The organism is Lelliottia jeotgali, assembly GCF_977070485.1.
On the sequence record NZ_CDRVFO010000001.1, the window covers coordinates 452,293 to 509,372 of the forward strand.

Consider the following 57,080-nt stretch of genomic DNA (forward strand, 5'->3'; position numbering starts at 1 on the left):
GCGCCGATGGGGTTCCTTGGGCGGGATCATGCGCGGCCGTTTGCCGGGTTGCTGCCGGAAAGCCGGGCGATGTGGCAGAGCGGGCAATTGCTGAATGAAGCGGTAGGGTTGGCGGGGTATCGATTGTTCTATTGATTCAAGAGAGCACTCGAGCCCTTGTAGGAGCGGCCTTGTATCGCGAAAGGACTGCGCAGCAGTCCCAGGATATCTGTGGCGCCGCTGATATCCTGGGGCCGCTTCGCAGCCCATCGCGACACAAGGCCGCTCCTACGGCCTGATCAGACGGTCTTGGCTATGCGCCCCGCCAGCAATGCCCAACCCAGCAGCAAGGCACAGACAATCGCCAGCGGCCAGGAGCGCCACTGCAGATACGGCGTCAGTTGCTGCATCGGCACCACTTCGCCATACAGCACGGCCCGCTGGAACTGCGGCACCTCGGCAGTAATCCGGCCAAACGGGTCGATCAAAGCGGTGACGCCGTTGTTGGTGGCGCGGATCATCCAGCGGCCGGCTTCCAGCGCGCGCATCTGCGCCATCTGCAGGTGCTGCAGCGGGCCGATCGAGGTGCCGAACCAGGTGTCGTTACTGATGGTCAGCAACAGGTCGCTGCGCGCCGCCAAGCCCGCAGCGAACTCGGGGTAGACCACCTCGTAGCAGATGTACGGGGCAATCTGGTAACCCTTGGCCTGGAGCAGTGGCTGATCCTCAGGGCCGCGGGCGAAGTCCGACATCGGCAGGTTGAAGAACTCGATCAGGCCGCGAAGCATGTCCTGCAGTGGCACGTACTCGCCGAAGGGCACCAGCTTCTGCTTGAGGTAGGTGCCATCGCCTTCGCCCGTCACGGTCACGCCGTTGTAGTAGCGGCGTTGCTGATGCACCACTTCGCGCACCGGCACGCCGGTGATAAGCGCCGAATGCCGGTCGGCGGCAAAACGCCCCATCACGTCGATGTAGCCTTGGGCCTGGTCCTTGAGGATCGGCACGGCTGTCTCTGGCCAAACCAGCAGATCCACCGGCTTTGAGCTGAAGCTCATGTCGCGGTACAGCGCCAGTTGTGCATCGATGTGCGCCGGGTCCCATTTCAGCTCTTGTTCGACGTTGCCCTGCAGGGCCGCGACCGTCAGTGGGTCGCCAGCAGGCTTGGTCCAGGCGTGGTCTTTGAGGGCCATGCCGACAACCCAGGGCGCCAGCAGCAACAAGGCTCCCACGGCAAGGAACGATGGGCGTGCACGCAGGCGGTGCAGGTTGCACAGCAGCGCCGCGCTCAATGCCAGGGCGAAAGAGATCAGCCACACGCCGCCCAGCGGCGCCAGGCCAGCTAAAGGCCCGTCCAGTTGGCTGTAACCGGCATAAAGCCAGGGGAAACCGGTCAGGAACCAGCCACGGAAAGCCTCTTGCAGCAGCCACAGCGCGGCAAAGCACAGCGCATCGGCCAAGGGGGCTTCATTGCGGCGCAGCCAGCGCGCCCACAGCCAGGTGGGCAGGGCAAAGAACCAGGCAAGGGCGGCGAAGAACGCCAGCAGCAGCACGATCGCCAGCAGCGGCGAGGCGCCGCCGTAGGTGTTCATGCTGACGTAAATCCACCAGGTGCCGGCCCCGTACAGGCCAAACCCGAACCACCAGCCGCGCCACATGGCCTGGCGCGGGGTAAGCTCGCGCAGGCCGAGGTAGAGCACCGCGATGGACAACAGGGCCAGCGGCCAGATGTCGAATGGCGCCAGAGCCAGAAGGGTAGAGGCACCGGCCGCCAGGGCCAGCAGGTTACCGGGCCAGCCGGGGCGGGTGATCCAACGCATGTTTGTCCTTAGCGGGTGATCGGGGTCAGGCGCAGCAAGTGTATCCGCCGGCTGTCGGCATTGAGAATACGGAACTTGTAGGTACCGATCTCGGTGGTCTCGTTGCGCTTGGGCAGGTGGCCGAAAGCGCTCATCACCAGGCCGCCAACCGTGTCGAACTCATCATCGGAGAACTCGCTGTCGAAGAACTCGTTGAAGTTCTCGATCGGCGTGAGCGCCTTGACCAGGAAGTCGCCGCTGGGCAGTGGCTTGATATAGCTGTCTTCCTCGACATCATGCTCGTCTTCGATGTCGCCGACGATCTGTTCGAGCACGTCCTCGATGGTGACCAGGCCCGCCACGCCGCCGTACTCGTCGATGACGATGGCCATGTGGTTGTGGTTGGCGCGGAACTCGCGCAGCAGCACGTTCAGTCGCTTGGACTCGGGCACGAACGTGGCCGGGCGCAGCAGGTCCTTGATGTTGAAGCTGTCGCCGTTCTCTTTGAGGATCAGCGGCAGCAGGTCCTTGGCCAGCAGGATCCCGAGCACATCGTCATGGCTTTCGCCGATCACCGGGTAACGCGAGTGCGCGGCGTCGATGACGGCCGGCAAGAATTCGCGAGGCGACTGGGTAGCCTTGATGCTGATCATTTGCGAACGCGGCACCATGATGTCGCGTACCTGTAGGTCGGCGACCTGGATGGCGCCTTCGACGATGGTCAGCGCTTCGCTGTCGAGCAGCTTGTTCTGATGGGCTTCGCGCAGCAGCTCAAGGAGCTCCTGGCGGTTTTTCGGCTCATGGGCAAAAGCCTGGGTCAGCTTACCCAGCCAGGACTTCTGCCCGTTGCTCGATCGATCTTCGCTCATGGCGGTTCTCGTGATCCTTGCAGTATCAGTGTGTGATTGAATCGTTTTCATCATCGGCATACGGGTCGGGGTGACCCAGTTCTGCCAGCAATTCCCGTTCCAGCGCTTCCATTTCCTCGGCCTCATCGTCTTCGATGTGGTCGTAGCCAAGCAGGTGCAGGCAGCCGTGGATGACCAGGTGCGCCCAATGCGCTTGCAGCGATTTGCCCTGTTCGGCAGCCTCGCGCTCGACCACCGGCACGCAGATCACCAGGTCGCCCAGCAGCGGGATATCGAGCAGTTCGTCGGGCACGTCGGCCGGGAACGACAGCACATTGGTCGCGTAGTCTTTGTGCCGGTAGGTGTGGTTGAGCTCGCGGCCTTCGGCTTCGTCGACCAGACGGATGGTCATTTCCGAGTCGGCGCTGCGCTGGCGCAAGGCCAGTTCGCACCAGGCGCGCAAAGCGGCATCGTCAGGGGTGGCGGCATCCGTGGCTCGTTGCAAGTCAAGTTCAAGCATCTTTGCCGGGCGCCTCGGGCTTGGCCTGGCGGGCATCGAAGCGGTCATAGGCCTCGACAATGCGCTGCACCAGTGGGTGACGAACCACATCTTTGGGTTGGAAGTGGGTAAAGCTGATACCCGGAACGTCCTTGAGTACCTCGATTACATGAGCCAGGCCCGACTTGGTGCCACGTGGCAGGTCGACCTGGGTGATGTCGCCGGTGATCACCGCAGTAGAGCCGAAGCCGATACGGGTCAGGAACATTTTCATCTGTTCGAGCGTGGTGTTCTGGCTCTCGTCGAGAATGATGAAACTGTTGTTCAGGGTACGGCCGCGCATGTAGGCCAGCGGGGCGATCTCGATCACCTGCCGCTCGATCAGCTTGGCCACGTGCTCGAAGCCGAGCATTTCGTACAGAGCGTCGTACAGCGGGCGCAGGTACGGGTCGATCTTCTGGGCCAGGTCGCCAGGCAGGAAGCCGAGTTTTTCACCGGCCTCGACCGCCGGGCGCACCAGCAGGATACGGCGCACCTGCTCGCGCTCCAGGGCATCGACGGCGCAGGCCACGGCCAGGTAAGTCTTGCCGGTACCGGCCGGGCCTACGCCGAAGTTGATGTCGTTGGCCAGGATTTCTTTGACGTAGCGCTGCTGGTTTACGCCGCGTGGGCGAATGTTGCCCTTGCGCGTGCGCAGGGAAACGCTGACCTCGTTGACTGCCGGGTTGTCGATGTTCTCGACGGTCGATTCCTGCAGGTACAGGTGCACGGTTTCCGGCGACAGCTCGGTGGCCTTGGCCTCGCGATAGAGGCGGCGCAGCAGTTGCTCGGCAGCAGAGGTTGTCTTGGGTTCGCCGATCAGCTCGAATTGATTGCCGCGGTTGCGGATCTCGATGGCCAGGCGTTGTTCGATCAGGCGCAAGTGCTCGTCGAACTGGCCGCACAGGTTGGCGAAGCGGTGGGCCTCGAAGGGTTCGAGGATGAAACGATGAGGTTGTATGGGTGCGTTCAAGGTCGTTTTTAGCCGCTCGACGGCAATAATGGTGAACTCAAGAATAACCCTTGACGGGCAGGGGCGAAAGCACTGAAACGTTCAACGGTATCGGCAACACAGATCAACGGGCCTGTCTGTTATGATGCGCGCCTTTTCTTACGCATGTGTTATCCCGGCAAACATGAGCAAACGCGAACCCGCCATCTATAAAGTGATCTTCCTCAATCAGGGGCAGGTCTTCGAGATGTATGCCAAACAGATCTATCAGAGCGACCTGTGGGGCTTCCTGGAAATCGAGGAATTCGTTTTTGGTGAGCGCACCCAAATCGTGGTCGACCCGAGCGAAGAGAAGCTCAAGAACCAGTTCGAGGGTGTGATCCGCAGCTTCGTGCCGATGCACTCGATCGTGCGTATCGACGAGGTGGAACGCCTGGGCACGGCCAAGATCAGTGAAGCCAAGGGAAGTGGCAATGTGATGCCGTTCCCTATGCCGATGCCTGAGAAGTAACGCCGGTCAGGGGAGCGGCGAGAACGGCGTGCGCCCTTCGGCGCTTTGCAGTTCCAGCAGGTATTTGCGGAAGATCTGGCCGAGCACCTGGGTGGCATGTTCCAGTTCATCGCGGGGCATCTGCTCGGTGACTTCGTCGGCCATGTCCAGCGCATCATCGGCACCATTGACCGCTGCCATTTTCAGCAGGATATAGGCCTGTACGTTGTTGGCCTCGACCCCTTCACCATGAAAAAACATGCTGCCAAGGCGATACTGGGCTTGTGCATGGCCTTGCAGCGAGGCTTTTTCGAACCAGTCCAAGGCCATTTTCAGGTCCTTGGGGGTTTGCATGTAGTAGTACTCACCCAGTTCGTACTGCGCCTGGGCGTCCCCGGTCGCCGCCATCTGCTCGCAAGCCTTGAGGGCGTTTTCCTGGTCCTCTGGCTGGACATTGAGCGTGCAGCGCCCCGTTGCAGGAATCAGCAACGAGTTACCGCCCTCCGCCAGTGCCAGCAGGGGCTGAAGAAGCAACAGGCAGCCCAAGGCAAGGGCGCGGCCGGTGCGGTTCATGGGGATCGACTTACCTCTGCAAAGCTACGGCCAATGTCTCTGGTGGCACATTATGGGATAAGCAGCGCCAACCTTACAAAGTTTTACTCGAATTTATGTACCGGTGGGGGAAACTTGCTGGTTATGGACGGGCTTTTATCGCCAGAGCTCTTCACGGGTTTGCCCGGCGAAGAGCTCTGGCAGCGCTTTACTTCAGTGCGGCAAATGCCCGCTCAGCCGCATCCAGGGTAATCTGCAGCTCCTTGTCACCGTGTGCGATCGAGGTAAAGCCGGCCTCGAACGCGCTAGGTGCCAGGTAGACGCCACCGTCGAGCATCAGGTGGAAGAAGCGCTTGAAGCGCTCGGCATCGCTGGCCATCACGTCATCGAAGGTGACGATATCGTCGGCGCCGCTGAAGTACAGGCCGAACATGGCACCCGCCTGGGTTGTCACGAACGGCACGCCAGCGGCATCTGCACGCTGCTGAAGGCCGTCGAGCATGCGGCTGGTGAAGTCGCTCAGCTCGTCATGGAAGCCCGGGCGGCTGATCAGTTTCAGCGTGGTCAAGCCTGCGGCCATGGCCAGCGGGTTGCCCGACAGGGTACCGGCCTGATACACAGGGCCCAGCGGGGCGATGCAGCCCATGATCTCGCGCTTGCCGCCGAAGCAGCCAACCGGCATGCCACCGCCGACGATTTTGCCGAAGGTCGACAGGTCCGGCGTGATGCCGTAGTAGCCTTGGGCGCCGCCCAGCGAGACGCGAAAGCCCGTCATCACTTCGTCGAAGATCAACACCACGCCGTGCTTGTCGCACTGCTCGCGCAGGCCTTCGAGGAAGCCTGGCGCTGGCGGTACGCAATTCATGTTGCCGGCCACTGGCTCGACGATGATGCAGGCTACGGTCTGGCCGACTTCGGCCAGGGTCTTCTCGACTGCTGCGATGTCGTTGAACGGCAGGGTCAAGGTGTGCTTGGCGAAGTCCGCCGGCACGCCTGCCGAGCTTGGCACGCCCTGGGTCAGCAAACCGGAACCGGCCTTGACCAGCAAGCTGTCGGAGTGGCCGTGATAGCAGCCTTCGAACTTGATGATGGCGTCGCGGCCGGTATAACCACGGGCCAGGCGGATCGCGCTCATGGTGGCTTCGGTGCCGGAGCTGACCATGCGTACCATTTCCATGGACGGCACCAGCGAGCAGACAAGGTCTGCCATCTCGGTTTCCATGGCGGTCGGCGCGCCGTAGGACAGGCCGTGCTGCAACTGGTTACGCACGGCGTCGAGCACCTGTGGGTGGCCGTGGCCGAGGATCATCGGGCCCCACGAACCCACGTAGTCAACATAGCGCTTGTCGTCTTCGTCGACGACATAGGCGCCTTCGGCATGCTTGAAGAACAGAGGGGTGCCGCCGACGCTCTTGAAGGCGCGGACCGGCGAGTTGACGCCACCTGGGATGTGCTTCTGGGCTTGGGCGAACAGGGATTCGGAACGGGACATGGGATCTTCTCTTGAAATCAGGAAGCGAACAGGGCGTTGAAGGCGCGGGCGCGGCGGGTGACTTCCTGCGCGCTATCGGCACCGAACAGGCCATGGATCACCGCCAGCAGGTCGGCACCGTGGGCGACCAGCGGGGCGGCGTTGTCGAGGGTGATGCCGCCGATCACAGCGATCGGCAGTTTGACCTGGCCCCGGGCCTGCGCCAGCAGGCCAACATCGGCGGCGGGTGCTCCGGGCTTGGTCACGGAATTGAAAAAACGGCCAAAGGCAACATAACTGGCGCCTTCGCTGGCGGCCTGGGCGGCAAGGTCGAGGCTGGCGTGGCAGGTCGAGCCAATGATGGCCTGGCGGCCCAGCAGGGCACGCGCCGGGGTCAATGGGCCATCAGTCTGCCCCAGATGCACACCGACGCCCAGGCGCGCAGCCAGTTCGGCATCGTCGTTGATGACCAGCTCGGTGCCGTAGCGTTCGCAGAGCTTCTGTAGCGCTTGGGCTTCGCGCAGTCGACGGGCGGCATCATCGCTTTTATCGCGGTACTGCAGCAGGCGCACGCCGCCTTCCAGCGCCGCCTCGACATGGGTCAGGAAACGGCCGGCGAGCAGCTGGCTGTCGGTGATTGCATACAGACCGCGTAGCTTCATCAGAAAGCCTCGTATCAGGAGCAGAAGTCCAGGGGCAGACGGCGCGGGACGAACTGGCCCTTGCCCAACTGCTCGGCGTCACGCAGGGTGCGCCAGGTGTAGTCGAGTGCACTGCGCACGGCGCTTTGCAGTTGTTCGCCCAAGGCCAGGCGGCCGGCCAACGTACTGGCCAGAGTACAACCCGAGCCGTGGTAGCTGCCAGGCAGGCGCTGGCAGGTCCAGGTATGACGCTGGCCATCGCGGCTGTACAGGCGGTTGTGGATTTCGTCTTCGTCGCCGTGGCCACCGGTAATCAGCAGGTGTTTACAGAACGGCAACAATTTTTCGGCACACTCGTCTGCCGTACCCTCGGGCAGCTCGGCCAGGATGCGAGCCTCGGGCAGGTTCGGTGTGGCAATGGCGGCCAGCGGCAACAGGCGCTCGCGCAGGGCATAGCCGACCTCGTCCTTGCCCAGCCGGCCACCGCCACCGGCACGCAGCACCGGGTCGCAGACCACCGGCAGGTGTGGGTGGGCACTAAGCAATTCGGCGACGGTATCGACCATTTCGATCGAGCCGAGCATGCCCAGCTTGACTGCGGCTACCGTGGAGTCGGCCAGTACGGCATTGGCCTGTGCCAGCACCCACTCGCGGTCGAGCACGCGGAAATCGGAAACGTTGACGGTATCCTGCACGGTCAGGGCGGTCACCGCGGGTGCGGCATGACAGCCTTGGGCGATCAGGGCTTCAATATCTGCCTGCAAGCCGGCACCGCCACTTGGGTCGTGGCCGGAGAGACAGAGGACAACGGGGCGGGAGCTGTAGGTATTCATGGTCGGCGAGCTTACCACCAAACCCATTTGTACGGATCGTCCTACAAACGGGTTTTATTGATCAATAGGTCAGCTTTTTGTTTTTGGATGGCCTGAAAGTATTGATATAGAGCCGTTTAAGCTGAAATCAAGATGGCCCGTTGCCAGCCTTCAAAGCTATGCTAGAGTGCTCGGATAACTCGATAAACGGGCTTTGCCGGAATTCGTCGTCTCATAAGGATAGGGGGCCATTGCGACGTGTCCGGGCACGCCATCCTGGGGCCGTATGCGCTATTTGCTGATTTTGCTTCTGGGCTGCTTGCCCGTGCTGGCCACTGCGGTCGATTTCGACGACACCACCCGGTACCTTTCGCTGGGCAGCACCATGCAGGTCTATGAAGACCGCGATGGCAGCGCCAGCATCGCCCAGGTTACCGCACCCACCTTCGCCAAGCGTTTTCGCCTGCACCGTGAACAAGTGCTGAACGCCGGCTATTCGACTTCGGTGTTCTGGCTCAAGGTCGATTTGCGCTACCTGGCCTCGGCGAACCCCGCACCGCGCCAATGGTTACTGGAGCTGGCGTACCCTCCGCTGGATCACCTCGAGCTCTATCTGCCGGGCGCCGATGGTATCTACCGCCTGGCACAGCGTACCGGCGATGCCTTGCCCTACGACAGCCGGCAGATCCGCCAGAACAACTACCTGTTCGAACTGCCGTTGCAGCCCAATCAGGCGACCACCGTCTACCTGCGCCTGCACAGCCAGGGCTCGGTACAGGCGCCTTTGGCGTTGTGGTCTGCCGAGGCTTACATGGAAGAGCAGCCCACTCGCCTGTATGTGCTGGGGATGATCTACGGGGTCTTGCTGGTGATGCTGGTGTACAACCTGTTCATCTTCCTCAGCGTTCGGGACGTCAGTTACCTCTATTACATCCTCTATATTGCCTCGTTCGGCTTCTACCAGGTGTCGGTCAACGGTGCAGGGGTGGCGTACTTCTGGCCGGACAGTCCCTGGTGGGCTAATGCCGCCACGCCATTGTTCATCGGTGCGGCCGGCTTGTTCGGTTGCCAGTTCGCCCGCCACTTCCTGCGCCTGGGTACGATCAGCCGAGGGTTCGATCGGCTGTTGCAGCTGTTGATGCTCGGGGCAGTGCTGGTGATGCTGCTGGCGGTGAGCATGCCCTATGGCATCGCCTTGCGCATGGCCACAGTGCTGGCCCTGCTGTTCACCGTCAGCATTTTCACTGCGGGGGTATATGCCTGGGTGCGCGGTCTGCGGGTGGCGCGCTGGTTCATCATTGCCTGGACGGCGTTCCTGCTGGGCGGGCTGGTCAATACCCTGATGGTGCTGGGGTACCTGCCCAATGTATTCCTGACCATGTATGCCAGCCAGCTTGGTGCGGCGCTGGAAGTGGCGTTGTTGTCCCTGGCGCTGGCCGACCGTATCAACAGCATGCGCGAACAGCAGGCGCAGACCCTGCGTGATACCGGGCGGACACTGGAACAACTGAACCAGCAGCTGGCAAGGAGCAACCACCTCAAGGATGAATTCCTCGCCACAATCACCCATGAACTGCGTACCCCGATGAACGGTGTTATCGGCTCGCTGGAGCTGATGCACACATTGCCGCTGAGCGCCGAGATGGCCCAGTACCACCGCACAGCGGTAGGCTCTGCGCAGAACATGATGGACATGGTCGACGATATTCTCACCCTCACCGAGCTGCAGGCAGGTCGCCTGCGCGCGCAGCCGATGCCGTTCAGCTTGCGCCGAACGCTTCAGGACCTGCGTGCCGGCTATGCTGGAACCGCCCTTGGCAAAGGGCTGTACCTGAGCCTGGACATTCCCGCAGAGCTGCCGGACGAACTGCTTGGCGATGCGCATAAATTGGCGCGCTGCCTGGGTTGCCTGGTGGACAATGGCCTGAAGTTCACCCACCAGGGTGGGGTGATGGTTCAGGTGCGCGGCCGGCGGCTTGGGCCCGACAGCCTGGCGCTGACCTTCACCGTCAGTGACAGCGGTATCGGCTTCGATGATCTGGACCAGGCGATCCTGTATCAGCGCTTCTTCCAGGTCGATGGCTCGATGACCCGGCGCTACGGCGGGCTGGGCATCGGCCTGTCGATCTGCCGGCAGATGGGCGAGGTGCTGGGGGGCACGTTGATGCACGAGTCTACGCGGGGGTTGGGGAGCCGTTTCGAGTTGACACTGAATGTGGCGATAGCGCAGGTGCAGGCAGTGGCGGGCAGGGCGGCTTCGGGGGTTACCCGGTTCTGAAGGCTGCTGGGCGCATGCCACGATGGTGTGCGTTGCCACCTCTTTAGTCATTATTGTCACTTTGACTGACCCACAGGGAGTGCTTCACTGGGACTTTCATGCATACCCGGCCCCAGGAGCTCCCGATGAACCTGCACCAGTACGCTGAAACCCACGAAGTCACCAATCAGCCACCGTCCCTCGACGGCGCCAACCTGTACCGCCTGGACCTGCCGCTGCAGGAGTGGTCGCGGCGTTTCGGTGCCGGCTGGGCCGAATCGCGGATCGATGTCTACGGTGCCTTGGCCGGTGGGCCCCTGATGGCTGCAGGCTTTCTGGCCAACACGCACAAACCAGCGTTCAGCAGCCACGACCGCTACGGGCACCGCATCGATCTGGTGGAGTTCCACCCCGCCTACCACGAGCTGATGCGTACGGCCGTCGAACACGGCCTGCCGTCGTTGCCCTGGGCCGAGCCGCGCCCCGGTGCCCATGTAGCCCGGGCATCGATGACTTACCTGCACAGCCAGGCAGAAGCCGGGACCGGTTGCCCGCTGACCATGACCTTTGCCGCTGTCCCCGCACTCAGGCTGCAGCCTGAGCTGGCCGAGTACTGGTTGCCGAAGATTTTCGCCCGCGAGTACGACCCCCGCAACGTCGGCGATCAGCACAAGGCGGGCGTGACCATTGGCATGGCCATGACAGAAAAGCAGGGCGGTACCGATGTACGCGCCAACACCACCCGCGCCTATCCTGTCGGCAGCCCGGGGCCGGGCCAGGTCTACGAGCTGGTTGGGCATAAATGGTTCTGTTCGGCGCCGATGTGCGACGCCTTCCTGACGCTGGCGCAGACCGACAAAGGCTTGAGCTGTTTCCTCTTGCCACGCCATCGCCCGGATGACAGCCGTAACCAGTTCTACATCCAGCGCCTGAAGAACAAGCTGGGCAACAGCTCCAATGCTTCCAGCGAAGTAGAGTTCCGTGGCGCTCTGGCCTGGATGGTCGGCGAGGAGGGGCGGGGAGTGCCAACCATCATCGAGATGGTGGCCATGACCCGTTTCGACTGCATGGTCGGCTCAAGCGCACTGATGCGCCAGGCTTTGACCCAGGCCACCCACCACTGCGCACACCGCAAGGTCGGCGGCCGGGTACTGAGCGAGCAGCCGCTGATGCAGAACGTGCTGGCCGACCTGGCGCTGGAAAGCGAAGCGGCCCTGGCACTGAGCCTGCGCATGGGGCAAGCGCTAGAGCAACTCGATGACCCGCAGCAGGCGCACTTCGCCCGGTTGGTCACGGCGGTGGGCAAATACTGGATCTGCAAGCGCGCGCCCGCGATGATCAACGAAGCTGCCGAATGCCTGGGCGGCGCCGGTTATGTCGAGGACAGCATTCTGCCGCGCTTGTACCGTGAAGCACCGGTCAACTCTACCTGGGAGGGTTCGGGCAACGTCCAGTGCCTGGACGTACTGCGTGCCTTGTCCAAGGAGCCGGGTGTGCTCGATGCGCTGTTCGCTGAACTGGGCGATGGCCATGGCGATCCACGGCTGGCGGCGCACATCGGCAATCTCAAGGGCGCGTTCGCCGACACGGGCGACATTCAGTATCGTGCCCGGCAGTTGACCGAGGACATCGCCCTGGCCCTGCAGGCCAAGCTGCTGCTGGAAGCGGGCAACACCTCGGTCAGCGATGCCTTCATCGGCAGCCGGCTGGCCGGCGGCGGCCGCGTTTACGGGGCATTGCCGCGCGGCGCCGATGTCCAGGCGTTGGTGGCACGGGCCACGCCGGTCTGGCCTGGCTGACAGGGGGTGTTTTTACGGGCGAAGGCAGGCAAGATGGCTGACATGCATGTCCAGACAGGAAGCACAGTGTGAGCCAAGCCTTTGTAGTCGTTGATACCCCCGAACAGGCCGTCGACCGTCTGGCGGCCTTGCATGAACAGGCCACCGGGGCCCTCAGCCAGGCCCTCAAGCGTTACCTGAAGGACCGCACCGAGCCGGACGCCGACGAGCGCGCCGTTTACCGCTACCCGGCCTTGCGCCTGACCTACTACAGCCACGGCGAAGTCGCCGCCACCACCCGTGCCTATGCCAAGGTACAGGTGGCGGGCACCTATAGCGTAACAGTCACCCAGCCTGCGGCATTTCGGGGTTATCTGCTCGAGCAGTTGCGCCCCTTGATGCACGACTACACCGTGACCGTCGAGGTAGGTGTCAGCGAACAGAACATCCCGTACCCATACGTCGTCGACCAGGGCGATGAGCTGGCTGGCAGCGGCATCACTGCCGCCGAGCTGGCGCGGGTATTCCCCAGTACCGACCTGTCCGCCGCCACCGACGACATTGCCGATGGCCTGTGCGACTGGGGCAGTGCCCAGACACTGCCACTGGCGCTGTTCGACGCCGCCCGCGTGGACTTCTCGCTGCGCCGCCTGGTGCACTACACCGGCAGCGACTGGCGCCATGTGCAGCCTTGGATCCTGCTGACCAACTACCACCGCTATGTCGACCAGTTCATCAGCCATGGCCTTGAACAGCTGCGTGACGACCCGCGCTTCGTGCGCATGGTGCTGCCGGGCAACGTGGCGATCGAAAAAGGCATGGACCATGGTGAGGCCCAGGCCCTGGTGGCCAGCGTGGTCTGGCACCGCTATCAGATGCCGGCGTATCACCTGATCGCCGCTGATGGTGATGGTGTCACCCTGGTCAACATCGGTGTCGGCCCGTCCAACGCCAAGAACATCACCGACCACCTGGCCGTGTTGCGTCCGCATTGCTGGCTGATGATCGGCCACTGCGGGGGGCTGCGTCAGTCGCAGACCATCGGTGACTATGTGCTGGCGCACGCTTACATGCGCCGCGACGGTATCCTTGATCGGGTGGTGCCGCCGAACATCCCGATCCCGGCCCTGGCCGAGGTGCAACTGGCGTTGCAGGAGGCGGCAGCCCAGGTTACCGGCGAACGTGGCGAGGAGTTGAAGAAACGTCTGCGCACCGGCACCGTGCTGACGTACGACGACCGTAACTGGGAGCTACGCTGGGCTCAGGAACGGCCGCTGATCAACCTGTCGCGGGCCGTGGCGGTAGACATGGAGAGCGGTACCATCGCCGCCCAGGGGTATCGCCTGCGGGTGCCATATGGCACCTTGCTGTGTGTGTCCGACAAACCGCTGCACAGCGAAATCAAGCTGCCTGGGTCGGCCAACGCCTTCTACAACCGCGCGGTCAGCCAGCACTTGAAGATCGGTATCGCCGCCCTCGACCTGCTGCGCACCGAGCTCAATTCGCTGCACTCGCGTAAACTGCGCAGCTTCGATGAGCCGCCGTTCCGCTGAGGATCCATGCCACTGCCACCCCGTTCCAAGCCGCGCCACCCCAAGGCGCGGCCCGCCGGCCCAAGGCGCCAGCCCAAGACGCCCCCGGCCGAGCCGCGCCTGATCCTGTTCAACAAGCCGTTCGATGTGCTTACCCAGTTCAGCGACAGCGATGGCCGTGCCACGCTCAAGGATTACATTGATATTCCTGGCATTTACCCGGCCGGGCGGCTGGACCGTGACAGTGAAGGGTTGCTGTTGCTGACCAACGACGGCGGTTTGCAGGCGCGCATCGCTGACCCCAGGCACAAGCTGGCCAAGACGTACTGGGTGCAGGTGGAAGGCGAACCGAACGATGAGCAGCTAAAGCGGTTGCGCGAAGGCGTGGAGCTCAATGACGGGCCGACCTTGCCTGCCGAAGCACGGCGCCTCGATGAGCCTGAGCTGTGGCCGCGCAACCCGCCGGTACGCTTTCGCAAGAGCGTGCCGACAAGTTGGCTGGAACTGGTGATTCGCGAGGGGCGTAACCGCCAGGTGCGGCGCATGACAGCGGCGGTGGGCTTGCCGACTCTGCGCCTGGTGCGTGTGCGGATCGGTGATTGGGCGCTGGATGGGCTGGAGCAGGGCTGTTGGCGCGAGGTGCCGGCCAAGCTGTAGGGCTCGCTGGCTTCATCGCCGGCAAGCCGGCTCCCACAGAAAATGCGCAGGCCCTTGCATTTGTGGGCGCCAGCTCGCCGGCGATGAGGCTTGAGCGGACGCTACACCCCTTCCAGAAACCCCACGACCACGGTCTTGATGATAAAGGCCAGCACCCCCAGCCCCAGCACGAAGAACAGGATCATCGTGCCAAAGCGCCCGGCCTTGGATTTCTTTGCCAAGTCCCAGACGATGAAGCCCATGAAACCGATCAGCACGGTCACCAGGATGATCATCATCCATTCTTCGAATACAGCCGGATCCATCTGTGTGTTCTCCAGGCAAGCTCAGCAGCCAATCAACGAAGGTGGGTCAGGGGCAGTTCGGTGCTCGCCAGCACCTGATTGAGCACGAAGCTCGAGCGCACGCTGGTGACGCCTTCAATGCGAGTCAGGCTGCCCAGTAGCAGTTTCTGATAGTGATCCATGTCCGGTACCACCACCTTGAGCTGATAGTCGGCATCCATGCCGGTTACAAGGCTGCATTCGAGCACCTGTGGCAAGTTGCGGATGGCCGCCTCGAAGGTCTCGAAGCGCTCCGGGGTGTGCCGGTCCATACCGATCAGCACGTAAGCCGTCAGGCTCAGGCCAAGCTTTTTGCGGTCGAGCAGGGCGACTTGCCGTGAGATATAGCCGTCGTCTTCCAGTTGCTTGACCCGACGAGAGCAGGGTGAGGGCGACAGGCCAATGCGTTCGGCCAGCTCCTGGTTGGAAATGCGCGCATCGCGCTGCAATTCGGCGAGGATGCTCAGGTCGTAGCGGTCAAGCTTGCTCATGGAAAAGGCCTTTTCTGATCAGATTGCGGTGAATTATCGATCCAGGGTTAAAAATTGCGCAAGTGCTATTTATCTGAGCAATCTTCGCAATCCGCTGCCGCCCCCTGTCCCGTATCTTTATCAACAGAATCACTGCCCGGACATCAGTCCCCGGCGACGCGCCCTAGGCGGGCGGTCGCGGCCAGCCATCCAACAGGATCCGCCAGGCCCCCGGGCTACGTACCTCCACAAGAGCGTATGAGGTGAGCCGGCGCCACAAGTGCCGAGCACGGACGACAATTCTCAAAGGGAGGCCTCAAGGCCTCCCTTTTTTCATGGCCGCGATTTCATCTGTTTGTCCGTTACAGGCACGGTAGACTGGCAGCGTGCCGTTATCTTGACCGTGAGGAACAACATGAAGTCGCGCATCTGGCAGTTGGCAGGTGTTGGTTTGCTTGGCGTGAGCATCTGCCTGGGGGCGATGGCCCAGGGCCCTGACGACGGGCATGGTGGCAATGGCCGGCAGGATCCCAACGGTAGCTACGAAGGCCGTTCGCCGCTCAACTCGCGCGATGAAGTGCACCAGACCCAGCCAGCCCGCCAGGGCTACTACCAGGATATTCCCCGGCGCAATGCCGATTACCGGCACTGGGAAGCTGGCGGCCCTGGTCAACGGCCTGGTGGCGACTGGCAGGGGCGGCCGGATGGCCATGGCAATGGTTGGGGGCCGGGGCCGCAGTATCGTCCCGGGCACAGCATCGACCATTTCCCGGACCGCTACTGGAAAGTGCCGTACCGTGGGCAGGACTATTTCTACTCAGGGGGTTACTGGTACCGGCCGCAGGGCGGCAGCTACATCGTGGTAGCCCCGCCTTACGGGGTGCGGGTCGGCTACCTGCCATCCTATGCACGTGAAGTGTGGGTGGGGGGGGCCCTGCTTTTCCTGGTTGCCGATACGTATTACCAGTACCTGGCAGACAGCCGCGAGTACGTGGTGGTCAGCCCACCTGCGGTTGCACCGGCCCCGGTGGCGCAAGCCCCTTCGGGCAATGCATATGATGTGGTGGCGTACCCGATGCACGGGCAAGGCCAGGAGCAACAGGACCAAGACCGCTACCAGTGCCATCGGTGGGCGGTGAGCGAGTCCAACTTCGACCCCGCCACCGCACCCAGCGCACCGCCGGCCAATGTTGCAGACAACTACCGGCGGGCGCTGGGGGCCTGTTTCAGTGGCCGGGGCTACAGTATCAATTGAGCCTCAGACGGGGTCGGCATGCACCATCACATCCGCCTGAGGATAACGCTGGCGGATGACTTCAGAGGCCTGGACGCACAGGGCATGTGCTTCGTGCAACGGCAACTGCCCAGGCAGCTCCAGATGCAGTTGCACGAACCACTGATTGCCCGACACCCTGGTGCGCAGGTCATGCACACCTTTGACCCCGGCAATGCCCAGCACCAGTTCGACCATGCCCTCGCCGATGTCGCCGGGCAGTTCCTTGTCCATCAGGATTGCCGTGCTTTCCCGGGCGATCTGCAGTGCACTCCACAGGATGTACAGCGCGATACCCAGGCCAAACAGCGCATCCAGCTGCGGCCACCCGTAGCGTGCCAGCAGCAAGGCCAGCAGGATGCTGCCATTTAGCAGCAGGTCAGAGCGATAATGCAGCGAGTCGGCACGCACCGCTGTTGAGCCTGTTACGCGCACCACCTTGCGTTGCAGTGCCAGCAAGGCGAGCGTCAGTACCAGCGACAGCAGCATCACGCCGATACCGATTGCAGTGTCCCCCAGGGGCTGTGGTGATTGCAGGCGCTCGGCGGCCTGAACCCCGATCAGTACCGCACTCACGCCGATGAACACCGCCTGGGCCATGCCTGCCAAGGCTTCTGCCTTGCCGTGGCCGAAGCGATGGTCATCATCAGCCGGGCGTAGCGCATAGTGCACTGCGAGCAGGTTGAGGAACGAGGCGACCGCGTCCAGCGCCGAATCGGTCAGCCCGGCCAGCAGGCTGACCGAGCCACTCAGCCACCAGGCCACGGCCTTGCTCAGTACTAGGATGCTGGCCACTGCGAGCGACGCGCGGGTGGCCAGGCGTAGCAGGCGCTGGTGTTCAGCCGAGGTGATCATGCCGAGGGTGGCTTCCTTGCAGGTTTCAGGCTGTCGGCACCAGGCCGAACGCTGCCAGTTGCTCGACGCTGCCGCGATGCTGGATCAACCGCGGGTCGTCCAGTGGCAGGCGCTGGCCCAGTTCGCTTTCGAGAATGGCCTGCAGCTTGAGGTTGTCGACCTTGCCATCGGGCTTGATGGCTTCGCGCAGTTTCTCTGGCGCTACTTGTGCCGTGGTGCCCCCAGGGTAGTAGATGGCACCTGTGGCGAAGTCGACGCCAAAGGCAATCAGGCCAGGGATCACGTAGAACAGAATACCGATGGCATCGAGGGCGACGATTACCGGGTCGACCTTGCCCTCGATCTGCCCGCGGCGTTCCGGGTAGAACAGCGTGCCGCAGGCCGTCAGCTGGGTCAGCAAGGTGGCGATGAGGGCGCCACCGATGACGCGGGATGGGATGCGCATTTGAATCTCCGAAGAAAGTTGCCACAAGGTGGGGCGATACGCCGGCACCTGTTGCTAAGACCATGATAGAGCAGGCTGGGTTCGCCGTTATACTCGCCAGACTGTTCGAGGACCACCATGATTTCCTTACCAATCGATGCTGCCCTGCCGGCTTTGCGCCATGCCTTGGAAAACCGTCACGAAGCGGTGCTCGAGGCGCCGCCCGGCGCAGGCAAGACTACCCGTGTACCGCTGGCACTGTTGAATGAACCCTGGCTGGCCGGGCAGACCATCGTGATGCTGGAGCCGCGCAGGTTGGCGGCGCGTGCGGCGGCAGAACGGCTGGCCAGCGAGCTGGGCGAAAAAGTCGGCGAAACCGTGGGTTACCGCATTCGCCTGGACAGCAAGGTCGGGCCCAATACCCGTATCGAAGTGGTCACTGAAGGCATCCTGACCCGCCGGTTGCAGGCAGACCCTGCGCTGGAGGGCGTAGGGCTGCTGATCTTCGATGAGTTTCACGAGCGTAGCCTGGATGCCGACCTGGCCCTGGCGCTGAGTCTCAATGGCCGGGAGCTGCTGCGCGACGATCCGCCGCTGAAAATTCTGCTGATGTCCGCAACCCTGGAGGGCGAGCGCCTGTCCCGCCTGCTCGACGACGCGCCGGTGATCAGCAGCGAAGGCCGCATGTACCCGGTTGATATTCGTTGGGGCCGGCCGTTCCAGCCAGGGGAATTCATCGAGCCGCGGGTGGTGGACAGCGTGCTGCAGGCCTTGGCCGATCAACCCGGCAGTGTGCTGGTGTTCCTCCCCGGCCAGGCTGAGATCCGCAGGGTTCACCAACGTTTGCAGGAATCATTGGCCGAGCGCCCGGACATTCTGCTGTGCCCCTTGCATGGCGAACTCGACCTCAATGCCCAGCGTGCGGCCATCGATCCGGCGCCCCAGGGCCTGCGCAAGGTCGTTCTGGCCACAAACATCGCCGAGACCAGCCTGACCATCGACGGTGTGCGCGTGGTCATCGATGCCGGCCTTGCCCGGGTACCGCGTTTCGACCCCGGCAGCGGCATGACGCGCCTGGACACCCAGCGTATCTCCCGTGCCAGCGCCACCCAGCGGGCTGGCCGTGCGGGGCGCCTGGAACCGGGCGTTTGCTACCGCCTGTGGTCAGAGACCCAGCACGACCAGTTGGCAGCACATGGTAGTGCCGAAATCCTCCAGGCAGACCTGGCGGGCCTGGCGTTGCAGCTTGGTCGATGGGGTGTTGCGCCTGACCAGTTGCGCTGGCTGGACCAGCCTCCAGCGGCGGCATTTTCCCAGGCGCAGGACCTGCTGGCGCGGCTTGGCGCTTTCAAGCTGGGCAGCCGCGATAACCTCAGTGAACACGGCCAGGCCATGGCCGAGCTTCCGGCTCACCCGCGTATCGCTCACCTGCTGCTGCGCGGCCAGGATCTGGGCTTGGCCGCGATGGCCTGCGATGTTGCCGCCTTGTTGGGCGAGCGCGATATCCAGCGCGCAGGTGGCGCCGACCTGCATAGCCGGCTGGCACTGATCAGCGGCGACAGCAAGGTCAGCCGTGACGCCCAGGGAGGTGTGCAGCGTGCCCGGCAGTTGGCCCGCCAGTACCGGGGGCTGCTGCGCGGCAAGGCCAGGGCGGGGGTTGCCGATCCCGAGCATCCACGCTGGCTCGGCGCCCTGCTGGCGTTGGCCTATCCCGACCGGGTTGCCCAGCAGCGTCGCGAAGGCGGGGCCGAGTACCGCCTGGCCAACGGCCGTGCTGCTTTGTTCGCCGAGGCCGATGCGCTGATGAAATGCCCGTGGTTGGTCATCGCCGACCTGGGCAGCCGCCAGGGGCAGCGGGAGGAGCGGATTTACCTGGCTGCCGAATTCGACCCGGCGCTGCTCGACGATGTGCTGGCCGAACAGGTCGAGCGCGTCGACATTCTCGACTGGGACGAGCGCGAGCAGGTGTTGCGTGCCGAGCGTCAGACCAAGGTCGGCGAACTGGTGCTCAGCCGTGAACCGTTGCCTGGGCTGGATGACGACGCCCGCGCCAGGGCACTGCTAGGCTTGGTGCGGCGCAAAGGCCTGAACCTGCTGAGCTGGACGCCAGAGCTACGCCAGTGGCAGGCGCGCATAGCGCTATTACGCCAGCTAGACCTGGAAAAAGACGGCCATAGCGAGTGGCCCGACCTAAGCGACGAGGCGCTACTGGCCAGCCTGGAGCACTGGCTGCAGCCTTATCTGGGCAAAGTGTCCCGGCTGAGCCATTTCGCCGCCCTGGACCTGCCTTCGATCTTGCGTAATCTGTTGCCCTGGCCGCTGCCCCAGCGCCTGGACGAATGGGCGCCAGCGCACCTGGCTGTGCCGTCGGGCTCCAGTATCCGCCTCGACTACAGTGAAAACCCGCCGATCCTCGCCGTGCGCCTGCAAGAGCTGTTCGGCCTGGCTGACACACCGCGCATCGCCCAAGGTCGCCAGCAGGTCAAGCTGCATCTGCTGTCGCCAGCGCGGCGGCCAGTGCAGGTGACGCAGGACTTGGCCAGCTTCTGGCGCACCACCTATGCAGAGGTGAAGAAGGACCTCAAGGGTAGATACCCCAAGCATTACTGGCCGGACGACCCGCTGGTGGCTGAGGCCACCGCGCGGGCAAAACCGCGTGGCACCTGACGGTCAGGGTTCAGACGGCCTGCTGGAGGAGGAAGGTGAGCGTTTCGCCTTCTTTCGTGTTGATCAGGTACATGGAATGCCCGCTGTGATGGGGGGTGTCCCTGATCGCGCCTGCCCGATAGCCCTGATGATCACGCAGGTGGCAGATCAGGCCATGTTCCGTCAGCTCCAGCGGTTCGATCTTCCAGTAATCAGTTACCTCTGCTCGCTGGTAGAAGCCCAGATACCCGTTGAAACTCAGGCCAAGCTTCTTGTGGGGCCGCGCCGGGCCGCTGAGACTGATGTGATAATGCAGACGGTCTTGCGTCTTTGAGTCGAAGGTAAAGTCCAGGCGTATGGAACCCTGGTCGCCCCCAGCCATGAGCCAGTCGTCCTGCGGCGTGATCCCCCAGTGCCATTTATCGTGGCTGGTGCTCAAGCGAAGGGGGACATACCTGTCGGTGGCCATCGCGTAAAGATGGCCACTGAACGACCTGCCGTACCTGTTCTGAATTTCCGGGTTCATGTGCGAACCTCCAAGGTGGGTGGGATCGGCACCTTAATCTCCCGGGCAGGCCACGCTGGAGTCTGAACTCTTTCCTTCAGGCGTCGTTCTTGCTCTCCAGCAGCATGAACAGGCGATACAGCACCACGGTACTGAACAACTGCAGGAAGCCGAGCAGGCTGGCCATGGCCAGCTCCAGGGCGGGGGCAGGCTCGGGGAAGGCGATCAGCAGCAGCCCGTCGATCAGCCAGATCGGTGCGAGCACGGCAAGTACGCAGAGCATGATGCGCATGAAGTGCCCGGTGGTCATGCGTGCGCTTTCGCGCATCGACTGCACCACCGGCAGGCCGCGCAGCACCAGCAGATACTCGGCGAACACCAGGTTGATCATGATCCATACCCCTGGGAAAACCAGCAGCGCCAGCCCCGCCATGATCAGCAGCGAACTGATCATGATCAGCAGTGCCAATTGCGGCCATAGCTGCATGGCGCGGGCAAACAGCTCGCGTTTGGGGATCTCCTGGCCGTTGCTGCGGGTGTCGAGGTAAAGAATCAGCGCTGCACTGTAAAGCGGGTAGAACAGCAGGCTCACCAGCATGCTGTAGGCCGGTGATGCCTGGTCGCCCAACTGCTGGTACAACAGTTGGGTTATCAGGGCTTCGAGTACGACCAGCGGCAAGCACAGCGGGATGATGTTTGCCAGGTGGCGGCGGAAGAAGTAGAGGGAGTCGCGCAAAACGCTCAGCGGATTCATCGGTCAACATCGCATGGCAGTAAAAGCAGGGGCCTAACTTTAGCCCAGAGCAGTCAATTGCTGAAAAAAGTTTCACCGTGCCTGTGATTGAATCCGCCGCCTGCGCGCCCCATCTTTGACACGTCCGATGTCCCGCTTCCCACGAGGTAGCCCATGAACACTGAAGAACAAACCCTGATCGATGGCCTGTTTGGCCGCATCAAACAAGCCGAAGACCCCAGCCAGCCGCGTGATGCACAGGCCCAGGCGCGCATCGAGGAACACCTGCGCGAGCAGCCGGCGGCGCCTTACTACATGGCCCAGGCAATCCTGGTTCAGGAGGCGGCGCTCAAGCGCCTGGACGAACAGAACAAGCAACTGGAAGCAGAGCTCAAACAGGCTCGTGCCCAGGTCGAGGCTTCCCGCACCAGCAGCACCAGCAGTGGTGGCTTCCTCTCCAGCATCTTTGGCGCCAGTGGGCGTAATCCGCAGCCTGCCCAACCATCACAGCAGCCCCAGCGGCCTGCCACGCCGGTCGCTTCGGCAGGCGGTTGGCGGGAGCCGAGTGCCCCGGGCTTCTCCCAGCCGCAGGCGGCGCAACCTGGTTTCGGCGCCGCGCCGGCTCGGGGTGGTGCCAGCAGCTTCCTGGGCGGCGCAATGCAGACCGCTGCCGGTGTGGCCGGTGGTGTGTTGCTGGCACAAGGCATCAGCAGCCTGTTCAACCACCACTCCCAGCCTGAAGAGGTGGTCGAGGTGATCAAGGAAGAACCGGCCCCGGCCAGTGATACCGCTGGCTGGAACGACGAGGGCGCGCAGTCGCAGGTGGCCGACAATGGTGGCTGGGGCGCTGATCAGGGTGGTTTCGCTGACAGCAATTATGGCAGCGATGATGGCGGCTTCTTCTCGGACGACGACACCTTCGTCTGATCGGTCTGGCATACTGCTGGCATTTTCGGGGGCGCATTGCGCCCCCTTCAGCCGAGGGTATGTAGTGAAGAAAATCGCACTGTTCGCCGATGTGCAGAACCTCTACTACACCGTGCGCCAGGCCCACGGCTGTCACTTCAACTACACCGCGCTGTGGTCTGAAGTCAGCCGCGAGGGTGAGATCGTTGAGGCCGTGGCGTATGCCATCGACCGTGGGGACAGCAAACAGCAGCAGTTCCAGCAGATCCTGCGCAACCTTGGTTTCGATGTGCGCCTCAAGCCGTTCATCCAGCGCAGCGATGGTTCGGCCAAAGGTGACTGGGATGTGGGGATAACCCTGGATGTGATCGATGCAGCCAGCCGTGTCGATCAGGTCGTACTGGCTTCGGGCGATGGTGATTTCGACCTGCTGCTGGAGCGGGTGATACAGCGTCATGGCGCCGAGGCGGTGGTTTACGGTGTGCCGGGGTTGACCGCCATGTCGCTGATACGGGCGGCCAGCCGCTATGTGCCGATCGAAGGGCGTCTGTTGTTGAAGCATTGAAGCTCGGCGGCGCTTGACCGCCATTGCGCCGTATACCCCAGCCATTACGCAAAATTGTGCCGCCCAATTAATCCGGTTTTGTAACTTAATCTTGGCGGCGAGGCTCCCTAAACTCATTTCCCCGTAAACGGATTTCGAGTTTTGCCATGCCTGCCTCCCGCCGCTTCCCGTTATTGCTGATTGGTGCCTTTCTGGCTTTGTATCTGGTCTGGGGCTCCACCTACCTGTTCATTCGCATTGGTGTGGAGTCCTGGCCGCCGATGCTGATGGCCGGGGTGCGATTCCTTATCGCCGGGGGCCTGCTCTATGGGTTTTTGCGCTGGCGCGGGGTGCCGGCGCCGACCTGGCCGCAATGGCGTGCGGCAGGGGCCATCGGTTTTCTGCTGCTCAGTTGCGGCAATGGTGGCGTGACGGTTGCAGAGCATGCTGGCGTTGCCTCCGGCGTCGCTGCGCTGGCGGTGGCTACTGTGCCGCTGTTTACCTTGGTGTTTGGCCTGCTGTTTGGCCATCGCAATTCGCGCCTGGAGTGGGCGGGCATCGTCCTTGGGCTGGTTGGCATCGGCCTGCTCAACCTCGGCTCTAACCTGCAGGCCAGCCCCATCGGTGCGGCGCTGATCCTGTTTGCGGCTGCCGCCTGGGCGTTCGGATCGGTCTGGAGCAAGAGCCTGCCGTTACCCCAAGGCCCCATGGCCAGTGCGGCCCAGATGCTGGTCGGTGGTGCTGTATTGCTGTTGGGCAGCGCCCTGTCGGGTGAGCGCATGACTCAGATGCCCACTGCGGCAGGCTGGGGCGCATTGGCTTATCTGGTCTTGTTCGGCTCGATCCTGGCATTCAGCGCCTACATGTACCTGCTCAAGCATGTGCGCCCGGCGGCGGCCACCAGCTATGCCTATGTCAACCCGGCGGTTGCGGTATTGCTTGGCATCGTCTTTGCCGGCGAGCAGATCGGCGCAGAAGAATGCCTGGCGATGGCGGTAATCATCAGTGCCGTGGTGCTGATCGGCCTGCCACAGTGGCGCAGGCCGGCGCAGCCCACTGCATCGCTTGAGGGCGAAACCTGCAAGTAGGCCGGGGTGTTGCGGTAAACTTGCCGCCTTCGCTGAACCCCCTGACGGTATTGCCATGAATTTCGCCAAACTCGGCCTGATCGAACCGTTGCTGCGCACCCTGCAGCAGCTGGACTACACCACCCCGACCCCGGTCCAGGCCCAGGCCATCCCCGCCGTGCTGGCCGGCCGCGACCTGATGGCCGCAGCCCAGACCGGCACCGGCAAGACTGCCGGTTTTGCGCTGCCTGTGCTGCAGCGCCTGGCCCTGGAAGGGGAAAAGGTCGCCAGCAACTCGATCCGTGCGCTGGTGTTGGTACCGACCCGTGAATTGGCCGAGCAGGTGCACAACAACGTGCGCGAATACGCCGAAAACCTGCCGCTCAGCACTTACGCGGTGTATGGCGGGGTCAGCATCAACCCGCAAATGATGCGCCTGCGTCGTGGCGTCGACCTGCTGGTGGCTACCCCGGGGCGCTTGCTCGACCTGTTCCGCCAGAACGCGGTGAAGTTCAACCAGGTGCAGACCCTGGTGCTCGACGAAGCCGACCGCATGCTCGACCTGGGTTTTGCCGAAGAGCTGCAGTCGGTATACGCGGCACTGCCGCGCAAGCGCCAGACGCTGCTGTTCTCCGCTACCTTCTCCGACCAGATCCGCATGCTGGCGGGGCTGGCGCTCAATGACCCGCTGAGCATCGAGGTCAGCCCGCGCAACGCGGCTGCCACCACGGTCAAGCAGTGGCTGGTGCCGGTGGACAAGAAGCGCAAGGTCGACCTGTTCTGCCACCTGCTGCGCAAGCAGCGCTGGAAGCAGGTACTGGTGTTTGCCAAGACTCGCAATGGCGTAGACCAGTTGGTCGAGCGGCTGCTGGGCGAGGGCGTGAACGCCGATGGCATTCACGGTGACCGCCCGCAAGCCACGCGCCAGCGCGCGCTGGACAGCTTCAAGGCCCGTGAGATCCAGGTACTGGTCGCCACCGACGTTGCCGCCCGTGGCCTGGACATCGACGACCTGCCGTTGGTGGTCAACCTCGACCTGCCGATCGTGGCCGAGGATTATGTGCACCGTATTGGTCGCACGGGCCGTGCCGGCAATAAAGGCGAGGCGATCTCGCTGGTATGCGCCGATGAAGTGCAGCAGTTGGCCACGATCGAGACGCTGATTCGCCAGACCTTGCCGCGCCACGAGGAACCGGACTTCATTCCCGATCACCGGGTGCCGATGACCGATGCCAGTGGCCAGGTGATCAAGAAGCCGAAAAAGCCCAAGAAGCCGAAAGAGAACAGTGCCAAGCGCGGGCTGGGGCGCTGGATGGACAGTGGCGACGAGGCTCCGGTCAAGTCGGTGCGCAAAGTGCCGAGCTTCAATACCGGGCCGAAGAAGCGCAAGCCTTGAGGTTTTGGGGCTGCTTTGTAGCCCTTTCGCGACACAAGGCCGCTACGGGCGGTCGCGAAAGGGTCGCAAAGCGGACCCGCATCCTGTCACGCAGACCGCGCCAGCCATTGCGCCGCCGCCCGCCCGGCCCGCAACCCACTGGCAAAGCACGCCGTCAACAGATACCCCCCCGTCGGCGCCTCCCAGTCCAGCATCTCGCCGGCACAGAACACCCCAGGCATGCCCTTGAGCATCAACCCCTCATCCAGCCCCTCGAAGCGCACGCCACCGGCACTGCTGATCGCCTCGTCCAGGGGCCGGGTGCGTACCAGCGTGATCGGCAGCGCCTTGATCGCGCGCGCCAGGGCGGGCATGTCGGCAAACGTCGCCTGATCGGTCAGTTCACGCAGCAGTGCCGCCTTCACCCCGTCGATGCCCAGTTGGCTGTGCAGGTGCTTGGCCATCGACCGCGAACCGCGCGGCTTGGCCAGGGCCTGGGCAATCTTGTCCACAGGCTTGTCCGGCAGCAGGTCGAGCAGCAGCGTTGCCTGGCCGTCGCGGTTGATGGCCTCGCGCAACGGTGCAGACCAGGCATACACCAGGCTGCCCTCGACACCCTGGGCGGTAAGGATGAACTCACCTTTGCGCGTTGCCGTGCCTGGCATGCCTAGGGCGATGTTCTTCAGTGGCGCGCCGGCGAACTTGTCCTTGAGCAGCGCGCTCCAGCCTGCGACTTCAAACCCGCAGTTGCTCGCTTGCAAAGGAGAGATATCCACAGCCCGTTCGGCCAGCACAGGTTGCCAGGCGCCGTCGGAGCCCAGCCTCGCCCAACTGCCGCCACCCAAGGCCAACACGACAACATCAGTCTTTATCTGTAGTTCGCCCTGTGGATAAGCGATTTGCAAGGCACCGTCGGCACCCCAGCCCAGCCAGCGATGGCGGGTGTGGATAACTACGCCGCTGTCGCGCAGGCGTTTGAGCCAGGCGCGTAGCAATGGCGCGGCTTTCATGTCGGTCGGGAAGACTCGGCCCGAAGTGCCCACGAAGGTTTCGATGCCCAAGCCGTGAATCCACTGGCGCAGGGCATCGGCATCGAAATCGCCCAGCAGCCGCTTTATCTCGTTTTCGCGTTCGGCATAGCGCGCCACGAACTGAGGATAGGGCTCGGAATGGGTAATGTTCATGCCGCCGACGCCCGCCAGCAGAAACTTGCGGCCCACCGACGGCATGGCGTCGAACACCTGCACTGCAAGGCCCGCCTGGGCCAAGGCTTCGGCGGCCATCAGGCCGGCGGGGCCGGCGCCGATGACGACAGCCAGGGGAGGGGATGCGGGGCGTAGATCGGACATGGTGGTCAGCAGGCTGTGGAAAAGACCGCGCATTCTAACGCAGCAGGGGCCATGCAAGCACTGAGCAAAAAATGATCAGTATGCTACAGGGCACGGTGGCAAAGGGCTGCAGCGGCTTTCCCGCAGGTTATCCACAAGCGGTTCCACAGTCATTGTGAACAACTGATGACCTTCGCCGCGCTGTGGTGGAGGATGCCGTGGCGCCGCGCCAAGGCGTGGCGGTCTTTGCTGTAGCCGCCGCCGATCACGCCGACCACCGGGATATCCCGCCCCAGGCAGTGGCGCATGACATGCTCGTCGCGCGCAGCCAAGCCGGCATCGGTCAGTTGCAGATAGCCGAGGGCATCGTCCTTATGTACGTCCACACCGGCGTCATACAGCACCAGGTCGGGTTGATACAGCGGCAACAGGTAGTTGAGCGCATCTTCCACCACCTTAAGGTAGGCGGCGTCACCCATGCCCCGCGGCAGCGGAATGTCCCAGTCGCTGTGGGCCTTGCGCGCCGGGAAGTTCTGTTCGCAGTGCAACGATACGGTGATGGCGTCCGGGGTGTCCTGCAGGATGCGCGCGGTGCCATCGCCCTGGTGCACGTCGCAATCGAAGATCAGCACCCGGTGCACCCGCCCGGCTTCAAGCAGGTAGCGGCTGATCACGGCCAGGTCGTTGAAGATGCAGAAACCGGCTGGGTGGTCAAAGTGGGCATGGTGGGTACCGCCGGCCAGGTGGCAGGCCAGGCCGTGTTGCAGCGCCATTTCGGCAGCCAGCAACGAGCCGCCCACTGCCCGCACGGTGCGCCGCGCCAAGGCCTCGCTCCAGGGCAAGCCCAGGCGGCGCTGGTCCTCGCGCGACAGTTCGCCGTGCATATAGCGCTCGATGTAGTCGCGGTCGTGGGCCAGGGCGAGGATGTCGTTGGGGCAGATTTGCGGGCGCAGCAAAGCCTGGTCGGTGGTCAGCCCGCTCTCGACCAGGTGGTCGCGCAGCAGGCGGAACTTGTCCATGGGGAAACGATGCTCGGGTGGGAACTCCGGGCTGTAGTCATCGTGGTAGATCAGCGGCAACGGCATGGTGGGTTCGCAATCGGGGCCAGTGCTGATCTTGCCAGTTGTTGGGTTGTGGGTAAAAGTACTGCGCCGCGCCTACGCTGAACCTGTAGCACGGCAAAACCGGAGCACGCCCCATGACCCCCATCCTTGAACTGGAAAGCGCCCGCCTGGTGTTACGCCAATGGCATGACGACGACCTGCGCGAGTTCGCCGCCATGAGCGCCGACCCGCAGGTGATGCGTTATTTTCCAGCGCCCATGACGCGGCTGGAGGCGGCGGCACTGATCGGCAGGATCCGCGGTCATTTCAACGAGTACGGTTTCGGCCTGTGGGCCTTGGAGCGCAAGGACAGCGGCGCCTTCATCGGCATGACCGGCCTGCTCAACGTCAACTTCGATGCGCCGTTCGCGCCGGCTGTGGAAATCGGCTGGCGCCTTGCCCGGCGGCACTGGGGCCTGGGCTTTGCCAGCGAGGCGGCGTGGACCTGCCTGCGTTGTGCTTTCGCCCAATTGCGCCTGGAGGAGGTGGTGTCGTTCACTACTGAGGCCAACCTGCCGTCGCAGAAGGTCATGCAGGCCATCGGCATGGTGCAGGACCTGCAAGGCAGTTTCGAGCACCCGCGCCTGCCCGCTGGCCACCCGCTGCGGCCCCACGTGCTGTACCGCATCGACCGGCCCCGCTGGGAGCAGACCTTGCGCGCTGAATGAGCGGTCATGCGCGGTGCCGATGACAAACCCTGTATCATTTGCCTTCATGAAAGCGCCGTAGAGCTGTGATGCCTTGCTAGGAGAACCCCCGATGAGTCATGTGTTGGACGACCTGGTCGACCTGTTGAGCCTCGAGTCGATCGAGGAGAACCTGTTCCGTGGACGCAGCCAGGACCTGGGCTTCCGCCAGCTGTACGGTGGCCAGGTGCTGGGCCAGTCACTGTCGGCGGCCAGCCAGACGGTCGAAGACGCGCGCCATGTGCATTCGCTGCACGGCTACTTCCTGCGCCCGGGCGATGCCAGCCTGCCGGTGGTCTATTCGGTAGACCGTGTGCGCGATGGCGGCAGCTTCAGTACCCGGCGAGTGACGGCCATCCAGAAGGGCCAGACCATTTTCACCTGCAGTGCCTCGTTCCAGTACGACGAGGAAGGTTTCGAGCACCAGGCGCAGATGCCTGATGTGGTCGGGCCGGAGAACCTGCCGAGCGAAGTCGAACTGGCCCGCGCCATGGCCGACCACCTGCCTGAGCGCATTCGTGACAAGGTGCTGTGTGCCAAACCGATCGAGATACGCCCGGTCACCGAGCGTGACCCGTTCAACCCCAAGCCCGGCGACCCGGTGAAGTACACCTGGTTCCGCGCCGACGGCACCCTGCCGGCCGTGCCCGCGCTGCACAAGTACCTGCTGGCCTACGCCTCGGACTTCGGCCTGCTGACCACCTCGCTGCTGCCCCATGGCAAATCGGTGTGGCAGCGCGACATGCAGATTGCCAGCCTCGACCACTCGTTGTGGTTCCACGGCAACCTGCGCGCCGATGAGTGGCTGCTGTACGCCACCGACAGTCCTTGGGCCGGCAATGCCCGGGGTTTCTGCCGGGGCAGTATCTACAACCGTGCCGGGCAGCTGGTGGCGTCGTCTTCGCAGGAAGGCTTGATCCGTCACCGCAAGGACTGGGCATGAGCCTGGCCGATATCCGCAACTGGGTGTTCGACATGGACGGCACCCTTACCGTGGCGGTGCATGATTTTGCCGCCATTCGTGAGGCGCTGGAGATTCCACCCGAGGACGACATCCTCACCCACCTGGCGGCTTTGCCTGCGGCGCAAGCGGCCGCCAAGCATGCCTGGCTGCTGGAGCACGAGCGCGACCTGGCGGTTGCCTCGACTGCAGCTACCGGTGCCGTGGAGCTGGTGCGGGAGCTGGCCGGGCGTGGCTGCCGGTTGGGCATCCTTACCCGCAATGCACGTGAGCTGGCGCATGTCACGCTGGAGGCGATCGGCCTGGCGGATTGCTTTGCAGTCGAGCACGTGCTCGGTCGTGACGAGGCGGCGCCCAAGCCCAACCCCGATGGCCTGCTGAAGATCGCCAGTGCCTGGGATGTGGCGCCGAGCGAACTGGTGATGGTGGGTGACTACCGCTTCGACCTGGATTGCGGGCGAGCGGCCGGGGCGCGCACAGTGCTGGTGAACCTGCCGGATAACCCATGGCCGGAGCTGGTGGACTGGCATGCGGTGGACTGCCGGGCTTTGCGGGCGTTGCTGGGCTGAGTTTTCGCTCGCCTGCGCTTGCCCTGTCGCCGGCAAGTTGATCACCGCTGCTGAAGGCTGCCCGAGCACCTGTGGGAGCCGGCTTGCCGGCGATAGGGCCGTTACTGTCTATGCTCACCCCCAGTCTTTTCCCCAAATGGAGAACCATCCATGACCCATAAAGCCATCTACGTGCAACCCGGCGGCGGCTACGACAAGGTCGAAGTCGGCACCTGCGAGGCTGCTGCGCCCAAGCCCGGCGAGATCACCGTACGCCTGCACGCCAGCTCCCTCAACTACCACGACTTTGCCGTGGTCAGCGGCATGTGGGGGCCGAGCGAGCGGCGCATTCCCATGGCCGATGGCGCTGGCGAAGTGACCGCTGTCGGGGCGGGCGTCAGTGAGTTCAAGGTAGGCGACAGCGTGGTCAGCACCTTCTTCCCGGACTGGCTCGATGGCCAGGCACTGGTCGAAGGCTTCGCCAGCGTGCCGGGCGACGGCATCGACGGCTACGCCCGTGAACAGGTCACCGCCCGCGCCACCTCCTTCACGCTGGCACCCAAGGGCTACAGCCACGCCGAGGCCGCCACCCTGACCACCGCCGGCCTCACGGCCTGGCGTGCGCTGATGAGCGACGATCACCTCAAGCCCGGTGACACCGTACTGGTACAGGGCACCGGCGGCGTGTCGATCTTCGCCCTGCAGTTCGCCAAGCTGGCAGGCGCCACGGTAATCGCCACCTCGTCCAGCGATGCCAAGCTCGAACGCCTCAAGGCCCTGGGCGCTGATTACCTGATCAACTACAAGAGCACCCCGGCCTGGGGCGAGAAGGTGCGTGAGCTCACCGGCAACCGTGGCGTCGATCATGTGATCGAGGTGGGCGGGCCGGCGACGCTGGAGCAGTCGATGATTGCCGCACGGATCGGTGGCCATGTGTCATTGATCGGCATCCTTACCGGTGTCGCCGGGCAGTTGCCGCTGGTTCAGGCGCTGGTTCGGCAGATCCGTCTGCAGGGTGTGCTGGTGGGTAGCCGCGCGCAGCAGCAGGCGATGGTCCGGGCGATCGACGCCAACGGCTTGCTGCCTGTGGTGGACAAGCATTTTGAACTGGAGCAGATCGTCGACGCGTTCCGCTACCAGGAGAGCAACCGGCATTTCGGCAAGATCTGCCTGACCTGGTAATCGCGCGCTTCAGTCCGGCAACAAGCGGTCCCGGCTGTTGGACAGATGCAGGCAGATCGCCGCCCGCGCCGCATCCGGGTCTTGCCGGCCAATGGCGTTGAGAATCGCCTCATGCTCCAGGTTGGCCAGGTAGGCATGCCGGGCCAGGTTGGCCCCGGCGCGTTCGGCGATGGCCATGCGGTTGCGAGGAATCAGGCCATTGCCCAGCTGCGCCATCATCTCGCTGAAGTACAGGTTGCCGGTGGCCTCGGCGATCAGCAGGTGAAAGCGGCGGTCCGCTTCGATGCAACTGTCACCGGCCGCGGCGAGGTCCTGATAATCGTCCAGCGCCTGGCGCATGCGTGCAAGGTGTTGTTCGTTGCGGCGCACGGCGGCGAGGGCGGCTGCCTGGCCCTCGAGGCCGATGCGCAGTTCCAGCAGGTCGCGCACGCTTGCGGCATTCTCCACTCCCACCCGCAACCCGGCCTGCGCCGGGCGCGCCATCACGAACGTACCAATCCCGTGGCGCGGTTCTACCAGGCCAGAGGCCTGCAGCTTCGACAGGGCTTCACGCACCACGGTGCGGCTGACACCGTGCTCGCGCACCAAGGTGTTTTCCGACGGCAGTTTGTCGCCCGGCTTGATGGTGCCCAGCAGGATCTGCTGGGTCAGGCTGGAGACCAGGTCGTGGGCACGGCTGTGGCCTGTTTTGCGGGGCTGCTGGGGCATGGGCCGCTCCGGTTGGCGAATTAGCTTGTACGACAAGTTAGCCGATAAAAATATTTTCTGCCTGTTTTTTCGCGGCGCTGGGTAACCTGAAAAGTGATCTTAGGAACGTTATCGCCGCTTTTATACGATCTATAAGCTTGTATTTTGTGTTTTTAACGACAATCGCCATCTTGTCGTACAACTTCGCCGCGCATATGCTCTGCCCACTGTCATGTCAGACCACCTCGACCCGCACAAAAACAATTAGTGGGAGATACACAAGTGAACGACACCCTCGATCCGTCTGCCCGTAACGGCGGCGACGTGCTGGCCAGCGCCGTGGCCAAGGTCAAGCGCCACGTCCTGCCGCTGTTCGTGATCATGTTCATCGTCAACTACCTCGACCGCGTCAACATCGGCTTCGTCCGGCCGCATCTGGAAAGCGACCTTGGCATCAGCGCTGCGGCCTATGGTTTTGGTGCGGGGTTGTTCTTCATCGGCTATGCGCTGTTCGAAGTGCCCTCGAACATGCTGTTGCAGCGCGTCGGCGCCCGCCTGTGGCTGACCCGCATCATGTTTACCTGGGGGCTGGTGGCCACGGCCATGGCCTTCGTGCAGAACGAAACTCAGTTCTACGTGCTGCGCTTTTTGCTCGGTGTTGCCGAGGCCGGCTTCTTCCCTGGGGTGATCTACTACTTCACCCGCTGGCTGCCAGCTGCCGAACGCGGCAAGGCGATTGCCATTTTCCTCAGCGGCTCGGCGCTGGCTTCGCTGATCTCCGGCCCCCTGGCCGGCGCGCTGATGCAGATCCAGGGCCTGGGCATGCATGGCTGGCAGTGGATGTTGTTCATCGAGGGCATGGCCTCGGTCACGCTGTGCTTCTTCGTGTTCTTCTGGCTCGACTCCAAACCGCACGACGCCAAATGGCTGAGCAAGGCCGAGCAGGATGCGCTGGTCGATACCATCGACCGCGAGCAACGTGAGCGCGAAGCCACCGGCACCGTCAAGGTATCGTCCTGGAGCTTGCTCAAGGACCGCCAGATCGTGCTGTTCTGCCTGATCTATTTCTGCATCCAGCTGACCATCTACGCCGCGACATTCTGGTTGCCCAGCATCATCAAACGCATGGGTGACCTGAGCGACCTGCAGGTCGGCTTCTTCAACTCCATCCCGTGGTTGATCTCGATCCTGGCCATGTATGCCTTCGCCGCTGGCTCCTCGCGCTGGAAGTTCCAGCAGGCCTGGGTGGCTGCGGCCCTGGTGATCGCGGCCATCGGCATGTTCATGTCGACCACGGGCGGGCCGGTGTTCGCCTTTGTCGCGGTGTGCTTTGCCGCTATCGGTTTCAAGTCGGCCTCGTCACTGTTCTGGCCGATCCCCCAAGGCTATCTGGACGCGCGTATCGCTGCTGCGGTGATCGCCCTGATCAACTCCGTGGGCAACTTGGGCGGCTTCGTCGCGCCCACCACTTTCGGCCTGCTCGAGCAGCAGACCGGGTCGATCCAGGGTGGCCTGTACGGCCTGGCCGTGACCTCGGTGCTGGCGGCCATTGCGGTGTTCTTCGTGCGCACTCGCCCAAAGGGCGTCCCCTCCAATGACCTCAAGGCCCCTTCGGCCTTGGGCCAGACCCACTGATGACTGCGAGACAACAATCATGAACATGCAGACGACTCCCGCACTCCACACCAGCACCCCCGTGGTCACCGACCTGCGCGTGATCCCGGTTGCCGGCCATGACAGCATGCTGCTCAACCTCAGTGGCGCCCATGGCCCGTTCTTCACCCGTAACGTTGTGGTGCTGCGTGACAGCGCTGGCAACACTGGCCTGGGCGAAGTGCCCGGTGGCGAGAAGATCCGCCAGACCCTGGAAGATGCCCGCAGCCTGGTGGTCGGCCAGCCGATCGGCCACTACCAGCGTGTGCTCAATGCCATGCGCCAGACCTTCGCCAACCGCGATGCCGGCGGGCGTGGCCTGCAGACCTTCGACCTGCGCATTACCGTGCATGCGGTGACGGCCATTGAGTCGGCGCTGCTCGACTTGCTCGGCCAGCACCTCAATGTGCCCATGGCCGCGCTGCTCGGCGAAGGCCAGCAGCGCGACGCGGTGAAAATGCTCGGCTACCTGTTCTATATCGGTGACCGCCAGCAGACTGACCTGGCTTACCGCAACGAGGCCGACGCCGATGATGACTGGTTCCGCCTGCGTCACGAGAAGGCACTGACCCCTGAGGCCGTGGTGCGCCTGGCTGAAGCCGCCAAGCAGCGCTATGGCTTCAGCGACTTCAAGCTCAAGGGCGGCGTGCTGCGTGGCGAAGAGGAGATGGAGGCGGTGACGGCGCTGGCCGAGCGCTTCCCCGAAGCGCGCATCACACTTGACCCCAATGGCGCCTGGTCATTGCAAGAGGCCATCGCCCTGTGCCGTGACAAGCACCACGTGCTGGCCTACGCCGAAGACCCGTGCGGTGCCGAAAACGGCTATTCGGGCCGTGAGGTGATGGCCGAGTTCCGCCGTGCCACCGGCTTGCCCACCGCCACCAACATGATCGCCACCGACTGGCGCCAGATGGGCCATGCGATCCAGTTGCAATCGGTGGACATCCCCTTGGCCGACCCACACTTCTGGACCTTGCAGGGCTCGGTACGGGTGGCGCAGATGTGCAACGACTGGGGCCTGACCTGGGGTTCGCATTCGAACAACCACTTCGATATTTCGTTGGCGATGTTCACCCAAGTGGCTGCTGCGGCGCCGGGTGAGATCACGGCGATCGACACCCACTGGATCTGGCAGGACGGCCAGCGTCTTACCCGCGAGCCGCTGCGCATCGTCGACGGCCATGTGCGCGTGCCAGAGCGCCCAGGGCTAGGGGTGGAGCTGGATGAAGACCAACTGGCCAAGGCCCATGAGTGCTACCGCAGCATGGGGCTGGGAGCGCGGGATGACGGTGTGGCGATGCAGTTCCTGATCCCGGGCTGGACGTTCGATAACAAGCGGCCTTGCCTGGTGCGTTGAAGCCCGGTGCCCAATCGCCGGCAAGCCGGCTCCCCCTGGTTTTACGCTGAGCTTGAGAGCAGCGGGGTACCTGTGGGAGCCGGCTTGCCGGCGATTGGGCTGCGCAGCAGCCCCCTCACCCCGCCTCAAAAAATGCCCGAGCCATCGCCACAAACGCGCCCAACACTGGATTCGGATTATCCCGGCAATACGCCAGAAAGATCTCCGCCTGCTGGTCCATCCCCATCAGTGGCTTGAACACCACCTGCTCCAGCCGCAGCGCCTGCGCCGATGCCGGCACCACCGCACAGCCCAGCCCGACATTCACCAACCCCAGAATCGAATGCGTCTGCCCCAGTTGGTGCAGATAACGCGGCTGCACCTCGTGGCGGGCAAACAGATTGGCGATGCGATCATGGAAGTAGCGCCCCTCGTTGGCGCTGTACATCACGAACGGCTGCTGATGGAAATCGGTCGGCTTGAGCCGCTCGCGCGCTGCCAGTGCATGGCCGACGGGGAGGGCGGCGACGAAGGGCTCGCGGTGGATCGGCAGGTACTCCACGCGCGCGCTGGGTAGCACCTGGCGCACCAGACCGACATCGATCAGCCCAGCCTCCAGGTCATGCACCTGGGTTGCGGAGATACGCTCGCTGAGCACCAGTTCGATGTCGGGTACGGTCTTGGCGGCGTGCACCAGCAGGCGAGGGATCATGCTGTAGGCCCCGACTGCTGTGAAGCCCAGCGTCAGTCGGCCAGCCTCGCCATGGGCAATGCGCCGGGCCGACTGGCTGGCAGATTCGGCGATCTGCAGTATGCGCCGGGCATCTTCCAGAAAGCTCTGCCCGGCGAGTGTGAGCCGCGCCTGGCGGTTGTTGCGCTCAAGCAGCAGCACCCCCAACGAATGCTCCAACAGCTGGATCTGCCGGCTCAACGGCGGTTGGGTCATGTGCAGGCGGCTGGCGGCACGGCCGAAATGCAGCTCCTCGGCAACCGCTACGAAGCAGCGCAACTGGTGCAGCTCCATGATTCAATTCCTGAATTATTCGATCCATCATCTATATTAGACCTGTATCGCATGCCGGCCTAGCATCGAGTCACACCTTTGAAGTTGCCGGATATCAACGATGAACAACGACAACACCGCAGCCGTCGAGCTGCTGCTGACCCAGCCGGTACCGGATGCCATCGATGCGCAACTGGTCAGTGCTTACCAGGTGCATCGGCTGTATCGACATGACAATCCTCAACAACTGCTCGATGAGGTCGGCCCTCGTATTCGTGGGGTGGTCACCGGTGGCGCCAAAGGCTTGACCAATGCGCTGATGGATCAACTGCCAGCGCTGCAGATCATCGCCATCAGTGGCATCGGCACCGACGCTGTCGACCTGCACCACGCGGCGAAGCGCGGCATACATGTCACCACGACCCCGGGGGTGCTCACCGATGACGTGGCCGATATGGCCATGGGGTTGATCATCAACACACTGCGCCGCCTGGGCGAAGGTGAACGTCTGGTGCGTGACGGCTTGTGGGGCACGGTCAACCTGCCGTTGGCGCGCAAGGTCAGTGGTAGTGCGCTGGGCATCGTCGGCCTGGGGCAAGTCGGCAAGGCCATTGCCCGCCGCGCTGCCGCCTTCGACATGCACATTGCTTACAACGGCCGGCGCGAACAGCACGGCTGTGGCTACCGCTTCGTCGCTGACCTGGTCGAACTGGCGCGTTCGGTGGATGTGCTGGTGGTAGCGGCCTCGGCTGATGGCGGCAAGGTGCTGGTGAGCGCCGAGGTGCTCGACGCGCTGGGCCCGCAGGGCTACCTGATCAACGTGGCGCGGGGCAAGTTGGTGGATGAGGACGCACTGGTCGAGGCCTTGCGTGAACGGCGCATTGCCGGTGCCGGGCTGGATGTGTTCGTCGATGAACCCCATGTGCCACCGGCTTTATGTGACCTCAACCAGGTCAGCCTACAGCCGCACCGTGGCAGCGCCACCCTGCAGACCCGCCTGGAAATGGGGCAAATGGTGCTGGACAACCTCGCAGCCTGTTTCCGCGGCGAGGTGCCGCCGAACTGCGCGTAACCCCTATCGCCGGCAAGCCGGCTTCCACTGGGAGCCCACTGCTTTGCAGCCCGGTGATGTACCTGTAGGCGCCGGCTTGCCGGCGATAGGGCCACTAGCGACACCACAAGGCCACACCTTCTCTGCACAAGAACAATCGCTTCCATCGAGAAGCAAGAGGGTACACATGAACAGCAAATCCGCCGTCGCCGCACCGCAGGCCGTCGCCGCAATCGGCCGCCATCGCTTCCTTGTCCTGGCGCTGATCTTTGTCATCACGGTCATCAACTATGCCGACCGCGCCACCTTGTCGATCACTGGCACCGAGGTACTCAAGGACCTCGGCCTGGACCCGGTCATGCTCGGCATGATCTTCTCTGCCTTCGCCTGGGCCTACGCCCTCGGCCAGGTACCCGGCGGCTGGTTGCTGGACCGCTTCGGTGCACGCCGCGTGTATGGCATCAGCCTGATTCTCTGGTCGCTGTTCACCCTGCTGCAAGGCACAGTGGGCTGGCTGGGCCTGGCCGGCGTGTCGGCTGCGGTGGCGTTGTTCTCCATGCGTTTCATGCTCGGCCTGGTGGAGTCACCGGCATTCCCGGCCAACTCGCGCATCGTCAGTTGCTGGTTCCCCACCCGCGAGCGCGGTACCGCATCGGCGCTGTTCAATTCGGCGCAGTACATGGCAGTGGTGGTGTTCGCGCCGCTGATGGCGTGGATGACCCACACGATGAGCTGGGAGCAGGTATTCATCTGGATGGGCGTGCTCGGCCTGCTGCTGAGCGTGGTGTGGTTCCGCCTTTACCATGAACCGCACAGCGCACCGGGATTGAGCCGTGAAGAGTTCGATTACATGCGTGAAGGCGGAGCGCTGGTCGACCTGGAAAAAGAGCGCAAGACGGCCAAGAGCAAACCGACCCGCGCGGAGCTTGCGCAGCTGTTCACCAGCCGCAACCTGTGGGCGGTCTACCTGGGGCAGTATTGCATCACTGCGCTCACCTATTTCTTCATCACCTGGTTCCCGATCTACCTGATCAAGGGCCGTGGCATGACCATCATGGAGGCCGGCTGGGTGGCCGCGTTGCCGGCCATCTGCGGCTTTACCGGCGGCATCCTTGGCGGCTTTGTGTCCGACTGGCTGATCCGCCGTGGCGTGCACCCGTCCAGGGCGCGCAAGACGCCGTTCGTGATCGGCATGGCGTTGTCCACCACCTTGGTGCTGGCCAATTATGTGGATGGCAATGCGGCGGTAATTGCCCTGATGACCTTGGCATTCTTCGGCAAGGGCCTGGCAGCGGTGGGTTGGGCGGTGCTGTCGGATGTGGCACCGAAGAAAATGGTCGGCCTGTGCGGGGGCGTGTTCAACGGCATCGGCAACATTGCCGGCATCGTCACCCCGCTGGTGATCGGCTACGTAGTGGCCAGCACCGGCTCCTTCGACAACGCACTTTGGTTCGTGGCCGCCCATGGCGTGCTGGGGATCTTCGCTTACCTGTTGCTGGCCCGGCGCTTCGAAAGGACGGGGCAGGCGTAGGCAGACGCCTGAGCAACAGAGGCCCCGGGAGACCGGGGCTTTTTTGTACCTGTTACGCATACCCAGATGAAAAACAAAACCCTCAAATGGCCATCAGGCGCGTCTGGACATGCCATCCACGACATCTGACGTTTATGGAAAAGCGCTGTCGTGATCGAACAGTTGCGAGGCGTTCTCGTGTAATTTCCTGCAGCCTCAGCCGGCTTAAATGAACCCCGAACCACACTGACGCCCTGCTTTGTGACGCGCGCCAAAGATCAACAACAGCGCGCAAGCAAGGTGTCGACTCATTGAATCCAAAGGAGATATTTTCGCCTACGCCTGCCCGTCCTTCCTTGTGTCAGCAAAAAGAGAACAACATCAATGAACACCGTGGGAACTGATGGCAACCTTGCACAAGGTTTCAAGCCACGTCATGTAACGATGCTGTCCATCGCGGGCATCATCGGCGCCGGTCTTTTCGTCGGCTCCGGGCACGCCATCGCGGCAGCCGGGCCAGCCACCATTGTTTCTTACTTCGTGGCCGGGACCCTGGTGGTGCTGGTCATGCGCATGCTCGGCGAAATGGCCGTGGCGCACCCCGACACCGGTTCGTTCTCCACCTATGCCGACCAGGCCATCGGCCGCTGGGCCGGCTACACCATCGGCTGGCTGTACTGGTGGTTCTGGGTGCTGGTGATCCCGATCGAAGCACTGGCCGCCGGGCATGTGCTCAACGCCTGGTTCCCACAGGTGGACAGCTGGATCTTCGCCCTCGCTTCCGTACTGCTACTGGCGTGCACCAACCTGTTCAGCGTGGCCAAGTACGGTGAGTTCGAGTTCTGGTTCGCCATTCTCAAAGTCACGGCAATCCTTTGCTTCATCGGCTTGGGCTTTGCGGCCCTGATGGGCTGGTTGCCCAACCGCGAAGTCAGCGGGTTGAGCGGCTTGATGAGCGCCTACGGCGGCTTTGCGCCCAACGGCTGGTCTGCCGTGATCGGCGCATTCATCACCGTGATGTTCAGCTTCATCGGCACCGAAGCGGTGACCATTGCCGCCTCCGAATCCAGCGACCCGTCGCGTAACATCGCCAAGGCCACGCGCTCGGTGATCTGGCGCATCAGCACCTTCTACATCCTGTCGATCTTCGTGATCATCTCGATCGTGCCATGGAACGACCCGCAGCTTGCGGTGGTGGGTTCTTACCAGCGTGCGCTGGAAATCATGAACATCCCCAATGCCGCCTTCATGGTCGACCTGGTGGTGCTGGTGGCGGTGACCAGCTGCATGAACTCGTCGATCTATATCGCTTCGCGGATGATGTACTCACTGGCCAAGCGCGGTGATGCACCGGCCTTCCTCAACAAGACCTCAAAGGTCGGCGTGCCACGCGCTGCAGTGTTCGGCAGCACCCTGATCGGCGCGGCCATCGCCATCCTCAACTACTTCGCACCCAAGGGTGTGTTCGAGTTCCTGCTGGCCAGCTCCGGCGCCATTGCGCTGCTGGTTTACATGGTCATCGCCATCTCCCAGCTGCGCATGCGCCGCCGCCTGGAGCGTGAAAACGCGGAACTGAAATTCCGCATGTGGCTGTTCCCTTGGCTGACCTGGGCGGTGATCATTTTCATTGGCGGGGCGCTGGCGGTGATGATGTATACGCCCGAGCACCGGGTGGAGGTGAGTTCGACCTTGGGCTTGGCGATCGTGATTTCCTTCCTTGGGATTGTCACTTCGCGGGGGCATGCGCAGGCGGTGGGCGTACGGTCGATGGGGTGACGCGGGATCAAGCAAGAAAGTCGCGCCGCGGGTGCGACTTTTTCGGCACGGGGCATACCCACCTTGTATATCAGCCCAAAGGGGGCCAGAGATCTATCGCTGCAGCATCCCTGGATTAGACCGGCTATTGTCGGGAGAGCGCACCGGATATCGCGCAGGTATAAAAAAAGGCACCTGGGTCACCATGTGCCTTTTACGTGTTTGGGCCGGGGTAATCTGAATTAAGAAAGTAAGATATTAATTAGTATTGGGAATTTCGGTTCACATTTTAAGTTGGAATACTGATTGGAATACCATGACAAGCATTCCTAGCCTGCCGATGATTAGTTCGATCACCCAGTGAAGGGCGCTCCAAGCCCAAGCGCAATCCACTGAGCTAAACGATTACGGAATAACATGCATCACCCCACGGTGTAACCGGGTTGTCCAGCATCAACAGAATGATGAGCGGAGCCAGCTTGCCGAGCAGGTTGGCGCAGTTGATCTCGATTGACGCTGCTGTTCCAGGTGGCACCTCCATGCATGGTCTGGTTGCGCGGGGCGTGGATCCAGATGAGCTGCACCCCTAGCACGGCCGAGGTGTTGCTGTTGTGCCCGACCAGCAGGTGGATCTCTTTGCACCTGGGCGCTGCTTATTCATTTATCATCCCATTATTTTGCAAGGACGGCAGGCTCCGCGCCTGCCTAAGCCGCTTTTCGCAGTAGCGACCGGGATAGCCTCAAATGAACGCTGTAGAAATCGAACAAGCCATCACGGACCTGGCAGGTCAACCGTTTGACCAGGTCGAGTTCCCTTATGCCTTCCTCCAGGCCTTCGGCAACAAGGATACCACCCTGAAACGTCTGCGCTCGGGGGCAACCAACAAATCCGACCTGGGCGGTGTTCTGCAAACCAGCAACATACACCTGGCGGTGTGCGAGGCTGGCAAAGTCACGGAAACTTTGGTAGCTCTCAAGGCCAGCCCCGCCACTGTACGAGCCAAGGCCAAGTACGTACTCGCTACTGATGGTGAGATACTGGAGGCTGAGGAGCTAGAGACCGGCGAAGCCGTCGCCTGCTCCTATCCGGACTTCCCTGATCACTTTGGCTTCTTTCTGCAGTTGGCGGGTATTTCCACGGTTAAACAGATCCGCGAGAACTCCTTCGATATCCGCGCTACCAGCCGCCTGAATCGGCTCTATGTGGAGCTGCTCAAGGACAACCCAACCTGGGGTACCGCCGAGCGCCGTCATGAAATGAACCACTTCATGGCGCGCTTGATCTTCTGCTTCTTCGCCGAAGACACCGACATTTTCAACGGTACCGGCATGTTCACCGACACCCTCTCGCAAATGAGTAATCGGGATGCCAGTAACCTGCATGAGGTGATGGGCGAAATCTTCCATTCCATGAACACCCCGATTGCTCAACGTGGTTCGGCCAAGCTACCGCGCTGGGCGGACGCTTTCCCCTACGTCAACGGCGGGCTTTTTTCTGGAAAGCCGGACGTCCCGCGCTTTTCCAAAATTGCCCGCAGCTATCTGCTGCATATCGGTGCGCTAGATTGGAAGCAGATCAACCCCGATATCTTCGGCTCCATGATCCAGGCCGTGGCCGACGATGAAGAGCGTGGCGCCCTGGGCATGCACTACACCAGCGTGCCTAATATCCTCAAGGTACTGAACCCGCTATTTCTCGATGAGCTGCGTGCCAAGGTGGAAGAGGCCGGCGATAATCCGCGCACGCTGCTCAATCTGCGTAAACGCCTGGCACGCATTCGTGTATTCGATCCTGCCTGCGGCTCGGGCAATTTCCTGGTTATCGCCTACAAACAGCTGCGTGAGATTGAAAATATCATCAATGAGCGCCGTGGCGAGCCTGGACGCAAGAGCGATATTCCTCTTACAAATTTTCGCGGAATCGAGCTGCGTGACTTTTCTGCCGAAATCGCACGCTTGGCTCTGATAATTGCTGAGTTTCAGTGCGATGTGCTCTATCGCGGCCAGAAAGAGGCTCTCCTGGAGTTTCTGCCACTGAGCAACCAGAATTGGATTACTTGTGGAAATGCCCTCCGGCTCGACTGGCTTGGCGTTTGCCCACCTACGGGAACCGGTGTGAAGTTAGTCGGTGATGACCTATTCCAAACACCTCTTGATCAACCTGAAATCGATTTCGAGAATGAGGGCGGGGCGACCTATATTTGCGGAAATCCTCCATATCTTGGTAGTAAGCGACAAGAAGTAGAGCATAAAAAAGATCTAGCATTTGTTTTTGAGATGAAGACGAAGGACTGGAAGCCGCTTGACTATGTTGCTGGCTGGTTTATGAAGGCGGCAGAATATGCAAAAGCAACTGAATGCTGCTCAGCATTTGTGGCAACAAACTCTGTATGCCAAGGCCAGCAAGTTTCAATCCTTTGGCCGCTCATATTCGACTCAGGCTCGGAAATAAATTTCGCGCATACTTCATTTAAGTGGAATAATCTGGCCAACAATAACGCTGGCGTGACAGTCGTGATCGTTGGAATAGGCCATGCAGGTTCCAAAAAAGCGAAATATCTCTACAGCGACGCAGGTGAAGGGAAGTCCGTAGCCCGAAGAGTAGATAATATAAATCCATATCTGGTGCCAGGAGATGTCACCATAATTGAAGCTCGAAGATCACAGATATGTGGGCTACCAGATTTTGACCGAGGAAACTCTCCTACAGATGGTGGTCATTTGCTGCTAGAGCCTCAGGAGCTAGAAGCACTGCAGCTAACACCTGAGCAGCGGAATCGCTTTATTCGTCCATTTGTTGGCTCGATGGAGTTAATTCGAGGCATATCTAGATTCTGCCTCTGGATTGATGACACCGAGGTGTCTGAAGCAAAAGCCGTTCCCTCAATTGCAGAACGCATAGAAAGGGTTGCCGATTTTAGGCGCGGTAGTAGTAAAAAAACCACTGTGGCGGCTGCAGCTTGGGCGCATAGGTTTGATGAAAGAAAGCCATTACCAGCTAGTTCAATAATCTGCGTGCCAGTAACCAGCTCGGAAAATAGGGAATACCTGCCAGTTGGGCTGCTCAAAGCGGGGACTGCAATATCAAACTCTTCTTTCGGAATGACATCAAATAGCATTTGGGTATTGTCTATTATTGCTTCCCGCATGGCTTTAGTGTGGGTGGCAACTGTTTGCTCCAGGATGAGGACGGATTATCGGTTCACGAACACGCTGGCTTGGAATACTTTCCCAGTTCCGGCTTTAACTGAGAAAAACAAGGCTGACCTCACTCGTTGTGCCGAAGACATCCTTCTGGCACGTGAAGCCCATTTCCCAGCCACGATTGCAGATCTCTACGATCCAGAGACCATGCCGGACAATCTGCGCGCTGCACACGAGCGCAACGACGAAGTGTTGGAGCGAATCTACATTGGTCGTCGTTTCAAGAACGACACTGAGCGCCTAGAGAAGCTTTTCGAGCTTTATACCGAAGTGACATCCACTCAGAAGTCACGGAAAACCAAGTGATGCCACACCTTACCCTTATTAAATTCGCGGGCATGAAGCCCTGAATGGAAGCGTAGCCATGACTCAAACCGTTCCCTCTGTTTCCGTTTCCTATGCCCAGAACGGACGATCCACCAAGGCCAATGAGCTGGGCATGCGCCCTATGCAGGAGCGCGCCTACGAGAGGCGTGGCGAACAGTATTTGCTGATTAAATCGCCACCAGCATCTGGTAAAAGTCGGGCCTTGATGTTTATTGCCTTGGATAAACTGACCCGCCAGGGTATCAAGCAGGCCATCATTGTGGTTCCGGAGAAGTCTATTGGGTCGAGCTTCCACGACGAACCACTTAGCCGCTTCGGTTTCTGGGCCGACTGGCATGTGGAGCCGCGCTGGAATCTGTGTGATGCCCCAGGAACCGACGATGGCGGAAAGGTCAATGCTGTGGGGGCATTCCTGAAAAGTACAGACCAAGTGCTGGTCTGCACCCATGCAACCTTCCGTTTTGCGGTAGACAAGTTTGGCGTCGCGGCTTTCGATGACAGGCTAATTGCCGTGGACGAGTTTCACCACGTTTCCGCCAACCCGGAGAACAGGCTGGGCACGTACCTGGGTCAACTGATCGCCCGCGATAAGGTGCACATCGTGGCGATGACCGGCTCCTACTTCCGAGGCGATGCGGAGGCTGTGCTGTCACCTACCGACGAAGCCCGCTTCGATACTGTGACCTACACCTACTACGAGCAGCTCAACGGCTACGAGCACTTGAAGAAGCTGGACATTGGTTACTACTTCTACGCAGGTGCCTACTCCGACAGCATCCTCGATGTGCTCGATCCGCGCGAAAAAACTATTGTACACATCCCCAACGTAAATTCGCGTGAGAGTACCAGGGACAAGATCCGCGAGGTGGAGCACATCATCGAAGAACTGGGCGAGTGGCGAGGCACCGACTTGGTGACGGGTTTCCAACTGGTGGAGACCGCCAATGGGCGTGTACTGCGCATTGCCGACTTGGTGGATGATGACCCGGCCAAGCGCGACAAAGTATCGGCCGCCTTGAAAGATCCTGCTCAAAAGAACAACCGCGATCATGTCGATATCATCATCGCGCTCGGCATGGCCAAAGAAGGCTTCGACTGGATCTGGTGCGAGCACGCACTCACTGTGGGCTACCGCTCCAGCCTCACCGAGATCGTGCAGATCATTGGGCGAGCGACCCGCGATGCCCCCGGCAAAGCACGGGCGCGCTTCACCAACCTGATCGCCGAGCCGGATGCCAGCGAGAAGGTGGTGACCGAGGCTGTAAACGACACTCTTAAGGCGATTGCCGCCAGCCTGTTGATGGAACAGGTTCTGGCGCCGCGCTTTGAGTTCAAGCCGAAGTCACCCACCAGTGGGCCGCAGGAAGGCTTTGACTACGGAGATGCAGGCTATCAGCCGGACAAGTGCAATGTGGGCTTCAACCACGAAACCGGCCACCTGCAGATCGAAATCAAGGGGCTGGCCGGACCCAAGAGCCCTGAAGCCAATCGTATTTGCCAGGAGGACCTGAACGAGGTTATTGCCAGCTTCGTACAGGACAAAACCAATATCGAGCGTGGCCTTTTTGATGATGAGCTGGTGCCCGAGGAGCTGACCCAACTGCGGATGGGCAAGATCATCCGGGACAAGTATCCCGAGCTAGATGCCGAGGATCAGGAAGCCGTTCGCCAGCACGCCATTGCTGCTTTGAATCTGACCCAACAGGCCAAGCAACTGGTACTAGGTAATGATTCGCAAGCTACGCTTACTGGGGGGAACGGCGTCCCCAGCACGGCTCTGATTGATGGTGTGCGCAGGTTTGCGATGGATGTGCGCGAGTTGGATATTGACTTGATCGACCGGATCAATCCGTTCAGCGAAGCATACGCCATTCTGGCCAAAACCATGAGCGAGGAAAGTCTCAAGCAGGTCGCTGCAGTGATAGGTGCCAAGCGCACCCGTCTCACGCCACAGGAAGCCAAAGACCTCGCTATCCGGGCAGTAAAATTCAAGCAGGATCATGGCCGGGTACCTTCCCTGACTGCTCAAGACCCTTGGGAACGGAGCATGGCGGAAGGCGCAGCAGCCTTTATACGTTTCAAGAAAGAGGGCCGTTATGTCAAATGAATTAGATCTGGATGAGTTGGAAGCAGAGCTTTCCGACTTCGCCACGTCAGACAAGAAGGCCGGTCGCACGCCTCGCGAGGAGCGCATCATCGCTGGCTTTGAGGACATTCAGCGTTTCGTTGAGCAGCATGGCCGCGCGCCACGCCACGGCGATGACAAAGATATCTTCGAGCGCCTATATGCCGTGCGCTTGGATCAATTGCGCATTAAGGATGAATGCCGCGCGTTGCTGCATCCGGTTGACCATCAAGGCCTGTTGAATGCCGTTGAGGTACGGGAACCGCAAGGCGAGTACACGATGACGGACGATGAGCTGTTGGCAGAACTGGCCGGGGAGGACGATGATGCTGATATCCAGAACCTACGTTATGTTCGCAGCAATGCCGAGAAGCGTGAAGCCGAGGAGATTGCGCAGCGTGAGCGTTGCGAGGACTTTGATAGCTTCCAACCGCTGTTTGAGCGGGTTCAACGCGAACTGCAGTCGGGTGTTCGAGTAACCCGCCCCTTCATGAGAGACACCACAGTTGAGGCTGGACAGTGGTTCATTCTCAGTGGCCAAACAGCCTACGTGGCGGAAGAGGGCGAGGATTTTGACTCGCCTCAGGGTAAGAAAGATGCGCGTCTGCGCGTTATTTTTTCCAATGGCACGCAGAGCACTATGCTGCGCTTGTCGCTGGTACGGGCTTTGTATAAAGACGACGCCGGCCGAAGAATCACTGATTCTGATGCCGGTCCTCTGTTCGGCGAAGCTGTGGAGGCAGACGATATCGAGAGCGGCACCATTTACGTGTTGCGTAGCCACTCAACGCATCCCTTTGTCGCTGAGCATCGCGCGCTAATCCACAAGATAGGGGTCACTGGTGGTAAGGTAGATGCGCGTATCGCAGGCGCCGATAAGGACGCCACTTACCTGCTAGCGGACGTTGAAGTTGTAGCTACATACAAGTTGCACAACATCAATCGGACTCGCATGGAAAATTTATTTCACCGACTGTTCAGTCGTGCCCAGATAGATCTGACCATCCCCGACCGCTTTGGTAATCCGGTACAACCCAGAGAGTGGTTCCTGGTGCCTCTGCATGTGATTAACGAGGCAGTGGAAAGTATTAGAAACGGGTCTATCACTCAGAAAGTTTACAATCCTGAAACCGCAAGGCTTGATAGTATAAAATAGTTATAAAGGCGCAGATGAAAAAAATTTGCGCCTTTAACTCTGATATGTAGTGGATTTGGTTTCTAAAGGTTCAAACTAATCTTAATTTTGGTGGGCTTTTGGTTTGGTTTTTTGTGTTTTCCGGGCGGCCAGGAACCACAGAAAGTTTTGTGAGATGGAATGTTAATGAGTTTATTTCATCTGTGCTGATGCTTAAGCTTTCGGCAATCTCGCGGCGGCCTAGTTTTTTACTTTGGAGATGATCCATGACCTTGGAAAGAAGCTGGGAAGTTTCTCGTTCCATCGGTTCTGGTTCGCTGGTGCGATAGCCTTGCTTGGCGATTTCAATGCAAAGACTTCGATAGTTCCACTCGCTTATCATTCCCAGTGAGTTAAAGCGGTATGCGATAGCAACAAGTGACACTCCCCAATAATGCTTAAGCTTCATTAAATACTTTATGGTGAAAGCAGGGGGCGGATTTGCTACTACGCTTGCCATAGGCATAAGAAAAGCAGCAGCGAATGCATCGGCTTGTCGCTCCATCTCTGGTCCGTGAGCTTGGCCATGCCGCATGCTGTAAACGTCGCGTACTAAATGCCCTAGCTCATGTGCTGCATCGAAGCGGCTTCGCTCTGCAGATTTAAGAGTATTTAAAAATATGAAAGGCTGCTCTTCATACCAAGTACAGAATGCGTCAACTTCACGCGTTTCCTCCGCCAACGAGAAAACACGAATTCCCTTAGATTCTAGTAAATGAATAACATTTTGAATGGGGGCGTTACCTAAGCCCCACATCCTTCGGAGTGCTGTAGCTGCCTCTTCGGGTGCTAAATCACTTAGGTCTGGAAGGTTGGGGGTTGGTAAGTTGAAACGCTCTTCAATCCATTGGTTGATTTTAAGAGCAATGGCCCCTGCTGCAAAAGCACATCCCTTCATAGCCTCTGTCATTTTCGACAGCTTGCGAAAACTGACTGTATGCTCTGCAATTTCTGGCATTTCCTCTTCCAAATAAAAAAATTGAAGTGGAAAATTCAGTGCAATTGCTATTTTTTGAAGTATCTTATCGTCCGGTGTGGAGGCTCCAGTTTCGTAGTTTTGTAGGCTGCGACTAGTGATTTCAAGTTTTTTCGCCAACTGGGATTTTGTAAGGCGTCTCCTTACCCTGGCAAATGAAATTTGCTTGGGGTTTACTTCTAGCATGATTCTATAACTCGTTAAATTCCAGGTTTTGGCACTACTTCTACAGATGCGGGTTCGATCATCTCATCGCTGAGAATTTCGAAGCCGGACGGATTGTTAGATATTTTTCCGAGGCCTATGCGCTCGCCCCATGATGTAATCTTCTTTTTTCCGAAGCCGGTTGGTAAGGATAGCTCATATCGTACTTCATTTAGAGCTTTGTCGTAGTGGTAAAGTAAAGCCCAGACTTGAGTTTCCTTGCTTTTATCTTTGGCCAGCCTAAAAGAGTCTTGATTGAATAGTTCAAGTTGCTGGTTTTTTTGAATGTAGCTTTCAGCTACGGCTCCCTTCTCGGCTTGATTAGTTGGGTCCTCTGTGCCATCCCAACCGGTGTCACTGTTACCAGTCATTACAACAATGGATATAAGCCGGTCAGGAGATGTGATAAACGGACAGTTTTTTTGCTCATGGATGTACCACCGTTCACGACCTAGCAACGTGCGTAGGTCCTCCACCGTTTTCAGCCATTGCTGCACACCTGCTGCTGTAGGCGCAGAAGCTCGAGTGACATCGTTTCGCGCAGTTAGACCACCCAAGATGGCATCACGAAGCAGCCTTGTGTTCAGATCAGGGTGCAGGCTGAGTAGTCGTGCCTCTACTCGATCTGGATCGTCAATGAATGCAGCTCGGCGGCCGGTCGCGGATAAAGAGGTCAATTCGAATTCGCGCATTGCTCACTCCTTGATGGTTTCCGTAAATCATACCTCATGTCGAGGTGGAAAAAACGGAAATCTGCTCTGTAACACGCTCAGCCATTGCCGCCAAGGCGCCCCTATTCAGCCACCTTGGCTACAGATGTGCCGTCTGTCTGCATGCTGAGGCACCGTTCCAGTGAATCCATGACGTCTTGAGGCGCTGCGCGATCAGCAAAGCGGTGAGAAGACAGGAATCGCATGGACGTACAGCTCATTGATCTTTATAAAGACTATCGATACCCATAAGATTTATACCTCTAGTCACCTGTCCGACTGGCTACAACGGGTAACGTCCCATCACCGTGAATTGTGCTGTCGTTTGCCGAGGTGCCTTCACACAGGGTATCTGCAAATATCCCCTCACGGAAAAACTCGCTTAGCAAAATCCAAACCGCGTCAAGCTTGCCCATAAAGCTAAAAACTACAAACCGTTAACAAATGACTTTGCACCTTCAAAACTGAAACTTATCTCACGACCTCCAAAAAACTTAGTCCAATGTTTCTTCAGTGACTCTTGTTTATCTTCAGCGAGATAGTCGACAACATGAATTTTTGCATTATTACGTGTCATTCTCGATAGCAGTTGGCGCATTTCAAAATCAGCTTGCGGCAATGAATACCCTATAAAAACTATCTGGTCCGCTTCCGAGATTTCAATGCCAGCATTCTGCCATATGATTCTATATTGCGGATTTGACAGATCCTTCAAATATGTTGGCATTATTAAATTCTGAGACAGCAAATGTTTGTTTTTCTCTTCGGGGAAATTACGATCGCAATGACGACACGAATTGGAGAGATTGAATTGGTGTATAGCTACCTTTTCAAAAAACTTAGCATAGAGCCTTGCACATCTTGGGCATTGAAGCCAATTAAGAGATCCATGAAGTTTCAGAAGCTTCACATTGAAGCCTCCTTGCCCTAGCTTTTCTAACCCTGGTGTAACACTAGGGTCACTTTCATCTTTGGAACTTATATAGCAGCAGTAATCCACAACGCCATCATACCGACCGCCCTGCTGCAAGTAACTATAAATCGAGTTATCAAGCAAAATATCCCAGTTTGTGCTTATAACACTAACAGGATCTTCACTCCTATATTGAGCCCTGGCTCGCACAGCTGACAAATTTACCAGATGCTCCGCAAAGTGATCTATATAGTCTTTCGACTTAGTTGTTCTATCTAATAAAATTTGAATGGTGCGCCCAACAACATAAAACACTGCCTCGCGGACCTTCATTATGCTATCGAGACCTATGCCTCTAAACTGCGAGCTCTCAGCCAAGCATCTATCCAGCGGGGTAAATATATCTTCAAGATCAACACCTGAAAGTTGATCGTCCGCAGCATTCAGTTGATCCTTGAGAAATTTTTTAAATATTGAAAACTTTTCAAAATCAAACACATTAGGCTGCTGAGCATATAGTTCAAAGGCTCTTTCCAAAATAGCCGCTTGCGTAGGCGCACCCGCCTCAACAGAAAATCCGGCTCCAAGAATATAAACAGTCTTCATTCCAACTCCATCAGTTTATAAGTGCCGTTCAACACATTACCTATCAAGCACCACCCTCAGATTAGCCGGCAGCACCTACGAATAGTGAGATTTTTAATTGCTAGAGCGATCATAACAACATATCCCGAGAGAATTAGGCAAAGCAGCAACGTAACGGATTTCTAATCAATATCCAGGCGCCTCATAAAGTCGCCCTCTGTAATGCTGCCATTGATGCGCCGCCTACTAAATTATTAGAGCCGAATCTTATACATACTGAGCAGCGGTCTTGCAGGCCAAGCAAAATGCCAACACATCAATTTCCGAAATTGAATCTTTCTTTCCCATACCGCCATTCGTGTATATGTAAAGAATGTGACTGCCGCAAGAAGTTAATGTAAAGTTTAGTGCTGTTGTGTCTCGATGTTTTAACTTGTTAAGCGCGCTTTCAAGTGAAAGCTGAACAACTGAGGCGTTTACGGGCATCGCACCAAACCTCGGATCCAACTCAAGGAACCAAGCACGATCAGAAGGTGATGCGTGATTGATTAGGTTTCCGACTGATGAATCCATTGCAGACTTGAATGGCGAAGTTGGCCAGGCAGCGTGATCTCTTAGTACATCACGCTGCCTTAACAGCTCATTCTGTATGTAGTCTAAATGTTCAAAAGCTTCCTGGCTGGTTTCATACGCTTCTTGCTGATCGCCGATCAACCAGCTTTGCCTGAAGCCCGCTGAAGCATCGCGTACGCGCCTGATGGATTCTTTAAGGTTACGAGGAGCCTTTCCCGTGGAATCAACAAGGAACTCAATGTAACGCTCGGACATAATCTGCCGCCACCTATAATGTTAATTACTCAGATTGAAGGTGCAGCACCCCGCCCTTAAAATAGTTCGGAGGAGCAACTTCACCATTTGCTAAGCAAGCTCTGACAACGGAAATTGACGCCCTTGACCTCCCAGGCAGGTTTCCTTCAGATATCTCAGAACCTCATCTTCAGAATCTGACGGGAACAATTCCACTGCATCATAAGGGCTAGAAATTTTAAAATCAGGTCCTAGCCTGATTTTTACACCTAAGAATCGAGCGCAATAATTTCTAGCTAGATTTCCAGCGCCTCCTAATAAGCCACATTTCTGTCTTTCTGGCCTTTTGGCACCACTACCAGCAAGAATTGAGCCGAGATCCAAATATGTGTGCAGTCCTTTAACCAGCGGGAAAACGTAAATCGTCGGCCATTCTTCTGGTGTTTTGCCATGCCAACTATAGTCGCTGTACGCCATTTTCCCATTAGTTACAGTACACTTCTTAGTCGCAAACCATGCTGCAACACTATAATCGTGAGTTATGTCTAGGTATGCTGAGGGAGCTCCATATTGCTGTAGAATCAAGCCTCTTTGGTAAGACTCAAGTCCAGCAACGGTGACTGCAGCAACCCCAGAGGGCGGAGCCTCTAAATTTGCTTTTCCTTCACCGGACAGAACTTCATTTGCGCAACCAACCCATTCTGCCAGCTCCAGCACGAAGTTTTCATAGTTTTTCTTACAATCAAGAAACCCGTCATACTTACGATAAAGGGATGGTGTGAGATCAGACTCCCTAATGTTTGAGTATGGAGTAATGCCTAATTTTGATATAATCGTGCGATCCGGCGTCAGGTAATCTCGCCCTTGCCCCCGGAACCAAAGTTCGACACCAGGTGTACTTTTAACACAACTTTTCAGTGTTTGTATGACATCTCTAAGCTCTGACTCAGACTTAACCTCCAACACCGGATGATATGCCCGTTTGACTGGATCATCCTCTTGCGGGATTAGGTCTTTGAACAGAAATCTTGCTGCAAAAGCCCCACCTGACAACATGTTATCAGACCGTTTCTCCCACAAACTTTTCGCCAGGTGTCCTGGCATTGATTTCAAATGCGACGACCAGATATCAATCGCAAGACAATGATTGTGAATCTTGCCATTCTTCGGAAGAAAAACAAAACCATACAAAGGATCTAGAAGATACAGTGGAGATTTATAACCGTTCTCAACCATTTTCTTTGCATCGGAAGCTGGAGCGTATCGCTTCAACATCTCCAGCGACAACAGCGAAAGCTTATAGTCCTTGTGATTTCTGTAAATAACCTGGTTTAGATTAAGATTTTTAAACGCTCTATCCAAGTGTTCCGTTTGAATAGGGTGCGTCGGTTCAATAGTCAGTGCAGATTTCTCATGCGGATTGGAAAGCCCCAGGGTGTTGATGACTTTTGCCATCTCTACAAAATACAAAGCTCGCTCGGCCTGATCTTTGTGAAGCCCCTTGAACGCCTTAAGACTAGCCGTTTTATTGACAGTCCCGCTACTCGCCTCTAACAGCTGCTGCCTCAACTTTTCGCGTACACGCTCAGTCATCTTTAAACTAAATCCATTAGAAGATAATTAAACTAACTATAACCGTATTTTTAATTTTAGCTTGCTCAATTTCTACGGCGCAATATACGGCATCAAACTGGCAAGCTCATGATTATAAGAAGGCCGCTAATGTTTGGCATGCTAATTTAGCAACACTCCATGGCATACTGGATCTCGATGAGTACACCCATCAAAATATCAGATTTTCTGTTAAAAACTATTTTTTAAAGAGCTTGCAAAACATCAATCATCGCGGCATTGCTTTGCTTGTAGTCAGATTATTCCTGATTTTATGATCAAAGTCATCTAAAACCAAACTGTATGTTATCGGTGTATCGGACCAGAAGTCACCGAGCCGAACGATTGAAAGACTATGTGCTTTCCGGCCTGAAACGCGACCTTGCTACACGACCGCTACATAGATTGCCGCCAGGCCTGACAATCAATCTTAAGCCCTCTGTTAATCGTTGAATACCCAAGTTTTTTGTAATCGATTAGTTAACAGCCGAACAGTCAGAAAATAGTAGTATCGCGTCGCTTCATTGTGCGTGCCCAAGTGAGACTCAAGAAGCCAAGCCAAGTGCTTCCGATGCCAAGCCCAAGGCGTGTTCCGCTGCCAGCGCTTTGCGATTTCCTCCTGGATAAGCGTCGCCTGCCGTAAATGGCGTTGCCGCGTCGCGTGCGACCCGGTCAGCACGCCAGCCAAGAACAACTCCATATCGAAGGGCTTGCTCATGTCCGTCCTCCAATGTAGGCAGCGACCACATCGATCCGACCGTGCCCCAGCTCGTAGCTGATCTGCGTCCGAGCTTCACTGTCAAGGCTCCGATATACCCGACAACATTGGCCGCCGTTGATAGAGGCGAGGTGCTGGGTGATTTGTTCGTAGCGCTCACATGCATACGCCGCTCGTAGCTCATGGAAGCCTTGAGGTTGTGGACATGCAGGGTGGCCCGCGCAGTGCGAATGATTTCTTGCAGCACATTCAGATAGCTTTCGTGTGGCGCAATTAGGTTGCGGCTACCTGCAGGCGACACCTGCCGTGCAAGCCCAAGGGCATCTCGAACATGGCCGTCCACCGCAATCCAACGTGGCGCTGAGGCACCGAAGCGGCCACCTTTGGTGCCGTCCTGAATGTTGATCCTGCCTAGGTCGTTAGCCTCACGGCTCAGTCGTGGCAAGTCGGCTAGGATGGCCTCACGCAAGCGCATGCCGGTTGCTCGCGCCAACAGAACGGTTGCAGCGGCCCGTAGCTGATGTTGGCGACAAAGTGCATCGACGATCTGTTTAACCTTTGAGCGGTCTTGGCCCTGTGGCACCGACTGTCTAACCCCGCTGCGCTGCATACCCAACGCCTTGCTCGGGCTGGGCAACTTGACGTCCTGATCACCGCGAAGCGACCGCCATGGTTCTGTTAACACTGGATAGCCGATTTTGCGCGGTGCTGATGGCGAGGCCTCCACGCCTAACTACCTCGCGTAGATGATCCGCATAGTCGGCCAACACCTTCCGATCAATCTGCCGCGCATCATTGATACCTGGCCCCTGTTCGGAGCGGCACCACTTCACGAATGCCCGCCAACGATCACAGTGCGCTTTGACCGTGCCGTAATGACCGCCACGAACATGTCTTTCAGTGCCTGCGGTCCTGCGTAGCTCAATTGCCTGCCGTAGCCGAAATTGCGGCCATCGCGTCTACCCACCAGTGCCATGTCGGTCACCTCATCGTCCGCTCTTCGATCCTCGCCCCACGTCATCCCGCCAAGAATGTTGAGTGTTATCAGGGATCAAGGCCCCTGCGACCTGTGGGGAATGTCCACTACGCGGGACTGGCGGCTCCTTACGTCCGGGAGCAAGGGCATCTCATGATCTGATCTCCTGAACACCGTTACCGGTGGGCGGGTGGAGGCAGCATTGGCTGACGAGACCAGTACCTAAAGATCCTGAGCCAGGTGCAAGCAGCAATGCGATGACCGGGGCATGCCTGACTGTCAGTCAGGTGCAGTCCATTCCTTGGTCTGCGACACCATCATCTGCATGGCTGTTGCTGGTGACATCGGCGTTTGTCACGCCGATTGTCACGAGTGGGATTACCGCAAAGCCATATGCGATAAGACCTGCAGTGTTTGAAGTGCCCGTCTCTGTCCAGAGAAAGAGACGGGCACAGGTTGGCGCAAGATTCGGCCAAGCGGATAGGTTGCTGCAGGGCAGCTAGGTAATGGGTAGCTGGCGCACGATGGCCATGAGGTTAGAGAGCACCCAACACCGAGGAAGCTGTCGGATACTGATCGCCCTTGGAAGAACCACCGCATCGAGTGGGATGGGTATTGAAGACTTTGGTACCTGGGTACCGCCAATGGCAGCGCTTGTATTGGCCCGATAGGGGTAGTGGAAAACACGGGGAGCAACTTGGCCAAGCTAGCTTCTACGACGGGAGCACGCTTGGCCTGCATAGAGTAGCGCTCAAGTTTTCATCATCCCCAATTCGGCATCATCGAGCAGGGCCTTTGCCAAGGCGCAAAGGTAGTGCGAGGCCCAGAGCAACTGCGGTTTGTCTTCCATCAGCCCGTCGATGCTCAGGTCGCGGGCATAGCCCATCAGTTCCGAGGCCTGCTCGCGAGCGGCCTGGCATGGGATGCCGGCTTCGATGCGGAAAAGGGCGTGGGTCTGGTTTTCGCCTTGGAAGAAGGTGGTTTTGCCGACGGTGAATTTGGTTTCTTCGGTGGTCACTGGTTGATCTCCCTGAAGTCGTAGGCGCCTGGCCTGGCCCTATCGCCGGAAAGCCGGACTCCTATAAGTGCATCGCTTTGCGGGAGAGTCAGGCCAGGCAGGTCATGATGCGTGTCAGTGCAGCGTTTGCGGATCGGCGGGTTTCTGGATCTGGATCAGCGCCGCTTCGAGCAATTTGCGTAGCGTCTCGAGCTCGTGCATTGAGGTCATGATCAACAACGACACAGGTGACTTGGGCTGCATCAGCATTGCCTGCTGGGCGACGACTTCGGCGCACAGGGCGTAGTCAGCGGCCATCATCAGCGTGTCTTCCAGGGAGTGGAGTAGGTGGGGTGGATCGGGGACTATTTTCAGCATGTTTTAGGCCTGTTCAAGTTGAGGCCACCACCCTCTGCTGTCAAACAGAAAGGCGGCAGCCGTACATGGGTTGACAGACCGGTGAACAGACCAAAACCGGCGCACGCGAGGTGCCCCATGCACAGCTGCCAAAACGGCAAAGCCATGTGGTTAGTTCAGGACGGCCTGTCAAAGCCGATCGTTGCCTGGCAACGACAAGCCGACAGTAGTGCCTCGCCTGGAACACCACAATGGCTGGGAGTATCTTTGGGAAATGCCCTACAGGAAAGGGGTTAAATCTGATTATGACCGTGACAGCGTGTTGCGAATTGGCAGATAGCAGGCACAAAAAAAGACGCCCGAGGGCGTCTTCTTCTTTAGGATTTGGTGGAGCCGGGGGGATTTGAACCCGCGTCTAGCCCTTGATTTATAAGACTTTCCGGGTAGAAGCTGGCATAAGGCTGTCATTTCGTGTTGTAGCAGTCATTGCACCAGGCCTCAAGATAATCGTCTCCTGGCTTAGCGTCCCTCGCATATAGGAGCTCCCAGCCATTGGCCCGCGCTATGGAGTCCAGCAAATAATTGGATGTGAGTGGATCTACAACGTCGTCGGTGACGAACTGCATATCGTTGTGAAAACTCTCTTCCCTAGGGCAGCGATGACATTTGAAGGTCTTGCTGATGATGTTTGGGTATCCCATTGCAAACTCCCTTTGCGGTTTAATGTCTTTACTTGCTAGCAGTTTTTAGCGATTCCAGCTGTAGAGAAATTCCAACGAGATCAAGCTTTTTGAGCATTCCCTTATTCGCCGACTAATTGTTGCTGAGGAAGTGCCTTGCCTTCTTGAGAATCAAGCGACTTTCGTGAACTGACATCGCACGATCGTGCTCATATAGCGTATCGTAGAACGTCTGAGCGGCCTTTGCGTTCGGCTCGGCAATTGATGAAGCGGCCGATTGAAAGCTCTTTCTGATTTCGATCAAATCTTGGTGTTTCGGTGATGCTTGGATTTTCTGCACGACTTCATAAAGCATCATAAGCCCTTCTTGGGCTACATCTCTGTTCTGGGCCGCGATCGAGAGAGCCTCGTTATAATTAGCTAGGGCTTCTTTTTTTGCTTCTTTTCGCTCTTTCCAAATAAAAAGCGCCGTGCTAGATACAAAGCCAA

Annotated in this window: 51 protein-coding genes (2 of these 51 only partly in view); 24 read left to right on the forward strand and 27 right to left on the reverse strand. The window is 59.6% G+C overall.

Annotation, left to right across the window (positions count from 1 at the left end; all coding sequences use genetic code 11):
- Positions 1-135 carry the 3' end of a YdcF family protein gene (locus ACW4TB_RS02055; RefSeq protein ID WP_012312566.1) on the forward strand. 627 nt of this gene lie to the left of the window's left edge, so only the last 135 of its 762 coding nucleotides appear in the window; its start codon lies beyond the left edge, outside the window; its stop codon occupies positions 133-135.
- A 143-nt stretch (positions 136-278) separates the two neighbouring features.
- On the opposite strand, the gene lnt is transcribed toward ACW4TB_RS02055, so the two are convergent.
- Genes lnt through ACW4TB_RS02075 form a run of 4 tightly spaced genes read right to left on the reverse strand, consistent with a single transcriptional unit; the run spans position 279 to position 4,134 of the window.
- Positions 279-1,796, reverse strand: coding sequence for an apolipoprotein N-acyltransferase (gene lnt, locus ACW4TB_RS02060; protein ID WP_254467092.1), 1,518 nt, complete (start codon positions 1,794-1,796; stop codon positions 279-281).
- Positions 1,797-1,804: 8 nt separating this feature from the next.
- The gene (locus ACW4TB_RS02065) at positions 1,805-2,644 is read right to left on the reverse strand and encodes an HlyC/CorC family transporter (RefSeq protein ID WP_012312568.1); all 840 of its coding nucleotides are present in this window, start codon (positions 2,642-2,644) and stop codon (positions 1,805-1,807) included.
- 25 nt (positions 2,645-2,669) lie between these two features.
- The gene (gene ybeY, locus ACW4TB_RS02070; RefSeq protein ID WP_012312569.1) at positions 2,670-3,143 is read right to left on the reverse strand and encodes an rRNA maturation RNase YbeY; all 474 of its coding nucleotides are present in this window, start codon (positions 3,141-3,143) and stop codon (positions 2,670-2,672) included.
- Complete coding sequence (locus ACW4TB_RS02075) at positions 3,136-4,134, reverse strand: PhoH family protein (protein ID WP_012312570.1); 999 nt, start codon at positions 4,132-4,134, stop codon at positions 3,136-3,138. Before ACW4TB_RS02075 ends, ybeY begins: the two co-directional genes overlap by 8 nt.
- A gap of 163 nt (positions 4,135-4,297) precedes the next feature.
- Between ACW4TB_RS02075 and ACW4TB_RS02080 the strand changes: the two genes are divergently transcribed.
- On the forward strand, positions 4,298-4,624 hold the full coding sequence (locus tag ACW4TB_RS02080; protein ID WP_039601874.1) for a DUF1820 family protein: 327 nt from the start codon (positions 4,298-4,300) through the stop codon (positions 4,622-4,624).
- A 6-nt stretch (positions 4,625-4,630) separates the two neighbouring features.
- On the opposite strand, the gene ACW4TB_RS02085 is transcribed toward ACW4TB_RS02080, so the two are convergent.
- The 4 genes from ACW4TB_RS02085 to ACW4TB_RS02100 all read right to left on the reverse strand — a co-directional run bounded on the left by ACW4TB_RS02085 (position 4,631) and on the right by ACW4TB_RS02100 (position 8,127).
- Positions 4,631-5,176: a tetratricopeptide repeat protein gene (locus ACW4TB_RS02085; RefSeq protein ID WP_012312572.1), complete on the reverse strand. Its 546-nt coding sequence runs from the start codon at positions 5,174-5,176 to the stop codon at positions 4,631-4,633.
- 187 nt (positions 5,177-5,363) lie between these two features.
- A complete protein-coding gene (gene hemL / locus ACW4TB_RS02090) occupies positions 5,364-6,647 on the reverse strand; it encodes a glutamate-1-semialdehyde 2,1-aminomutase (RefSeq protein ID WP_012312573.1) in 1,284 nt (427 codons plus the stop codon).
- 17 nt (positions 6,648-6,664) lie between these two features.
- Positions 6,665-7,288 carry a thiamine phosphate synthase gene (thiE, locus tag ACW4TB_RS02095; protein ID WP_012312574.1) on the reverse strand — a complete coding sequence of 208 codons (624 nt, stop codon included), beginning with the start codon at positions 7,286-7,288 and terminating at the stop codon, positions 6,665-6,667.
- A gap of 14 nt (positions 7,289-7,302) precedes the next feature.
- A complete protein-coding gene (locus tag ACW4TB_RS02100) occupies positions 7,303-8,127 on the reverse strand; it encodes a hydroxymethylpyrimidine/phosphomethylpyrimidine kinase (protein WP_455842875.1) in 825 nt (274 codons plus the stop codon).
- A gap of 238 nt (positions 8,128-8,365) precedes the next feature.
- On the opposite strand from ACW4TB_RS02100, the gene ACW4TB_RS02105 reads away from it, so the two are divergent.
- The 4 genes from ACW4TB_RS02105 to ACW4TB_RS02120 all read left to right on the forward strand — a co-directional run bounded on the left by ACW4TB_RS02105 (position 8,366) and on the right by ACW4TB_RS02120 (position 14,303).
- Positions 8,366-10,357: a sensor histidine kinase gene (locus tag ACW4TB_RS02105; protein ID WP_012312576.1), complete on the forward strand. Its 1,992-nt coding sequence runs from the start codon at positions 8,366-8,368 to the stop codon at positions 10,355-10,357.
- 125 nt (positions 10,358-10,482) lie between these two features.
- Entirely contained in the window at positions 10,483-12,135 is a 1,653-nt protein-coding gene (locus ACW4TB_RS02110) for an acyl-CoA dehydrogenase family protein (RefSeq protein ID WP_042111125.1), read from the forward strand.
- Between the two features lie 68 nt (positions 12,136-12,203).
- The gene (gene amn / locus ACW4TB_RS02115) at positions 12,204-13,667 is read left to right on the forward strand and encodes an AMP nucleosidase (protein ID WP_012312578.1); all 1,464 of its coding nucleotides are present in this window, start codon (positions 12,204-12,206) and stop codon (positions 13,665-13,667) included.
- A 6-nt stretch (positions 13,668-13,673) separates the two neighbouring features.
- A complete protein-coding gene (locus tag ACW4TB_RS02120) occupies positions 13,674-14,303 on the forward strand; it encodes a pseudouridine synthase (RefSeq protein WP_279932509.1) in 630 nt (209 codons plus the stop codon).
- Positions 14,304-14,404: 101 nt separating this feature from the next.
- On the opposite strand, the gene ACW4TB_RS02125 is transcribed toward ACW4TB_RS02120, so the two are convergent.
- Both ACW4TB_RS02125 and ACW4TB_RS02130 read right to left on the reverse strand, forming a co-directional pair.
- The gene (locus ACW4TB_RS02125) at positions 14,405-14,608 is read right to left on the reverse strand and encodes a DUF2788 domain-containing protein (protein WP_012312580.1); all 204 of its coding nucleotides are present in this window, start codon (positions 14,606-14,608) and stop codon (positions 14,405-14,407) included.
- Between the two features lie 32 nt (positions 14,609-14,640).
- A complete protein-coding gene (locus tag ACW4TB_RS02130; protein ID WP_003249795.1) occupies positions 14,641-15,117 on the reverse strand; it encodes an Lrp/AsnC family transcriptional regulator in 477 nt (158 codons plus the stop codon).
- A gap of 394 nt (positions 15,118-15,511) precedes the next feature.
- On the opposite strand from ACW4TB_RS02130, the gene ACW4TB_RS02135 reads away from it, so the two are divergent.
- Positions 15,512-16,351, forward strand: a complete 840-nt coding sequence (locus tag ACW4TB_RS02135) for a DUF6515 family protein (RefSeq protein WP_012312581.1) — start codon at positions 15,512-15,514, stop codon at positions 16,349-16,351.
- Between the two features lie 3 nt (positions 16,352-16,354).
- Here the strand turns inward: ACW4TB_RS02135 and ACW4TB_RS02140 are convergent, their stop codons facing one another.
- Together ACW4TB_RS02140 and ACW4TB_RS02145 are read right to left on the reverse strand one after the other, a co-directional pair.
- Entirely contained in the window at positions 16,355-17,224 is an 870-nt protein-coding gene (locus tag ACW4TB_RS02140; RefSeq protein WP_012312582.1) for a cation diffusion facilitator family transporter, read from the reverse strand.
- 25 nt (positions 17,225-17,249) lie between these two features.
- Entirely contained in the window at positions 17,250-17,669 is a 420-nt protein-coding gene (locus ACW4TB_RS02145; RefSeq protein ID WP_012312583.1) for a hypothetical protein, read from the reverse strand.
- Positions 17,670-17,786: 117 nt separating this feature from the next.
- Between ACW4TB_RS02145 and hrpB the strand changes: the two genes are divergently transcribed.
- Complete coding sequence (gene hrpB / locus ACW4TB_RS02150) at positions 17,787-20,315, forward strand: ATP-dependent helicase HrpB (RefSeq protein WP_012312584.1); 2,529 nt, start codon at positions 17,787-17,789, stop codon at positions 20,313-20,315.
- Positions 20,316-20,325: 10 nt separating this feature from the next.
- Here the strand turns inward: hrpB and ACW4TB_RS02155 are convergent, their stop codons facing one another.
- The gene (locus ACW4TB_RS02155; protein WP_279932505.1) at positions 20,326-20,820 is read right to left on the reverse strand and encodes a hypothetical protein; all 495 of its coding nucleotides are present in this window, start codon (positions 20,818-20,820) and stop codon (positions 20,326-20,328) included.
- Between the two features lie 76 nt (positions 20,821-20,896).
- Positions 20,897-21,553 (reverse strand): YciC family protein, encoded by a 657-nt coding sequence (locus ACW4TB_RS02160; protein ID WP_279932503.1) that lies wholly within the window; start codon positions 21,551-21,553, stop codon positions 20,897-20,899.
- A gap of 153 nt (positions 21,554-21,706) precedes the next feature.
- On the opposite strand from ACW4TB_RS02160, the gene ACW4TB_RS02165 reads away from it, so the two are divergent.
- The 4 genes from ACW4TB_RS02165 to ACW4TB_RS02180 all read left to right on the forward strand — a co-directional run bounded on the left by ACW4TB_RS02165 (position 21,707) and on the right by ACW4TB_RS02180 (position 25,445).
- Positions 21,707-22,459: a DUF2076 domain-containing protein gene (locus tag ACW4TB_RS02165; RefSeq protein ID WP_279932501.1), complete on the forward strand. Its 753-nt coding sequence runs from the start codon at positions 21,707-21,709 to the stop codon at positions 22,457-22,459.
- A gap of 64 nt (positions 22,460-22,523) precedes the next feature.
- A complete protein-coding gene (locus tag ACW4TB_RS02170) occupies positions 22,524-23,003 on the forward strand; it encodes an NYN domain-containing protein (RefSeq protein ID WP_012312588.1) in 480 nt (159 codons plus the stop codon).
- A 146-nt stretch (positions 23,004-23,149) separates the two neighbouring features.
- Positions 23,150-24,070, forward strand: a complete 921-nt coding sequence (gene yedA, locus ACW4TB_RS02175; protein ID WP_012312589.1) for a drug/metabolite exporter YedA — start codon at positions 23,150-23,152, stop codon at positions 24,068-24,070.
- 55 nt (positions 24,071-24,125) lie between these two features.
- On the forward strand, positions 24,126-25,445 hold the full coding sequence (locus ACW4TB_RS02180; RefSeq protein WP_012312590.1) for a DEAD/DEAH box helicase: 1,320 nt from the start codon (positions 24,126-24,128) through the stop codon (positions 25,443-25,445).
- 86 nt (positions 25,446-25,531) lie between these two features.
- On the opposite strand, the gene ACW4TB_RS02185 is transcribed toward ACW4TB_RS02180, so the two are convergent.
- Both ACW4TB_RS02185 and ACW4TB_RS02190 read right to left on the reverse strand, forming a co-directional pair.
- Positions 25,532-26,773 (reverse strand): TIGR03862 family flavoprotein, encoded by a 1,242-nt coding sequence (locus ACW4TB_RS02185; RefSeq protein WP_279932498.1) that lies wholly within the window; start codon positions 26,771-26,773, stop codon positions 25,532-25,534.
- A gap of 149 nt (positions 26,774-26,922) precedes the next feature.
- The gene (locus ACW4TB_RS02190; RefSeq protein ID WP_012312592.1) at positions 26,923-27,837 is read right to left on the reverse strand and encodes a histone deacetylase family protein; all 915 of its coding nucleotides are present in this window, start codon (positions 27,835-27,837) and stop codon (positions 26,923-26,925) included.
- A 113-nt stretch (positions 27,838-27,950) separates the two neighbouring features.
- Here ACW4TB_RS02190 and ACW4TB_RS02195 point away from each other — a divergent pair, with 113 nt between their 5' ends.
- The 4 genes from ACW4TB_RS02195 (at position 27,951) to ACW4TB_RS02210 (ending at position 31,232) form a co-directional block, all read left to right on the forward strand.
- Positions 27,951-28,523, forward strand: a complete 573-nt coding sequence (locus ACW4TB_RS02195; RefSeq protein WP_012312593.1) for a GNAT family N-acetyltransferase — start codon at positions 27,951-27,953, stop codon at positions 28,521-28,523.
- A gap of 91 nt (positions 28,524-28,614) precedes the next feature.
- Positions 28,615-29,484, forward strand: a complete 870-nt coding sequence (tesB, locus tag ACW4TB_RS02200; protein ID WP_254467103.1) for an acyl-CoA thioesterase II — start codon at positions 28,615-28,617, stop codon at positions 29,482-29,484.
- Positions 29,481-30,071 (forward strand): HAD family hydrolase, encoded by a 591-nt coding sequence (locus ACW4TB_RS02205; protein WP_279932495.1) that lies wholly within the window; start codon positions 29,481-29,483, stop codon positions 30,069-30,071. The genes tesB and ACW4TB_RS02205 overlap by 4 nt, the downstream gene beginning before the upstream one ends.
- Positions 30,072-30,221: 150 nt before the next feature.
- On the forward strand, positions 30,222-31,232 hold the full coding sequence (locus ACW4TB_RS02210) for a zinc-dependent alcohol dehydrogenase family protein (RefSeq protein WP_254467104.1): 1,011 nt from the start codon (positions 30,222-30,224) through the stop codon (positions 31,230-31,232).
- Positions 31,233-31,241: 9 nt separating this feature from the next.
- Here the strand turns inward: ACW4TB_RS02210 and ACW4TB_RS02215 are convergent, their stop codons facing one another.
- Positions 31,242-31,940, reverse strand: a complete 699-nt coding sequence (locus tag ACW4TB_RS02215; protein ID WP_012312597.1) for a FadR/GntR family transcriptional regulator — start codon at positions 31,938-31,940, stop codon at positions 31,242-31,244.
- A gap of 261 nt (positions 31,941-32,201) precedes the next feature.
- On the opposite strand from ACW4TB_RS02215, the gene ACW4TB_RS02220 reads away from it, so the two are divergent.
- Together ACW4TB_RS02220 and gudD are read left to right on the forward strand one after the other, a co-directional pair.
- Positions 32,202-33,554, forward strand: a complete 1,353-nt coding sequence (locus tag ACW4TB_RS02220) for an MFS transporter (protein WP_012312598.1) — start codon at positions 32,202-32,204, stop codon at positions 33,552-33,554.
- Between the two features lie 25 nt (positions 33,555-33,579).
- A complete protein-coding gene (gene gudD, locus ACW4TB_RS02225; RefSeq protein WP_455842883.1) occupies positions 33,580-34,929 on the forward strand; it encodes a glucarate dehydratase in 1,350 nt (449 codons plus the stop codon).
- A 115-nt stretch (positions 34,930-35,044) separates the two neighbouring features.
- Here the strand turns inward: gudD and ACW4TB_RS02230 are convergent, their stop codons facing one another.
- A complete protein-coding gene (locus ACW4TB_RS02230) occupies positions 35,045-35,932 on the reverse strand; it encodes a LysR substrate-binding domain-containing protein (protein WP_254467105.1) in 888 nt (295 codons plus the stop codon).
- A 100-nt stretch (positions 35,933-36,032) separates the two neighbouring features.
- On the opposite strand from ACW4TB_RS02230, the gene ACW4TB_RS02235 reads away from it, so the two are divergent.
- From ACW4TB_RS02235 to ACW4TB_RS02260, 6 genes are all read left to right on the forward strand, one after another.
- Positions 36,033-36,983, forward strand: coding sequence for a 2-hydroxyacid dehydrogenase (locus ACW4TB_RS02235; RefSeq protein ID WP_279932491.1), 951 nt, complete (start codon positions 36,033-36,035; stop codon positions 36,981-36,983).
- A gap of 166 nt (positions 36,984-37,149) precedes the next feature.
- Positions 37,150-38,493, forward strand: a complete 1,344-nt coding sequence (locus tag ACW4TB_RS02240; protein WP_046785158.1) for an MFS transporter — start codon at positions 37,150-37,152, stop codon at positions 38,491-38,493.
- A 363-nt stretch (positions 38,494-38,856) separates the two neighbouring features.
- Positions 38,857-40,248, forward strand: coding sequence for a GABA permease (gene gabP, locus ACW4TB_RS02245; protein ID WP_279932488.1), 1,392 nt, complete (start codon positions 38,857-38,859; stop codon positions 40,246-40,248).
- Between the two features lie 723 nt (positions 40,249-40,971).
- Positions 40,972-43,737 carry a class I SAM-dependent DNA methyltransferase gene (locus tag ACW4TB_RS02250; protein ID WP_279932486.1) on the forward strand — a complete coding sequence of 922 codons (2,766 nt, stop codon included), beginning with the start codon at positions 40,972-40,974 and terminating at the stop codon, positions 43,735-43,737.
- Positions 43,738-43,795: 58 nt separating this feature from the next.
- Positions 43,796-45,865 (forward strand): DEAD/DEAH box helicase, encoded by a 2,070-nt coding sequence (locus ACW4TB_RS02255; RefSeq protein WP_279932484.1) that lies wholly within the window; start codon positions 43,796-43,798, stop codon positions 45,863-45,865.
- The gene (locus tag ACW4TB_RS02260; RefSeq protein ID WP_279932482.1) at positions 45,855-47,039 is read left to right on the forward strand and encodes a GIY-YIG nuclease family protein; all 1,185 of its coding nucleotides are present in this window, start codon (positions 45,855-45,857) and stop codon (positions 47,037-47,039) included. Before ACW4TB_RS02255 ends, ACW4TB_RS02260 begins: the two co-directional genes overlap by 11 nt.
- 70 nt (positions 47,040-47,109) lie before the next feature.
- Here the strand turns inward: ACW4TB_RS02260 and ACW4TB_RS02265 are convergent, their stop codons facing one another.
- From ACW4TB_RS02265 to ACW4TB_RS02305, 9 genes are all read right to left on the reverse strand, one after another.
- Entirely contained in the window at positions 47,110-48,219 is a 1,110-nt protein-coding gene (locus tag ACW4TB_RS02265; RefSeq protein WP_279932480.1) for an XRE family transcriptional regulator, read from the reverse strand.
- 14 nt (positions 48,220-48,233) lie between these two features.
- Positions 48,234-48,929, reverse strand: a complete 696-nt coding sequence (locus ACW4TB_RS02270; protein ID WP_279932478.1) for a hypothetical protein — start codon at positions 48,927-48,929, stop codon at positions 48,234-48,236.
- Positions 48,930-49,374: 445 nt separating this feature from the next.
- The gene (locus tag ACW4TB_RS02275; RefSeq protein ID WP_279932477.1) at positions 49,375-50,466 is read right to left on the reverse strand and encodes a hypothetical protein; all 1,092 of its coding nucleotides are present in this window, start codon (positions 50,464-50,466) and stop codon (positions 49,375-49,377) included.
- 246 nt (positions 50,467-50,712) lie between these two features.
- On the reverse strand, positions 50,713-51,273 hold the full coding sequence (locus ACW4TB_RS02280; RefSeq protein WP_279932475.1) for a hypothetical protein: 561 nt from the start codon (positions 51,271-51,273) through the stop codon (positions 50,713-50,715).
- A gap of 90 nt (positions 51,274-51,363) precedes the next feature.
- Positions 51,364-52,845, reverse strand: coding sequence for a hypothetical protein (locus ACW4TB_RS02285; protein WP_455828205.1), 1,482 nt, complete (start codon positions 52,843-52,845; stop codon positions 51,364-51,366).
- A gap of 563 nt (positions 52,846-53,408) precedes the next feature.
- Complete coding sequence (locus tag ACW4TB_RS02290) at positions 53,409-54,191, reverse strand: integrase domain-containing protein (RefSeq protein WP_455842876.1); 783 nt, start codon at positions 54,189-54,191, stop codon at positions 53,409-53,411.
- Between the two features lie 1,117 nt (positions 54,192-55,308).
- On the reverse strand, positions 55,309-55,575 hold the full coding sequence (locus tag ACW4TB_RS02295; protein ID WP_012312623.1) for a DUF3077 domain-containing protein: 267 nt from the start codon (positions 55,573-55,575) through the stop codon (positions 55,309-55,311).
- A 114-nt stretch (positions 55,576-55,689) separates the two neighbouring features.
- The gene (locus tag ACW4TB_RS02300; protein WP_012312624.1) at positions 55,690-55,932 is read right to left on the reverse strand and encodes a hypothetical protein; all 243 of its coding nucleotides are present in this window, start codon (positions 55,930-55,932) and stop codon (positions 55,690-55,692) included.
- A gap of 792 nt (positions 55,933-56,724) precedes the next feature.
- Positions 56,725-57,080, reverse strand: partial view of a hypothetical protein gene (locus ACW4TB_RS02305; RefSeq protein WP_455828206.1) — the 3' portion only. The gene runs 58 nt beyond the window's last position; 356 of the gene's 414 nt are visible here — the last part of the coding sequence; the start codon falls outside the window, past its right edge; the stop codon is at positions 56,725-56,727.

Bases quoted from the DNA above. Each gene is read 5' to 3' on its own strand.
- lnt (WP_254467092.1), bottom strand. From the start codon at position 1,796: ATGCGTTGGATCACCCGCCCCGGCTGGCCCGGTAACCTGCTGGCCCTG.
- ACW4TB_RS02065 (WP_012312568.1), bottom strand. From the start codon at position 2,644: ATGAGCGAAGATCGATCGAGCAACGGGCAGAAGTCCTGGCTGGGTAAG.
- ybeY (WP_012312569.1), bottom strand. From the start codon at position 3,143: ATGCTTGAACTTGACTTGCAACGAGCCACGGATGCCGCCACCCCTGAC.
- ACW4TB_RS02080 (WP_039601874.1), top strand. From the start codon at position 4,298: ATGAGCAAACGCGAACCCGCCATCTATAAAGTGATCTTCCTCAATCAG.
- ACW4TB_RS02085 (WP_012312572.1), bottom strand. From the start codon at position 5,176: ATGAACCGCACCGGCCGCGCCCTTGCCTTGGGCTGCCTGTTGCTTCTT.
- hemL (WP_012312573.1), bottom strand. From the start codon at position 6,647: ATGTCCCGTTCCGAATCCCTGTTCGCCCAAGCCCAGAAGCACATCCCA.
- thiE (WP_012312574.1), bottom strand. From the start codon at position 7,288: ATGAAGCTACGCGGTCTGTATGCAATCACCGACAGCCAGCTGCTCGCC.
- ACW4TB_RS02100 (WP_455842875.1), bottom strand. From the start codon at position 8,127: ATGGGTTTGGTGGTAAGCTCGCCGACCATGAATACCTACAGCTCCCGC.
- ACW4TB_RS02105 (WP_012312576.1), top strand. From the start codon at position 8,366: ATGCGCTATTTGCTGATTTTGCTTCTGGGCTGCTTGCCCGTGCTGGCC.
- ACW4TB_RS02110 (WP_042111125.1), top strand. From the start codon at position 10,483: ATGAACCTGCACCAGTACGCTGAAACCCACGAAGTCACCAATCAGCCA.
- ACW4TB_RS02120 (WP_279932509.1), top strand. From the start codon at position 13,674: ATGCCACTGCCACCCCGTTCCAAGCCGCGCCACCCCAAGGCGCGGCCC.
- ACW4TB_RS02125 (WP_012312580.1), bottom strand. From the start codon at position 14,608: ATGGATCCGGCTGTATTCGAAGAATGGATGATGATCATCCTGGTGACC.
- ACW4TB_RS02130 (WP_003249795.1), bottom strand. From the start codon at position 15,117: ATGAGCAAGCTTGACCGCTACGACCTGAGCATCCTCGCCGAATTGCAG.
- ACW4TB_RS02135 (WP_012312581.1), top strand. From the start codon at position 15,512: ATGAAGTCGCGCATCTGGCAGTTGGCAGGTGTTGGTTTGCTTGGCGTG.
- ACW4TB_RS02140 (WP_012312582.1), bottom strand. From the start codon at position 17,224: ATGATCACCTCGGCTGAACACCAGCGCCTGCTACGCCTGGCCACCCGC.
- ACW4TB_RS02145 (WP_012312583.1), bottom strand. From the start codon at position 17,669: ATGCGCATCCCATCCCGCGTCATCGGTGGCGCCCTCATCGCCACCTTG.
- hrpB (WP_012312584.1), top strand. From the start codon at position 17,787: ATGATTTCCTTACCAATCGATGCTGCCCTGCCGGCTTTGCGCCATGCC.
- ACW4TB_RS02155 (WP_279932505.1), bottom strand. From the start codon at position 20,820: ATGAACCCGGAAATTCAGAACAGGTACGGCAGGTCGTTCAGTGGCCAT.
- ACW4TB_RS02160 (WP_279932503.1), bottom strand. From the start codon at position 21,553: ATGAATCCGCTGAGCGTTTTGCGCGACTCCCTCTACTTCTTCCGCCGC.
- ACW4TB_RS02165 (WP_279932501.1), top strand. From the start codon at position 21,707: ATGAACACTGAAGAACAAACCCTGATCGATGGCCTGTTTGGCCGCATC.
- yedA (WP_012312589.1), top strand. From the start codon at position 23,150: ATGCCTGCCTCCCGCCGCTTCCCGTTATTGCTGATTGGTGCCTTTCTG.
- ACW4TB_RS02180 (WP_012312590.1), top strand. From the start codon at position 24,126: ATGAATTTCGCCAAACTCGGCCTGATCGAACCGTTGCTGCGCACCCTG.
- ACW4TB_RS02185 (WP_279932498.1), bottom strand. From the start codon at position 26,773: ATGTCCGATCTACGCCCCGCATCCCCTCCCCTGGCTGTCGTCATCGGC.
- ACW4TB_RS02190 (WP_012312592.1), bottom strand. From the start codon at position 27,837: ATGCCGTTGCCGCTGATCTACCACGATGACTACAGCCCGGAGTTCCCA.
- ACW4TB_RS02195 (WP_012312593.1), top strand. From the start codon at position 27,951: ATGACCCCCATCCTTGAACTGGAAAGCGCCCGCCTGGTGTTACGCCAA.
- tesB (WP_254467103.1), top strand. From the start codon at position 28,615: ATGAGTCATGTGTTGGACGACCTGGTCGACCTGTTGAGCCTCGAGTCG.
- ACW4TB_RS02205 (WP_279932495.1), top strand. From the start codon at position 29,481: ATGAGCCTGGCCGATATCCGCAACTGGGTGTTCGACATGGACGGCACC.
- ACW4TB_RS02210 (WP_254467104.1), top strand. From the start codon at position 30,222: ATGACCCATAAAGCCATCTACGTGCAACCCGGCGGCGGCTACGACAAG.
- ACW4TB_RS02215 (WP_012312597.1), bottom strand. From the start codon at position 31,940: ATGCCCCAGCAGCCCCGCAAAACAGGCCACAGCCGTGCCCACGACCTG.
- gudD (WP_455842883.1), top strand. From the start codon at position 33,580: ATGCAGACGACTCCCGCACTCCACACCAGCACCCCCGTGGTCACCGAC.
- ACW4TB_RS02230 (WP_254467105.1), bottom strand. From the start codon at position 35,932: ATGGAGCTGCACCAGTTGCGCTGCTTCGTAGCGGTTGCCGAGGAGCTG.
- ACW4TB_RS02235 (WP_279932491.1), top strand. From the start codon at position 36,033: ATGAACAACGACAACACCGCAGCCGTCGAGCTGCTGCTGACCCAGCCG.
- ACW4TB_RS02240 (WP_046785158.1), top strand. From the start codon at position 37,150: ATGAACAGCAAATCCGCCGTCGCCGCACCGCAGGCCGTCGCCGCAATC.
- gabP (WP_279932488.1), top strand. From the start codon at position 38,857: ATGAACACCGTGGGAACTGATGGCAACCTTGCACAAGGTTTCAAGCCA.
- ACW4TB_RS02250 (WP_279932486.1), top strand. From the start codon at position 40,972: ATGAACGCTGTAGAAATCGAACAAGCCATCACGGACCTGGCAGGTCAA.
- ACW4TB_RS02255 (WP_279932484.1), top strand. From the start codon at position 43,796: ATGACTCAAACCGTTCCCTCTGTTTCCGTTTCCTATGCCCAGAACGGA.
- ACW4TB_RS02260 (WP_279932482.1), top strand. From the start codon at position 45,855: ATGTCAAATGAATTAGATCTGGATGAGTTGGAAGCAGAGCTTTCCGAC.
- ACW4TB_RS02265 (WP_279932480.1), bottom strand. From the start codon at position 48,219: ATGCTAGAAGTAAACCCCAAGCAAATTTCATTTGCCAGGGTAAGGAGA.
- ACW4TB_RS02270 (WP_279932478.1), bottom strand. From the start codon at position 48,929: ATGCGCGAATTCGAATTGACCTCTTTATCCGCGACCGGCCGCCGAGCT.
- ACW4TB_RS02275 (WP_279932477.1), bottom strand. From the start codon at position 50,466: ATGAAGACTGTTTATATTCTTGGAGCCGGATTTTCTGTTGAGGCGGGT.
- ACW4TB_RS02280 (WP_279932475.1), bottom strand. From the start codon at position 51,273: ATGTCCGAGCGTTACATTGAGTTCCTTGTTGATTCCACGGGAAAGGCT.
- ACW4TB_RS02285 (WP_455828205.1), bottom strand. From the start codon at position 52,845: ATGACTGAGCGTGTACGCGAAAAGTTGAGGCAGCAGCTGTTAGAGGCG.
- ACW4TB_RS02290 (WP_455842876.1), bottom strand. From the start codon at position 54,191: ATGCAGCGCAGCGGGGTTAGACAGTCGGTGCCACAGGGCCAAGACCGC.
- ACW4TB_RS02300 (WP_012312624.1), bottom strand. From the start codon at position 55,932: ATGCTGAAAATAGTCCCCGATCCACCCCACCTACTCCACTCCCTGGAA.